Source organism: Streptomyces sp. LX-29 (genome assembly GCF_029541745.1).
In the GTDB taxonomy this organism is placed as follows: Bacteria; Actinomycetota; Actinomycetes; order Streptomycetales; family Streptomycetaceae; genus Streptomyces.
On record NZ_CP089746.1, the window covers coordinates 7293076 to 7350746 of the forward strand.

The following is a 57671-nucleotide window of genomic DNA, read 5'->3' on the forward strand; positions in this document are numbered from 1 at the left end:
GATCTCGCGGTCGCGGACGCCGCGCCGGGGGCGCCGGCCCGGATGACCGATCAGCAGCTGTGGACGCTGGTCCGCTCCCAGGCGGCGGCCGTGCTCGGGCTCGCCGACCCGAGGCTGGTGGAGGCCGACAGCACCTTCAAGGAGCTCGGCTTCGACTCGGTGACGGCGGTGGAGCTGAGCAACCGGCTGAGCACCGCGACCGAGCTGCGGATGCCGACCTCGCTGCTGTTCGACCACCCGACGCCCACCGCGCTCGTGCGGCATCTGCGCGAGGAACTGGGCGGTCCCGCCGCCGAGCAGGGCGCCGACCAGCGGCCCCACCAGGCGGCCGCCGACGACGACCTGATCGCGGTCATCGGCATGAGCTGCCGGCTCCCCGGCGGCGTGTCCTCACCGGAGGACCTGTGGCGGCTGGTCGCCGACGGCACGGACGCCATCTCGCCGTTCCCGGAGGACCGCGGCTGGCGGATCGACCCCGGCGCGGACCACGTCCGCGCGGGCGGCTTCCTGGCCGACGCCGCCGACTTCGACGCGGGCTTCTTCCGCGTCAGCCCGCGCGAGGCCCTGTCGATGGACCCGCAGCAGCGGCTGGTGCTGGAGGTGGCCTGGGAGGCACTGGAGCGGGCCGGCCAGGATCCGGCGGCGCTGCGCCGGACCCGGACGGCGGTCTTCATGGGCGCCATGAGCCAGGACTACCTCCCGCGCCTGCACGAGGTGGACGACGAGCTCGGCGGGCACGCCCTGACCGGGGGCCACACCAGCGTGGTGTCCGGCCGTATCGCCTACACCCTGGGCCTTGAGGGACCGGCGGTGAGCGTCGACACGGCGTGTTCGTCGTCGCTGGTGGCGATGCACCTGGCGGCCCAGTCGCTGCGGTCGGGAGACTGCTCCCTGGCGCTGGCGGGCGGCGTGACCGTGATGTCGACGCCCGGCATGTTCGTCGAGTTCGCCCGGCAGAACGGGCTGTCGGCCGACGGTCGCTGCAAGGCGTTCGCCGACGCGGCCGACGGCACCGGCTGGTCCGAGGGCGTGGGTGTGCTGGTGCTGGAACGGCTGTCGGACGCGCGACGCAACGGCCACCGGGTGCTGGCGGTGCTGCGCGGCTCGGCGATCAACCAGGACGGCGAGAGCAACGGACTCACCGCCCCCAACGGCCCGTCGCAGGAGCGGGTGATCCGGCAGGCCCTGGCGAGCGCGGGTCTGTCCGCGGCGGATGTCGACGCGGTCGAGGCGCACGGCACCGGCACCACCCTCGGCGATCCGATCGAGGCCCAGGCGCTGCTGACGACGTACGGGCAGGACCGTGAGCGTCCGCTGTGGCTCGGGTCGGTGAAGTCCAACATCGGGCACACCCAGGCCGCGGCGGGCGCCGCCGGAGTGATCAAGATGATCATGGCCATGCGCCATGGTGTCCTGCCGCGGACGCTGCACGTCGACGAGCCGTCGCGGCACGTCGACTGGTCGTCGGGCGCGGTGGAGCTGCTGACCGAGCGGCAGGCGTGGCCGGTGGCCGATCGGCCGCGCCGGGCCGGCGTCTCGTCGTTCGGGATCAGCGGCACCAACGCGCATGTGATCCTCGAACAGGGCGACCTCGACGAGCCCGAGGACCAGACCCCTCACGAGGACCCCCAGGCCACTGACGAGGGCCGGGCCGGGCACGCGTCGCCCGAGGAGCCGGCCGGCGTCGTGCCGTGGCTGGTGTCGGGACGCGGCGCGTCCGCGCTGACGCGTCAGGCACAGCGCCTGTGGGCGGCGGTCTCCGACGAGCGGGCCCCCCGGGCGGGCGATGTGGCGCTGACGCTGGCCACCGGACGTACGGCCTTCGACCACCGCGCGGTGGTGCTGGGCTCCGGGCGGGCGGAGCTGCTCTCCGGCCTGGAGGCGCTGTCCCGGGGCGACCGGGCGCAGGGCGTGATCGTGGGCGGCGGGGCGACCGCCGCGACCGACGTCGGCGTGCTGTTCTCCGGACAGGGCAGCCAGCGGCTCGGCATGAGCCGGGACCTGGTGCGGACCTTCCCGGTGTTCGCCGAGGCATGGCGCGAGGTCTGCGCCGCGCTCGACCCGCTGCTGGAGCACTCGATCGACGACGTGGTGGCGGCCGAGCCCGGCTCGGAGCCGGCGCGGCTGCTCGACGAGACGGCGATGACGCAGCCCGCGCTCTTCGCGTTCGAGGTGGCGGCGTTCCGGCTGCTGGAATCCCTGGGGATCGCGCCCGCGGTCCTGGTCGGGCACTCGATCGGCGAACTGGCCGCCGCGCACGTGGCGGGGGTGTTCTCGCTCGCCGACGCGGCCCGTCTGGTCGCCGCCCGCGGCCGGCTGATGCAGGCCCTGCCGCGCGGCGGGGCGATGGTGGCGGTCCAGGCCGACGAGGAGGAGGTCCGCGGCGCGCTCGACGGCCACGGCGACTCCGCCTCGATCGCTGCGGTGAACGGCCCCACCTCCGTGGTGATCTCCGGTGCCGAGGACGTGGTCCTGCGGATCGAGTCGACGCTCGCCGGCGAGGGCCGCAAGACGAAGCGGCTCCGGGTCTCGCACGCGTTCCACTCGCCGCTGATGGAGCCGATGCTGGAGGAGTTCCGGCGGGTGGCGGGGTCCGTGACGTACGCGGCGCCGCGCATCCCGGTGGTCTCCAACGTCACCGGCGACCTGGCCGAGGACGGCGCGCTGGAGCAGCCGGAGTACTGGGTGCGGCACGTACGGGAGGCCGTACGGTTCGGCGACGGCGTGCGCGCCGCGGTGGCGGCCGGCGCCGAGGCCCTGGTCGAGGCCGGCCCCGACGGGGTCCTCACCGCCATGGCCCAGGAGGCCCTGGCCGAGTCGGCACCGGACCTGCCCGTGGTCGCGATCGTCCGCAAGGACCGGTCCGAGTCGCGTGCGGTGGCCGAGGCGCTGGCGCGGCTGCACGTCGCGGGCGTCCCGATCGACTGGCGGTCGTATCTCACCGCCCTCGGCGTCTCCGGACGCCAGGTCGAGCTGCCCACCTACGCCTTCGAACGGCAGCGGTACTGGGCGGAGCCCGCGCGACCGCAGGGCGACGTCGGCGGCGCGGGGCTCGCCGCGATCGAGCACCCGTTCCTCGCCGCCGCCACCGACCTCGCCGTCGGCGACCAGCTGGTCTTCAGCGGCCGGGTCTCGTCGGCCGACGCCCCCTGGCTGACCGACCACGCCATCTTCGACAACGTGGTGTTCCCGGGGGCGGCCTTCCTGGAGATGGCGCTGCACACCCTGGACGGCGTCGACTGCCGGAGCGTCGAGGAGCTGACCCTGCAGGCGCCGCTGACGCTCGGCGACGAGGCCGTCCAGCTCCAGATCGTCGTCGGCGCGGCCGAGGAGGGAGGCCGGCGCCCCATCGGCGTCTACTCCCGTGCGATACCCGCGACATCCGCGGTATCCACGACGGGCGGGGCAGCCGCCGGAGCGAAGTCCCCCTGGACCCGGCACGCGACCGGATACCTGTCCACCGACCCGGCTCCGGTACCGGACACTTCCACCTCCGACGCCTGGCCCCCGCGGGGAGCCACGCCGGTCGAGCTGACCGGCTTCTACCCGGAGCTCGTCGACCGCGGCTACGCGTACGGGCCGGCCTTCCAGGGGCTGCGCGCCGCATGGCGCCAGGAGGACGAGGTCTTTGGCGAGGTCCGGCTCCCCGACGAGCTGCGCCCCGCGTCCCCCGGATTCGCCCTGCACCCGGCCCTGTTCGACGCGGCCCTGCACCCGATGCTGTCCCTGCTGGCCGGCTCGGACTCCTCCCAGGTGCTGCTGCCGTACTCCTGGTCGGGGGTGACGTTCCACGCGCCGGCCGGCACGGAGCTGCGGGTCCGGATCTCCCGTACGGGCCCCCACGAGGTGTCCCTGCGGATCACCGACCCCGGCGGCGCACCGGTGCTGACCGTCGCGTCGCTGGCGGTCATGCCGGCCTCCGTCGAGCAGCTGACCGGCGGCGCGGCCGACTCCCTGTTCGCCGTGGACTGGACGCCGCTGCCCGAGCCGGCCGCGGCCGGCTCCGGCGCCGGCCGGCCGGCGCCGGACGTGGAGCTCACCCATGTGGCCGCCGGCGGCGACGCGGCGGACGTCCCCGCGGCGGCGCGGGCGACCGCGCACGAGGTGCTCGAGCTGGTGCAGAAGTGGCTGCGCGACGAGCGGTTCGGCCGGACCCGGCGGGTGATCGTGACACGTCACGCGGTGGCGGTCACCGCGGACGAGACCCCCGACCTGTCCTGCGCGCCGGTCTGGGGCCTGGTGCGGTCGGTCCAGGCGGAGCACCCGGACCAGTTCGTCCTGGTCGACACGGACGGCAGCGAGGAGTCGCTGAACGCGCTGGAGTCGCTGGACCTGTCCGGCGAGCCGCAGTTGGCGGTCCGCCGCGGCGTGGCGTACGTGCCACGGTTGGCCCCGGCGCCGCCGGCGACGGCCGAGCGACCGACGTGGGACCCGCGAGGCACGGTGCTGCTGACGGGCGCCACCGGTGCCCTCGGCGCGCTGTTCGCCCGCCATCTGGTCGCCGAACACGGGGTGCGTCACCTGCTGCTGCTCAGCCGGCGGGGCGCGGCGGCGCCCGGCGCGGCCGAGCTGGTCGCGGAGCTGTCCGCGCTGGGCGCCCACGTCACACAGGCGTCCTGCGACGTGGCCGACCCGGACGCGCTGGCCGAACGGATCGCGGAGATCCCCGCGGAGTCGCCGCTGACCGCGGTGGTCCACCTGGCGGGCGTGCTGGACGACGCCGGCGCGGAGACGCTGACACCGCGGCAGCTCGACCGGGTGCTCCGGCCGAAGGTCGACGCCGCCTGGCACCTGCACCGACTGACCGAGGACCTGGGGCTGTCGGCGTTCGTCCTCTACTCGTCCGTCGCCGGCACGATCGGCACCGCCGGCCAGGCGAACTACGCCGCGGCCAACGCGTTCCTGGACGCCCTCGCCGCGCGGCGCAGGGCCGCCGGCCTGCCGGCGACCTCGCTCGCCTGGGGTCCCTGGGAGCTCGGCATGGCGGGCACGCTCGGCCAGGCCGATCTGTCGCGGTTCAGGCGGCTGGGGATCGTGCCCCTGAGCGCGGCGAAGGGCACGTCCCTGTTCGACGCCGCGCTCGCGCTCGACACGGCGACGGTGGTTCCCGCCACGCTCGACAAGACCGCGCTGCGCCGACTGGACACCGTGCCCGCGCTGCTGCGCGGGATGGTCGCGGCGCCGCGCCGCGAGCCCGCCGAGGAACCCACCGAGCTGCCGCTCGTACGGCGGTTGGCGGAGCTGTCGCCCGAGGAGCAGTCGAGCGAGCTGCTGGAACTGCTGCTCACCACCGCGGCGATGGTGCTGGGCTACCCCTCCACCGACGACATCGACGGCGACCTGTCCTTCAAGGAGATCGGCTTCGACTCGCTGAGCGGAGTGGAGTTCCGCAACGAGGTCAAGAAGGACACCGGGCTGCAGATCCCCGCAACGGTGATCTTCAACTACCCGACCCCGGCGGCCCTGGCGGAACACCTGCGGGAGCGGCTGTTCCCCCAGGACGCGGTGGACGAAGAGCCGCGGGGCGACGACGAGGACATGGCAGCGGACCAGGTGGATGACGAGATCGACGCCCTCGACGTCGAGAACCTCATCCAGCGCGCGTTCACGGAATGAATGGCAGGACGATGAAGTCAGAAGATCTCAAGACCGTTCGCCGGTTCGTCAAGGACGGACTGGGCGGTGGCCAGGCGCAGACGGACACGCTGACGGAGAAGCCCCTGGAGGTGTACGACACGTTCCGCGGCACCGGGCTCGCGAACTGGTGGCTGCCCGAGGAGATGGGCGGCCGAGGACTCAGCCTCGAGGACAGTGTCGAGATCGTCAACGAGATCGCCTACGGCGACGCCGGCGTGGCGTTCACGCTGTTCATCTCGGTCCTGGGCACCAGCATGGTGCAGCTGTACGGATCCGAGGAGCTGAAGGCCCGCTACCTGAAGCCCATGGTGGAGCGCGGATCGTTCTGCGCGACGCTGGGCAGCGAGCGCAACGCGGGCAGCGAGCTCAGCAAGATCGAGACGATGGTCACCCGGGACGGTGACGAACTCGTCATCACCGGCGAGAAGTCCTTCTCCACCAACACCGACTTCGCGGACTTCCTCGTGGTCGTCGCCAGGTCGGCGGACGACCCCGAGGAGTACCTCGCCGTTCTGGTGCCGAGGGACACGCCCGGCGTCGAGATCGTCAAGCGGTGGGACGTCATCGGTGTGCGCGCCTCGCACACCTACCAGGTGCGGCTGGACCACTGCCGGGTGCCCGCCGCCAACCAGCTGGAGGGTTCCGGGCTCCGACTGCTGGAGATCGGCCTCAACGCCAGCCGGATCCTGATCGCGGCCACCGCCATCGGAGTCGCCCGGCGGGTCCGCGACCACTGCATGGACTACGCCAAGCACAAGCCGTTCCGGGACGGCACCCTGCTGGACAGCCCGGTCCTCGCGCAGCGGCTGGGCCAGATGGAGATGCAGATCGACGTCATGAAGAGCCACTGCCTCAGGGCGGCTCGTGACTACGACACCATCATGACGGGGCCCGACGCGGCCACGGTCTTCGCCCGGCAGGGCACGCTCAAGTCCGCCCTGACGGCCAAGATGTTCTGTGGTCAGGCGGGCTGGGACGTGGCGAGCGTCGGCTCCGAGATGTTCGGCGGACTCGGGTACACCAGCGAGACGCCCGTCGGAAAGCTGCTCCGGGACATCCGCTACGTCTCGATCGTCGAAGGCGGCGACGACGTCCTGCGTGAGCTGGTCTTCAGCCGCTATGTGATCCCGGTGCCGCGCCGGTCGTAGCCTCGATTCGGCCCCCCGTCGCGGACGGGGGGCCGTGTCGGCGGTGGGGGCCGTCGCCCCACCGGGCGGGAAGACCGACGCCGCTCCCGAACGGGGCGCCGGCGGAAGGCGTTTGACGCCCGTCGGCGGGCGGTGGTCGGATGACGTCCATGAGCACGGGGCAGATGCACCCCGGGACGCATCCCATCGACGACGACCTGGTACGACGGTTGATCGCCGAACAGTTCCCCCGATGGACGGGGCTGACGGTGGAGCGATGGCCGTCCGGGGGCACGGTCAACGCGATGTACCGGCTGGGCGATGACATGGTCGTTCGGCTGCCGCTGGTGCGGGGCGGGGCCGCGGACGTGTCGCTGGAGCGGGAGTGGCTGCCCCGTCTCGCGCCCCTGCTGCCCACGCGCATCCCGGAGGTGCTCGGGGCCGGGGTGCCGGGCCAGGGGTATCCGTGGTCGTGGTCGGTCTACCGGTGGTTGACGGGCGAGCTTCCCGAAGCGGGGGCGCTGAGCGCCCCCGTGCCGCTGGCCGAGGATCTGGCCGCGTTCGTGGTCGCGATGCGCAGCGTCACCCTGCCGGCCGCGCCGAGGGCGCACCGAGGCGGGCCGGTCGCCTCGCTCGACGCGGAGACCCGCGCGGCGATCGAGCGGCTGCGGGAGATCCCGGAGGAGGGCGTCGACTGCGACGCCGCGGCCGCCGTGTGGGAGGAGACGCTGCGGGCCCCGGGCTGGGACGGACCGCCGGTGTGGCTGCACGCCGATCTGATGCCGGGCAATGTGCTGGTCGACGGCGGTGGCCGACTGGCCTCGGTGATCGACTTCGGCTGTGTGGGCGGCGGAGATCCGGCCTGTGATCTGTTCCCGGCGTGGAACCTGCTGCCGGCCGAGGCGCGGGACGTCTTCCGCGAGGCGCTGGCCGTGGACGAGGCGACCTGGATCCGCGGCCGGGGGCGGACGCTCTCACAGGCGCTGGTCGCGCTGCCGTACTACCGGAAGACGAATCCCGCGATGGCGCGGAACGCCCGGCATGTGATCCGGGCGGTGCTGGACGACGCCTGAGACATGCCACCGGGGCGTCTCGCGGTGGCGGACATCGCGGCGGCAGGACGTCAGTTGACGGGGTGACAGTCGCCGGGGGCTTGTGCCCCTCAACGAGGGCGAAACCTTATATCGTTCCCGACCGTGAACATGATCAAACAATCCTTTGGTCGTCGCCTGCCCGCTGTGGGGCTGACGGTGACGCTCCTGGCCGCGGCTCTGGTGTGGTTGCAGTCCGGGTCGGCCCAAGCGGCGTACGCCGACTGCCCGAAGAACGCGTTCTGCCTGTACACCGGGGCCCGTGGGGGCGGCGCCATGGTCTCGGTCGACACCGCGGCCAGGGCCGACTACGGCAAGGACGCGAAGCTGAAGGGCAAGACCTTCGCCTCCTACCGCAACAACACCGACTCCTGGGCCTGTCTGTACGAGGCCCCGAGCTATGGCGGGGACGGCATACGGCCCGTCCTCCCCGAGCAGGCCGGGGCCGACCTGCCCAAGGGGCGGAACGGCAAGCCCATGGCCCTGGCCTCGCACAAGTTCGCCACGTCGGTGTCGGGCTGCGCGACGGGCTTCGAACGCTGCGAGACCAAGCGCGTGTGCATCTTCCAGGGTCCCAGCGGGCGCGGTGTCGCCGGTGTGACGACGCAGCCCGACGACCTCGGCAACGGGGTGCTGGGCAACGCGGACTACTCGCGAACCTGGGACAACAAGGTCGTGTCCGTGTCGAACCGCTCGACCAAGGTCGCCTGCTTCTACCCCAACCCCGGTTACACCGGGACCTGGAAGGTCGGCCGCGCGCTGTTCCGGGCCTATGTCGTGCTGCCCGGGCAGGAGACGACCCTTCCGTACGCCTACCAGTCGTCCATCAGCTCCCACAAGCTCGCCGACAAGGAATCGAAGTGCTGACCATGGCGAAGACCACGCGCCCCGACGGCCGCCTCCGCACGCGCCGTGTCGCGGCCGTGCCCGTCGCCCTGGCGACGCTGGCCCTGACCCAGACCGCGGCGAGCGCGACGCCCCCGATACCCGGTCCCAAGGGGAACGACGTCGCCTCGGTCCTGGATCGGCTGAACGCCCATCGTCTGGTGGTGACGGACGGAATCGAGCGGACGACGTACTCCAGCTCCAAGAAGTCCGACCGCCTCGTCGTCCGCGTGGCGGTCATCGACCCCGACAAGGGCGCGATCTCCCTGGGGAGCACGGTGGGCGAGGGGGTGGGGGTGCGGGAAACCACCTCCGCGATGCTGAAGACGGTCGGTACCAGCAAGACCAACGCGCCGTACGTCGGCGTCAACGGCGGCTACTCCGTTGCCTTCAAGGGCCAGAACGCCCAGGGCAAGGGGGTCTCCGAGGAGCGGTCGGTCCCGCTGGTGGCCTCGATCCAGGAGGACGTCGTGCAGGGCGCCTCCTGTCTCACGGGGCAGAACGCCGTCGTCCTTCAGCACGGCCGGCCGCACTTCACGAGGATCACCACCTCGATCGAGATCAGGTCCAGTGACGGCGCCAGGCGCTCCGTCGACGGAGTCAACCGATACCCGGGATGGATCTCGTTCTGCCGCCAGGGCGACGACGATCGGCCCCTTCCCTTCAAGAAGGACGCCAAGGGGAAGAAGATCTACCTCGATGAGCGCGGCCGGGCGATCACGTCCGGCCCGTACTACGAGGACGCCGGCGAGATCGTCGCCTTCACCTCCGCCTACGGCCTGAAGACGCCGAAGCCCGGCCACAGTTCCTGGGTCGGGGCGGACAACGCAGAGGGCGTCCAGGTCCAGCTGAACGCACAGGGCGTGGTCGTCAAAAAGCAGTCCACCAAGGTGCCCCTGGACGTCCCCGCGAAGGGCATGGTGCTCCAGGGAATCGGACCGAAGAGCGACCCCGGATCCGGGGCCGAGTGGCTGCGGGACCACGCCAAGGTGGGGATGAAGCTCCGCTACACGCAGCGCGCCACGGACATCGGCTTCACCGCCGACACGGCTGACGACGAGAGGCTGGCCCTCGACCCCGCCCATCCGTCCATCGACGTGGTCAACGGGACCCACCTGCTGATGCGCAACGGCAAGGTCGTGGCCAAACCGGGCGACAACAAGAAGCTCGACCCGCGCACCGCCATCGGCACGGACAGCGAGGGGCGCACCCTCCTGGTCACCGTCACGTCCAAGAAGGACGGCGATCGCCTCGGTGTGCCGATCCACGAGCTGGCGAAGATCATGGCAGACCTGGGCGCCGTCGACGCGCTGAACCTGGACGGAGGCGGCTCCACCACCTTCGTCGCCGACGGCGAGAGGCAGAGCCCGCCCTCCGACAAGGAAGGCGAACGGCCCGTCTACGACGCCGTCTACGCCGGGCGAGGCGGCCACGGCCTGCCGGCCACCGGCCGCTGACCGAAACCGGCTCGGCGGCCCCGCCCCGCGCCCGTACCCGCCGCGGCCCCCGTGGCGACGCGCCGGGCGCGAGCCTCCACCGTGTTCGCGGGGGCGCCGAGCCACCGCGGCGGGTTCGAGTACGGCCGCCGGACGCGAGCCCGCCGGGCGGGGCCTGACGCCCCACCCCGCGAGCCCGCGGCCGGGGCCGCTCAGGAGAGCCGGCCGTCGTGGTCCGCCCAGGCGACGCCGGGTTCCAACTGATCAACCGTCACATCCCTGCACAGGTACGCCGGCCCCGTCCGTCGGGACGGGACCGGCGCCGCCCCTACCGCGTCAGCAGCCCCCGCGAGACCGCCGCCGGCACGCGGGCGTAACCGGCGGGCCGGCTGGTGAAGGTGGCTCGGCCCTGGGTACGGCTGCGGAGCCGGGTCGCATAGCCGAACAGCTCGGCCAGCGGCACGGTGGCGTCGACGACGGTGGCACCGCCCCGCGTCGTGGAGCCCGAGATCCCGCCGCGCCGTGCCGCGAGGTCACCGAGCACCCCGCCCACGGCCTCGTCGGGCACCGTGACCGTGACCTCCGCCACGGGTTCCAGGAGCGCCATCGCCCCGGCACGCAGCGCCTCCCGGAGCCCCAGCCGGCCCGCCGTCCGGAAGGCCAGGTCCGAGGAGTCCTTGACGTGGGTGGCCCCGTCGGTCAGGGTGACCCGCAGCCCGGTCACCGGGTGACCGCCGAGCGGCCCCTCGGCGAGGGCGTCCCGGCAGCCCGCCTCCACCGCGCGGACGTACTCCCGCGGCACCCGGCCGCCGACGACCGTGGACCGGAAGACGAACGCGCCGGCGGAGCCCGGGGCGAGCTCCAGCGGTTCCACGTCCAGGACCACATGGGCGAACTGGCCCGCCCCGCCGTCCTGCTTGACATGCCGGTAGACCAGCCCGGACACCCCGCGCGCCACCGTTTCCCGGTAGGCCACCTGCGGCCGGCCCACGCCGACCTCCAGCCCGTGGTCGCGGCGTATCTTCTCCACCGCCACCTCCAGATGCAGCTCGCCCATGCCCGACAGCACCGTCTGGCCGGTCTCGGGGTCGCTCCGCGACACCAGCGACGGATCCTCCTCGACGAGCCGCCCCAGCGCGGCGGCCAGCCGATCGGTCTCCAGGCTGCCGCGGGCCTCGACCGCCACCGAGACCACCGGATCGGTGGCACGCGGCGGTTCGAGCACCAGCGGCGCCGACGGCGCGCACAGGGTGGTCCCGGCGCGGGCTGCCTTCAGCCCGACCACGGCCACGATGTCCCCGGCCGTGGCCAGGTCGATCTCCTCGTGCCGGTCGGCCTGCAGCCGCAGGATCCGGCCGATCCGTTCGGTGCGCCGCGCGCCCATGTCCAGCAGGGTGTCCCCCTTCCGGAGGGTCCCCGAGTACACCCGCAGGCAGGTCAGCCGGCCGGTGGCGGTCGAGTTCACCTTGAAGACCAGCGCGGAGAACGGCGCCGCCGGGTCGGCGGCCCGCTCCTGGGCCGCCCCGTCCAGGGTGCCGCGTACCGCCGGCACGTCCCGGGGCGACGGCAGATACGCCACGACCGCGTCCAGCAACGGCTCGACACCGCGGTCACGGTAGGCCGAGCCGCACAGCACCACCAGCCCCTCACCGCTGTGGGTGAGGTCGCGCAGCGCGGTCGCGAGGGTGTCGGCGGAGACCTCCGAGGAGGCGCAGAACTCCTCCAGCGCGGCCGGATGGAGTTCCGCCACGGTCTCCTCCAGCAGCCGGCGCCGGCGCAGCGCCTCCTCCCGGAGCTCCTCGGGGACCGGGCCCTCCACGAAGGTGCCCCGGTCGTCGCCCCAGACCAGGGAGCGCATCCGCGGCAGGTCCACCACGCCCGTGAAGTGCTGCTCGCGCCCGATCGGCAACTGCGTCACCAGCGGCACCGTCCGCAGCCGGTCCCTGATCGAGGCGACGGCCGTGTCCAGGTCGGCGCCCGCCCGGTCCAGCTTGTTGACGAAGGCGATCCGCGGCACCCCGCACCGGACGGCCTCGTGCCAGACCGCCTCGCTCTGCGGCTCGACCCCGGCGACGGCGTCGAACACCGCGATCGCGCCGTCGAGCACCCGCAGCGAGCGCGTCACCTCGTCGGAGAAGTCGACATGGCCCGGGGTGTCGATCAGGTTGATCCGATGGCCGGCCCAGACGCAGCTCACCGCCGCGGCGAAGATGGTGATGCCACGGTCGCGCTCCTGTGGATCGAAGTCGGTGACGGTCGTCCCGTCATGGACCTCGCCCCGCTTGTGGGTCGCGCCGGTCAGGTAGAGGAACCGCTCGGTGACGGTGGTCTTGCCGGCGTCCACATGGGCGAGGATGCCGAGGTTGCGGACGGTCGTCAGCGGATCGGGGGAACGGTGGTGCAGGTCGGTACGCACGGCCCGGGGCCTTTCGTCGGTCATGAGGAGAAGGGCGGCGCGATTCGCGGACGGACACACCCCCGACCCGGACCCGACTCGCGCGGCGGCGCCGAGGCGAGCCGGGAAGGCGGGGGTCAGACGAAGGATCGGGTGTTCGTCGCGGGCATCCGGAGCCGGCCGCGCAGCCGGCACCGGGCGGACCGGGACACCAGGATCACGTCATACCGCGAGGAGGGAACGACGACGTCGGTGCGGTGTCGCACGGTCGGCTCCCCTCACTCGTTCCACGTCAACTCATGGCCGCGCGCCGCCTTCTCGTGGTGGCGCGCACGGCGAGTGTAGAGATCCGGCGCGGGCCGGGGCATCGGGTTTTCCCACCGACATGCCGCCCCTCCCGTTCGGACTTATGGTCTCTCTATGGACACCTGTCGCTGCGCGGGTCGCGTGGTGGCGCTGCGGCGTGGGCACGTGCGGCCGGCCGCTTCGGCGCGCCCGCACCCGAACGGGGCTCGCCTCGGCGCCGAAGGCGACGGGGCCGGCGACGGGCTGCCGGACGACCACGGCGTGGAGGGACGCGGTGCCCGGTCGCGGTGAGCGGCCGGACGTGGCCGGTCTGCTGGACGAGGCCCTGGTGCGGGCCGTGCACCGAGCCGGCGCGTCGGGGGGAGGCGTCTATCTGCTCGACGAGGACGAGCGGTTTCTCGTGCTGGCCGTGACGTGCGGCGCGCCGGGCGAGATCACCGAGCCGTGGTGGCGGCTGTCGATCACCCGCCAGAGCCCGGCGCCGGAGGCGGTGCGCGAGGACCGCCTGGTGTGGGTGGGCGGCCAGGAGGACATGGCGCGCCTGTACCCGCGCGGCGCCGCGGCCGCGCCCCATCGGATGGCGATCGCCTGCGCCCCGCTGCGCGGCGCCGAGCGCTGCTGGGGCGCCTTGTCGCTGGTGTGGCCGGCCGGTCGGTCCTCGCGGATCTCCCGGCGGGAGCGCGGCCAGGTGGCGTTCAGCGCCCGGCGCGTCGCCCGCGTACTGGATGAGGCGTCCCACCCCCCGGTCATTCCGGACCGGCCGCGCGTGGTCCCCGTGCGACTCGCCACCGAACGGCCGGTGCGGTCCGCGCTCGCGGCGGCCGACCTGGTCGAACGACTGCCCACCGGTGCCCTGGCCCTGGACCTCGAAGGACGTGTCACCTTCGCCAACCACGCCGCCCTCGACCTGCTGGACCGTACGCCCGAGGACCTGTTCGGCAGTGTGCTGTGGGAGTCGGTGCCCTGGCTCGGCGACCCCGTCTGCGCGGAGACGTACCGCGCGGCCTGGCTCAGTGGCGAGCCGGCGACCCTCGCCGTGGCGCGCCCGCCGGACCGATGGCTCACGCTCCGCCTCTATCCGGACGCCAGCGGCATCAGCATCCTCGTCGACGCCGAGGACACCGCCGTGGAGCGCCCCCGCTCCGAGGTCCGACCACCGCCCGGAACGGCGACGGTCACCGCGGCCGCCGCGGGCCGGATCCACCAGCTGGTGCACCTCGCGGCCGCGCTGACCGAGACGGTGAGCGTGCAGGACGTGGTCGACCTGATCGCCGAGCTGATCCTGCCCACCTTCGGCGCCGACGGCCTGATCGTGTCCACCACCGAGGCCGGCCGGCTGAAGGCCATCGGCCACCACGGCTACGCCCCGGACGTCGTCGAGCGCCTTGAGGGGCTCCAGATGGACGCCGAACTCACCCCCGTCGGACGGGCCCTGGCCACCGGCAGCCCGTCCTTCTTCGCCAGCCGCGCCGAGCTGGCCCGCGACTACCCCGACACCCCGCAGCTCAGCGACAAGCACGCCTGGGCGTTCCTGCCGCTGATCACCTCCGGGCGCCCCGTCGGATGCTGCGTCCTGGCCTACGACCACCCCCACACCTTCACCACCGACGAGCGCGCCATCCTCACCCCGCTGGCGAGCCTCATCGCCCAGGCCCTCGACCGGGCCCGGCTCTACGACGCCAAGCACAACCTCGCCCACGCCCTCCAGCAGCGCCTCCTGCCGCACGCCCTGCCCACCGTGGCCGGGCTGAACGTCGCCGCCCGCTATCTGCCCACCAGCTACGGCATGGACATCGGCGGCGACTTCTACGACCTCATCCGGCTCACCGACACCACCGCCGCGGCCGTCATCGGCGATGTCGAGGGCCATGACGTCACGGCGGCCGCCCTCATGGGGCAGGTGCGCACCGCCATCCACTCGCACGCCACCGCCGGCGCGGGCCCCGACACGGTCCTCGCCAGGACCAACCGCGACCTCGCCGATCTCGACCCCGGGCGCTTCATCACCTGCCTCTACGCCCAGGTGGACCTCGCCGGACGGCAGGTCACCCTCGCCAGCGCCGGCCATCCACCGCCGCTCCTGCACCGCCCCGGCCAGGATCCCCAAGTCGTGGCCGTCGACCCCGGACCCCCGCTGGGCATCGGCGTCGAACTCCCCTACGCGCTCAGCACCCAGCCGCTGCCGGCCGGGTCCATCCTCGCCCTCTACACCGACGGTCTCGTCGAAACGCCCGGCGCGGACGTCGGCCGCACCACCGCGGACCTCGCGCGGCACCTGGCCCGATCGAGCGATCTGCCGCTGCACCACCTCATCGACAGCCTCGTCCGGCGCGCCCGCCCCACCGGCCAGCACGCGGACGACATCGCCCTGCTCCTCCTCCAGCCCACCTCGTGACCCGGGGCGGCGCGTCCACCGAGGTCGACCCCGGGTCGCGAGGCATCGATGGGCGAGACTGTCAGTGCACCTTCGCACCTGACCGAGGACCGTCCATGCTCAGCAGCATCGCCACCCGGGTCGTGCCCGCCTTCGGCCGGCTGACCGTCACCACCGACGCCGGCACGGACTTCGCCCCGGGCAGCATCATCGTCGCGAACCACACGTCGCTGGCCGATCCGGCGATCGTGCTGGCCGCGCTGCACCGCCTCGGTGTGCGTCCGGTGGTGCTGGCCACCGCGGGGCTGTGGCGCGTTCCGGTCCTCGGCCGTGTGCTGCGCCGTGAAGGCCACATACCGGTGCACCGCGGCACCGTGCGGGCGGGCGAGGCCCTGGACAGCGCGGCGGCGGCGCTCGGCGACGGTCGTCTCATCCTGATCTACGGAGAGGGTCGCCTGCCGCCGCGCCGGGATTCCGGGGAGGCGGCCCCGGGCCCCTTCCGCAGCGGTGTCTCCCGGCTCGTGTCCGCGACCGGGGCGCAGGTGATCCCCCTCGGGCAGGCCGGCGCCCGCCGGGTGGTCTCCGGTTCTCCCTCCAAGCAGCTTGCGGGGCTTGTGACGGCTCCGGTGCGCCGCCCCCGCGTGCACGTCCACGTCGGCGCCCGCACCCCGGTGTCGGACGACACGGCGGCGGCCAACGCGTACGTCCGGCAGGCGGTCACGCGCGCGTGGGAGACCGCGGTCCGGCAGCTGGGCGAGCGGGCCGGCCGCTTCCGGTAGCCGGGGACGACGTCAGGCGCCTCCGGCGCCGCCGACCTCCCCGTTCGGCGGGCGCACCTCCGGCGGCAGCGGCTGCTCCGTCCAGATGACCTTGCCGGTGGGGGTGTAGCGGGTGCCCCAGCGCTCGGCGAACTGGGCCACCAGGAACAGGCCGCGGCCGCCCTCGTCCATGGTCGCGGCGTGCCGCAGGTGCGGGGAGGTGCTGCTGGCGTCGGAGACCTCGCAGATCAGGCTGCGGTCCAGCAGCAGCCGGACCCGGATCGGGCTGGCGCCGTAGCGGATGGCGTTGGTGATCAGCTCGCTGAGGATGAGCTCCGTGGTGAACGCCTCCTCGCCCAGGCCCCACTCCTCCAGCCGACGGGTGACCTCGGACCGCACCACGGCGACGGCGGCGGGGTCCGCCGGCACGTCCCACTCGGCGATCCGGTCGTCCTCCAGGGCCCGGGTGCCGGCCACGAGGAGCACGATGTCGTCCTCGGGCTGGGGCGGCAGCAGCACGTCCAGCACCGAGCGGCAGGTCTCCTCGGGGGTGGCGTCGCTGCCGGCGAGGGTGTCGCGGAGCAGGTCGAGGCCGGTGTCGATGGTGCGCGCGCGGTGCTCGATCAGGCCGTCCGTGTACAGCACCAGCTTGCTGCCCTCGGCCAGGTGCAGCTCGGTGGCCTCGAACGGCAGGCCGGCCAGGCCGAGCGGCGTGCCCGCCGGCAGCTCCGGCAGCTCCACCGTGCCGTCCGGCAGCAGGACGGCGGGCGGCACATGGCCGGCGCGGGCCAGCACGCAGCAGCGTTCGACGGGGTCGTAGATGGCGTACAGGCAGGTCGCGCCGGTGATGGCGGCGCTGCCGGTGGCCGTCTCGTCCTGGTCGATATGGGCCACCAGCTCGCTGAGGTGGCTGAGCAGCTCGTCGGGGGCCATGTCCAGGGTCGAGAAGTTGTGCACGGCGGTGCGCAGCCGGCCCATGGTGGCGGCGGCGTGCAGGCCGTGGCCGACGACGTCGCCCACCACCAGGGCGACCCGGGCCCCGGGCAGCGGGATGACGTCGAACCAGTCGCCGCCCACCCCGGCCTGGGCCGGCAGATAGCGGTAGGCGACGTCCAGGGCGCTCTGCTCCGGGAGGCCGCGGGGCAGCAGGCTGCGCTGGAGGGTGACGGCCATGTCGTGTTCCCGCGTGTAGCGGCGGGCGTTGTCGATGCAGACCGCGGCGTGGGCGACCAGCTCCTCGGCGAGCGACAGGTCGTCCTCCTCGAAGGGCTCCGGGCGGACCGAGCGCCAGAAGTTGCACACGCCCAGCACGACGCCCCGCGCGCGCAGCGGGACGGTCATCAGGGAGTGGATGCCGTAGTCCAGGATCCACCGCACCCGCTCGGGGTCCTGGGCCTGCCAGCCGGGAGCGTTGTGCAGATCGGGCGCGATGACACCCCGGGCGCTGCCCAGGCCGCGCGCCTGCGGGGTGGAGGGGACGAACTTGATCAGGCGCCCGGTGGGATAGAGCGGATGGTCTTCGCGGATGCCGCTGATGGCCGTGCGGCGCAGCTCGGGAATGTCGTCGAGGGGAGGCTCCTCGCCCTGCAGCACGGCGTCGACCAGGTCCACGGTGGTGAAGTCGGCGAGCTTCGGCACCGTGGCCTGGGCCAGTTCCTTGGCGGTGCGGGCCACGTCCAGGGTGGTGCCGATCTCCACGCTGGCGTCGTACAGCAGTCGCAGCCGGTCGCGGGCCACCGCCGCCTTGCCGGAGAGGGTGTGCAGATCGGTGGTGTCGCGGAGGGTGGCCACCGTGCCCGGCGGCCCGCCGAAGCGGTCCGTGGTGCGCTGGTTCATCGCCAGCAGGCGGTCGCCGGTGGCCACCACCTCGTCGGTGGCCTGCCGCCCGGACATCAGCAGCTCGGTCATGTGCGGATTGAGGCCCAGGTCGTCGACCTGCCGGCCCTCGGCGTCCTCGGGCAGGGCGAGCAGCCGGCGGGCCTCGTCGTTGGCCAGCAGCAGCCGGTGGTCACCGCTGACGATGAGCACGCCCTCGCGGACCGCGTGCAGCACCGCGTCGTGGTGTTCGTACATCCGGGCCATCTCGGCCGGCCCCAGGCCGTGGGTCTGCCGGCTCAGCCGGCGGGTGGCCAGCGCGGTGCCGCCCATGGCCAGGGCGAGCCCCGCGGCGCCGCCGCCCAGCAGGATGGGCAGCTGCCGGTTGACCACGCTCGACACCGAGCGGGTCTTCATGCCCGCCGAGGCCAGACCCACCACCTTGCCCTCGGAGTCCTCGATCGGCACCACCGCCTGCATCTCGACGCCCAGCGGCCCCGTGACCGTCTCGGTGAGGGACTTGCCCTCGCGTGCCGGACCGATGGTGCCCACGAACTTCTTGCCGATGCGCTCCGGTTGCGGATGGGTGTAGCGGATCCCCTCGGGTGTCATGATCACGATGAAGTCCATCCCGGCCTTTTTGCGGGCGGTCTCGGTCATCGGCTGCAGGATCGCGCTCGGATCGGGGGAGCGCAGGGCGTCGATCATGCCCGGGGAGTTGGCGAAGGTCTGCGCGACGGCCAGGGAACGGCGGCGCGCCTCCGTGGTGCTGTCGCGCTCCGCCTGGAGGACGAGGGCGACCACGCCGGCCGTCACGATGAGCAGGATGACGGTCACCTGGAGCAGCAGAGCCTGGCCCGCGACACTCCGGACACCCAGGATCGAACGGGGGCGCTCGCCGCGCGACTGACCGCGCGCTGGGGTGGTGGGAGAGGCCGACGACGGCCGGAAGCGCCCCATGTGTGCATATTTACACAGGTAGTCGCCTGTGGCGAACGCTCAGTCGTCGGCACGACCCTTGCTCCAGTGTGCCGTGCCGGTCAGTATCGGCGCACCACACGGCTCCAGCGGGACCTCGGTCCAGGGGAGGACGCCATGCGTCTGCACCGCGCCGCCACCACCCTCACGCTCGCCGCCGCGCTGCTCCTCGGCGCCGCCGGAACCACCCCCGCCGCGCCGCCGGGGGCGGTGAGACCGGCGGGGACCGGACTCGCCGGGGACGGGTCCTCGGGGGAAGGGCCCGCGGCGGACGGGCCGCGCGTCGCCGAGGTGGAGGTGCCACCGCCGGCGGCGGCGCGGCCGGAGGCCACCACCCCGGTGGGCACCGTCATCACCCCCGACGGGCGCGTCCACCTCGCCGACCGGCACGGCCGGGCGCTGCGGCCACGCGGTCTGAACCTCGGCAAGACGGACACCGTGACCGAGGACCGGGTGGCCAAGCTGGCGGCCGACGGCTTCGACCTGATGCGGCTGAACATCCAGTGGGAGCGGATCGAACCACGCCGCGGCCGCTACGACACCGGCTATCTGCGCTACCTCGACCGGATCCTGGGCTGGGCCGACCGACACCGCGTGCTGGTCCTCGTCGACTGGCACCAGGACGTCTTCGGCCCGGCCTTCGGCCACAACGGGATGCCCGCCTGGGCCACCCGCACCGATGGGCTGCCCTTCGAGCCCAACCCCGACGACTGGTTCTCCGACTACTTCCAACCCGCCGTGCAGGCCGCCTTCACCCACCTCTACGACGACGCCGACCTGCGCGCCGCCCAGGCCGCGGTCTACGCGAAGGTCGCCGCCACCCTGCGCGGGCACCCCTCGCTACTCGGCTACGACCTCTTCAACGAGCCGTTCGGACCCATCGCCGGCGACCCGTCCGACCCCGCGGACCAGCTCGCCGCCTCGATCCGGCTGGAGACCGGGCGGCTGCCGGCGATGTACCGGCGGCTGATCGCCGCGATCCGCTCGGTCGACCGCGACGCCTGGCTGTTCGTGGAGCCGACCGTCCTCGTCGGCCAGGGCGTGCCCACCAGCCTGCCCGGCTTCACCGACCCCCGACCCGGCGCCGACCGCCTGGGCTACGCCCCGCACTACTACGACACGGCCGTGGAGTCCGGTGCCGACTGGGACCCCACGGGCGGCTTCATCGAGGCGTACGAGGCGGCCATCGGGCGCTATCCGACGGCCCACCGGCTTCCGGTGCTGGTCGGCGAGTGGGGCCCGCCGCGGGCCACCACCCCCGGCAACGCCGAGCTGGTCCGCCGCCAGGTGGCCTCGCTGCGCGGCTTCGCCTCCAGCTGGGCCATGTGGTACTCCTGCGCGGCCCCGGACGGCGCCGGCTACTGCGTCTACGACAGCGACGGCACCCCCGCCCCCGGCAAGGAGCCCGCCTTCGCCCCGTACGCCACCGCGGTGGCGGGCGCGCCGCGCTCCGAGACCTACGACGCGACCGACGGCGGCTACGCCCTCACCCTGACCGCCGACCGCGCCTCCCGCCGCGCCTGGACCTGGCTCGAGCTGCCCGCCTCCGCCTGTCCGGAGGGGGTACGGGTGTCCGTGACGGGGGCGGGCCGCGCGGTGGTGCGCGAGGGGCCGGGCGGCGCGGCGGTCTTGCTCCCCGCGGTCCGGCCGGGCGCGACGGTGACCATCACGGCCCGTCCGGCCGTCGGCTGACCGCCCGCCGAAGGCGATCCGTCGCTCACCCCCGTTCCCGGAGCAGGTCCTCCAGCGAGCCCTCGGGGACCGAACCGTCCGGGGTGAGCTTGTCGATGACCTGGGGGAGGGCCTGGGCCAGGTCGTCGGCGGCGTGCTCCGGTGAGGTGTCGGTCTGCTGGGCCACCCGCTCCAGCACCTGGTACGGCAGCGCCTGAGCCACGTCCGGCCCGCTGACCGGCTCGTTCGCGCCGGTGCCGACCCAGGACTCGACGGCCTTGCCGAGTCCGCCCTCCCGGAGCTGCTGGAGCAGGCCGGGCAGCGCGTTCCCGCCGCTGCCGCCGCCCAGGGCGTCGAGCAGCGCAGAGAGGAGATTGCCCCGCGCGGCGGCCTGCCCACCGCCGAGCAGGCCGCCGAGGAGTGATCCCAGATCCGTTCCCGCCATGGTCGCGCCTTCCGTCAGAGTGCCAAGTCCCGACAAATCTACCCATAGCGGCATCGACTGCCGGGTGTTTGCCGTCTTGCCCACCCCAGGTCGTCCGTGGATTCTGGAGTCGAACACTCGCTCAGATCCCAGTTCCGCCAGGACCTGCCGAATCTGCCGAACGCCCTGGGGAGCGTCGCCGATGCTGTTGACCACTGGCGTGGAGGAGGAGTTCCTCCTCGTCGACGCCCGGACCGGGCAGATCGCCGGAATCGCCGATCGGGTGCTGGCCCGGCTGGCCGACGGCAGTGGGGCGTTCCAGCTGGAGGGCACCCGGCACCAGATGGAGTTGGCCACCCCGGTGACCCACACCCTGGCCGAGCTGCGCGACCAGCTGCTCGCGTTACGCCGCAGGCTCGCCAAGGCCGCCGACGAGCTCGGCTGTCGACTGGTGGCCGCCGCGGGGCCGGTGCTGCCGATGCCGGGGCCGCCGCTGCTGACGGACGACCCGCGCCGACACCGTCAGGCCGACCAGTACGGCGCCCTGATGCACACCATCGTCCACTGCGGATGCCATGTGCACATCGGCACCCTCGACCCGGACACCGCGATCAAGGTCGGCAACCACATCCGGCCCTGGCTGCCCACGCTGCTCGCGGTCAGCGCGAACTCGCCGTTCTGGAACGGCCACGACACCCGTCACGCGAGCTGGCGGGCGATCTCCTGGACCATCTGGCCCGCCTCCGGGATGCCGCCGGTCTTCGCCTCCGCGGCCCAGTACCGGCAGACCGTGCACCGGATGATCCGGACCGGGGCGGCGCTCGACAAGAAGATGGCCTATTGGGACCTGCGCCCCTCCTCGCACTGGCCGACGCTGGAGCTACGAGCCGCCGACATCTCCCCGAGCCTCGACGGCACCCTGCTCCAGGCCGCCCTCAGCCGGGCCCTGGTGGCCAGGGCGCTGCGCGCGGTCCGCGAGGAGCGGCCCCTGCCGCGGATCCCCGACGAGCAACTGCGCATGGCCCGCTGGCGAGCCGCCCGCGACGGCTTCGAGGGCTGCGGAGTCGACCCCATGACCGGGACGCTGCGCCCGGCGGCCTCCCTCGCCGCCTCGCTGATCGAGGAGCTCGCCCCGGACCTGGAGGCCGCCGGCGACCTGGCCTGCGTCGAACGGGCCATGACCGCGCTGCGCCGGCACGGCTCGGGTGCCCACCGCCAGCGCCTGGCCTTCGCACGCCGCCACGACCTGGGCGACGTGGTGCGCCAACTGGCCGAGGACACCGAGCTGTAGCCGGGCGGGGACGGCGGAGACGACGGAGGGCCGAGACGGCGGAGGGCGGCGGAGGGCGGCGGAGGACATGGTGCGGCAGACCGGGCGGTGTGGACCGCCGACCGCCGGGCGGGCCGGGCCGGAGTGGTTGGCGTCCGGGCGGCCTGGCTCCCGGCGGGCCGGGCCCCACCGGTCGGGCACCGAGCGGGCTGGGCGCCACCGGTCCGGCACCGAGCGGGCCGGGCCGGATCGGGTCGGTCCCCCGGGGGCCGGCCCCGGGCGATCGTCGGCGGCGGGGCGGCGGCCCACGGCTGGGTGGCTGGCCACCCCCGAGCGGCCGACGGCGGCCGGAGGGCGGAGGCACGCGGCAGGGCGGCAGTCCCCGTCTGAGTTGCGGCTCCTGTCCGCGTGGCAATCCCCGTCTGGGTGGCGTCTCCCGTCTGGGTGGCAGCAGTCACCGCCCGGGTGGCAGCCCCCATCCGCGTGGCGGTCCCCATCCGCGAGGCGTCTCCCGTCTGGGTGGCAGCAGTCCCCGCCCGCGTCGCGGCCCCCGTCGGCGTGGCGGCCCGCGTCGGCGTGGCGGCTCCCGTCCGGGTGGCGGCTCCCGCTCGTACGGCGCGGGGCGACGCCCGGCCGGTGTGCGGCGGCCGGGCGCCGGGGCATCGTGGCGCTCCGCGGGCCGTGCCGTGACCGGTCAGGTGGCCACCAGGGTGACCTCGGTGGCCTTCACGCTCATCCATACCGCGCCGCCGTCCACCAGCCCCAGCTCCGCCGCCGCGGCCGGGGTCACCTCCGCGATCAGGTCCGGGGCCCGCTCCGAGCCGACCAGCACCCGCAGCCGGCTGCCGACGGAGATGAGCTCGCGGACCGTGCCCGGCCAGATGTTGCGCGGGCTGCCGGAAGGGCGGTCGCGGTGCAACGAGACCGCCTCCGGGGCGATGATCGCCAACGCCTCGGTGCCGGGGGCCAGCGGTTCGGCCGCCACGATCCGCGCCCCACCGGGCAGCTCCAGACCCTCGCCGGTGGCGGTGCCGGACCAGGCGTTACGGCCCAGCATCCGGGCCACCCAGGGGGAGCGGGGATGTCGGGACACCTCGACGGGCGGGGCGTCCTGCACCGCCCGCCCCCGGTCGAGCACCAGCACCCGGTCGGCCAGCGACACCGCCTCGACCGGGTCGTGGGTGACCATCAGACACACCCCGCCGAAGCCGGCCAGATGGCGGCGCAGGGTGTGCCGGACCCGCGCCCGGGTCGTCTGGTCCAGCGCCGCCAGCGGCTCGTCCAGCAGCAACAGCCGGGGTCGGGTGGCCAGCGCCCGGGCCAGCGCCACCCGCTGCGCCTGGCCCCCGGAGAGCTGCCCGGGCCTGCGGTGCGCGAGCTGACCGACACCGAGCCGGTCCAGCCAGCGCTGTGCCTCGCGCCGGGCCTCGGCGCGCGGCACGCCGCCGGCGCGCAGGCCGTAGGCGGTATTGCCCAGGGCGGTGAGGTGCGGGAAGAGCGCCCCGTCCTGCGGCACCCAGGCGACGTGACGGCGGTGCGGCGGCAGCGCCGTCACGTCCCGTTCCCCGAGCGTGAGCCGGGCGTGGGCGCGTGGGGTCAGCCCGAGCAGCGCCCGCAGCAGGGTGGTCTTGCCGGCGCCGTTGGGGCCGACGACGGCGATGGTGGTGCCGGGCTCCGCGTCGAGGTCGAGCCGGGTGAAGCCGGACACCTCGGCGCGCAGCGACCACGCCTCGGGCGCGGCGGGGGAGCCGTCCGCGGGTGTGGATCCCGCCGTCCCGGTCGCGGGCACCGCCCGTCCGGCCGCCGCGGACCGTGCCGCGCCGGCGGCCTGGGCCGGTCGGCGGGCCGGGCTCCCACCCGCGACTGACGGCTCCCCGGCCGGATTCCAGGGCTCCGTGTCGGCCGGCGCCGGCTCCTCGACGCTCGGTCGTCCGCCCGGTGCGCCCCCGCGAGCCGGCGGGGTGCCGGTCCAGCGGCCGCGCAGCGCGATGAGCACGGCCATGGCGATGGCCAACAGCAGCAGCGAGACGGAGGTGGCGGCCTCCGGGTCGCCCTGCAACAGCAGATAGACCTGGAGCGGCAGGGTCTGGGTGGCGCCCGGGAGGTTGCCGGCGAAGGTGATGGTGGCGCCGAACTCGCCGAGCGCCCGCGCCCAGGTGAGGGCGGCGCCGGCGGCCAGGCCGGGAGCCACCATCGGCAGCGTGACGGTGCGGAAGACCCGCACCGGCGAAGCGCCCAGCGACGCCGCCGTCTCCTCGTACCGCGGGCGCAGCCCCGCCAGCGCCCCCTCCAGGCTGATCACCAGGAACGGCATGGAGACGAAGGTCGCGGCGACCACGGCGCCCGAGGTGTGGAAGGGCAGTGTGATGCCGAAGGTCTCCTCCAGCCACGGGCCGAGCAGCCCGCGCCGGCCGAAGCCGAGCAGCAGCGCCACACCGCCGACCGTGGGCGGCAGCACCATCGGCAGCAGCACCAGCGAGCGCACCAGGGCCTTGCCGGGGAAGTCCGCCCGGGCCAGCAGCCAGGCCAGCGGCACCCCGAGCAGCAGCGACAGGCCCAGCGAACAGAAGGAGACCAGCAGCGACAGCCGCAGTGCCTCGGTGACCCCGGGGCTGCCCAGGTGCTCGCCCAGATCCGACCAGGAGGTGCGGCTGAGGATGCCGAGCAGCGGCAGCAGCAGGAACCCGACGGCCAGCAACGCCGGGAGCGCCAGGGTCAGTGGGGTACGGGTTCCGGAGCGGGGCATGGTCGGTTCCTGCGTGGGGCTGGCGGGCGAACGGCTACGGCTGCTGGAACCCGGCGTCGCGCAGGATCTTCTGCGCGGCGGGGCTGGAGAGCCATGTCACGAACCGCGCGGCGGCGTCCGCGTGCCGGGAGTCCTTGAGGGTGGCCGCCGGGTAGGAGGCGACGGCGTTCTGGCCGTCGGGGATCTCCACGGCGTCGACCTTGTCGGGCGCGGTGTCGGCGTCGGTGGCGTAGACGATTCCGGCGTCGGCCTCGCCGAGCTCCACCTTGGAGAGCACGGCGCGGACGCTGGGCTCCTGTGAGACCGGCCTGACGGTGATGTCCTGGTCGGCCAGCACCTTCTCGCTGTAGCGCCCGACCGGCACCTCGGGGGCGGCGAGGACCACCTTCAGATCCTCGTCGGCGAGGTCCCTGAGCGCGCGGATCCGGTGCGGGTTGCCCTCGCCGGTGGCGATGACCAGCCGGTTCTTGGCGATCACGGTCGGCGATCCGGTCTCGGCGGACAGCCCGTCCATGGTCTTGGTGTCGGCGGTGACCAGCGCGTCCGCGGGGATGCCCTGGCGCACCTGCGCGGCCAACTCCTGGGAGCCGGCGAAGGAGAAGGTCACCTTGGCGCCCGGGTGCTCCCTCTCGTAGACCTTGCCGGCCTCGGTGAAGACGTCGGTGAGCGAGGCGGCGGCGAGCACGGTGAGCTTGGCGCCGGAGGCCGAGCCGCTCTTCGACCCGCCGGAGTCGCCCTTCTTGTCGTCATCGCCGCCGCAGCCGACCAGCGGCACCAGCAGCGCGGCGGTGAGGACGGCGGCAGCGGCGCGGCGCCGGGGGAGGGAGAGGGGACGGGGCATGCGGGGCTCCTCAGACGCGATCGATATGCACATTGGTGGACTTGACCCTGGCGGTGGCCTGCATTCCGACCTCCAGCCCGAGCTCCTCGACCGCCTCCCGCGTCAGCAGCGAGACCAGCCGGTGCGGCCCCGCCTGGATCTCCACCTGGGCGGCGACGTCGCCGAGCTTGATCGCGGTGACGATGCCCGGGAAGGCGTTGCGGGCCGAGGTGTACGAGGTCTCCTCGTCGGCGTGTCCGGTCTGAGCCAGCTCGACGGAGAACGCGGCCAGGTCGCGGCCGTCGACGACCCGACGTCCGGACTCATCGCGATGGGTGGCGACCCGGCCGGCGTCCGCCCAGCGGCGGGCCGTGTCCGGGCTGACCCCGAGCAACCGCGCCGCCTGGCCGATGGTGTACTGCTGCATGTGCGCCACGATAGGCGTGTCGATCTCGCATCTGCAATCTCTTGTGCGCCTTCATGGGGCACATGCCAGCCGGCAGAGGGTCTCTCAGGGCCTCGGAGGGTTTCCGGGAGCGTCCGTGGGGGCTCCCGGCCCCGATCACACGATGCCCTCCGCGATCTCCGCCTGCTCGCGCGCCGTGCCGTACGAGGACGGGGTGCCGTACGAGCGGCGGGCGACGAACCACCACACGGTCGCCAACACCAGCACCACGGCCAGCGCGATCGAGGCGTAGTTCATGGAGTCGACGGTCACCGGGCGGCTCTGCGGCAGACAGAACAGCACGGTCACCACCGCCACCCACACCACCGCCACCCAGCCGATCGGCCGGCTCCAGCGGCCCAGGTGCCAGGGCCCCGGCTGGAAGGCGTCCCCGGCCCGGAGCCGCAGGAAGATCGGGATCGCATAGGCGGGGGTGATGCCGATGACGTTGATCGCCGTCACCGCGCCGTAGGCCGTCTTGGAGTACAGCGACGGCACCGCCAGCAGACAGGCGACCCCCACCGACAGCCACACGGCCGCCACCGGCGTCTGGGTGCGGGTGCTCACCGTGCGCCACAGCCCCGAGCCGGGCAGCGCCCCGTCCCGACTGAAGGCGAACACCATCCGACTGGCGGCGGCGACCTCGGCGTTGCCGCAGAACAACTGCGCCCCGATGACCACCAGCAGCAGCGCCTTGGCGCTCCCGACGCCCAGGGCGTCGATGAAGATCTGGGCCGGTGGCACCTCGGCGCCCTGGGTCCGGGCGTAGTCCTGGATCGCGAAGGTCAGCCCGGCCAGCAGCACGAAGCCGGCGATCCACGACACCCAGATCGCGCGCACGATGCCACGGGCTGCGGTCACCGAGGCGCGGGAGGTCTCCTCCGACAGATGCGCGGAGGCGTCGTACCCCGAGAAGGTGTACTGCGCGAGCAACAGCCCGATCGCCGCCACGTAGAGCGGATTCGACCAGCCGGTGTCGTTGACGAACTCGGTGAGGACGAACTCCGGCGACTGGTGGTGGCCGGGCACCACCGTCAGCGCGGTGACGATGACCGCCACTCCCGCCAGGTGCCACCAGACGCTGATCGAGTTCAACAGGCTCACCAGCCGCACGCCGAACAGGTTCAGCACCGCGTGCAGCAGCAGGAGGCACACGAAGATGACGAAGGTCTTCTCCGGTGTGGCGTCGAAGCCCCACTGGAGATCCAGCAGCGCGCCGATGAACAGCGCGGCGCCGTAGTCGATTCCGGCGATCGCGCCGAGCAGCCCGAGCAGGTTGAGCCAGCCGGTGTACCAACCCCACTTGCGGCCGCCGAGCCGGTCGGCCATGTAGTACAGCGCCCCGGAGGTCGGATAGGCGCTGGTGACCTCGGCCAGCGCCAGGCCGACGCACAGCACGAACAGGCCGACCCCGGCCCAGCCCCACAACATCACCGCGGGTCCGCCGGTGTTCAGGCCGAACCCGTACAGGGTCATGCAGCCGGAGAGGATGGAGATCACCGAGAAGCTGATGGCGAAGTTGCCGAAGTCGCCCATGCGTCGGGCCAGGACCGGCTGGTAGCCCAGCTCCCGTAGCCGCTGCTCCTCGTCGTCCTGCCGCTCGACGGGATCCGGGCGTGACCAAGGGGTACGAGGCATGAACATTCCTCCGGGGGTGCGGGGGTGCGGGGGTGTGGGGGTGCGGGGGGATTCGGGGGGGATTCGGGGGGATGAAGGCGACACGGAACGAGAAGGCGAGACGTCGAGAAACCGAGAAGTCGACATCAGGAGGGCGCGGCGCGGAGCCCGGCCGCGGTCAGCCGCGTGGGCCGGAGCCCGCCTCGGGTGACGCCGCGAACGCGCGGGCGCGGGCACGGAGGAAGACCTCCTCCGCCGCGTCCGGATGGTCACGGTCGGCGGCGCGGCAGTTCCACGGGGGTGGGGTGTAGTACGGGCCGAGCGCCGCGAACACCCGCGCCGCGTCGGCGAACCGGAGCGCGCCCCACAGCGCGTGCGCCAGATGGCTGAGATCCAACAGCGAACGGGACGCCGGATCCGCGGCGTCGAACCAGTTGCGCAGCGCCAGCCGGGCGTCTCGAACCGCCTCGTCCGTGGTCCAGTGCAGGTCCAGGGCCCGCCTTGGGCGGTGCTCCTCGCGGTAGCGCTCGACATGGACGTAGAGCGGAAGGGCGTGCAGCGCGGAACCCCGGGGCGCACACGAGGTCACCCATTGGCCGAAATTGACCGCCTCGGCGAGTGGTCCGCCGGTCCGCCGTGCGTAGACGAACTGCAGCATCCGGTGGTACGCCTCGCGGTTGAACGGGTCGCGACGGTGCGCCTCGCGCAACAGCCCCCACGGGCCGGGGAAGAGCATCGGCTCCGGCGGCGCCAGCCGGTGCTCCGGCAGCCGCTGCCGGCCGTCCAACTGGGCCAGCGCGAGCAGACACACCCACGGCACCGGGTCGTCGGGCGCGTTGTGGGCGGCCACCTGACACGCCTCCCACGCCTCCTGCCATAACTCCCGCGTCCTGCGGTGCCCCTCGCGTCGGGCGCGCACCGCGCGCTCCACCGTGACACGGGCGTGCATGACCAGCACCGCCACGCTCTCCGGCTCCTCCGCGCGCCAGGCGGCCACCACATTGGTCCCGGCGGCCGCGGTCGCCAGGACCTGGGTGCGCTGGGTCCACAGCCCGAGGTCCACGGTCTGCGTCAGGAGCTCCCGCATCGACATCCAGCGCCCGGTCCGCAGGTCCTCTATCGCGATGCGTAACCCGTGGTCGTGGCCCGCCGGATGGTAGACCGGTCGGAACTCGCTGTCGTTCATGGTTCCTCAGATCGACGGGGTGGGGGCCGTTGCCCCGGCGCAGTCTAGAGTCGATGTCGGCTACGGAGGTTACTCACTCCAGCACTTATAGCAATCCGCGCAAGGCAAAGGAGCCCCGGCATATGACCACAGGTCAGACCCGCCCGGTACTCGCCGTCGACCAGGGCACCTCGGGCACCAAGGCCCTGGTCGTCTGCCCGGAGCGCGGTGTGATCGGCTCCGCCGAGGCGCCCGTGCGGCCCCGCTACGGCCCGGGCGGGCGGGTCGAGGTCGACCCGGCCGAGCTGCTGGCCTCGGTGCTGGACGCCGGGCGCCGCGCGCTGGCGCGGGCGGGCGAGCCGGTCGCCGCGGTGGGGCTGGCCAACCAGGGCGAGACGGTGCTCGCCTGGGACCCGACCACCGGCGACCCGCTGACCGACGCGATCGTCTGGCAGGACCGGCGGGCGGAGTCGGTCTGCGCCGAACTCGCCCCGCACGCCGAGGAGCTGCGGGAGCTCACCGGGCTGCCCCTCGACCCGTACTTCGCGGCGCCCAAGATGTCCTGGATCCGCCGCCGGCTGACCCGCGAGGGCGCCGTGACCACCAGCGACACCTGGCTGGTCCACCGGCTGACCGGCGCGTTCGTCACGGACGCGGCGACCGCCGGCCGCACCCAGCTGCTCGACCTGGACCGCGTCGCCTGGTCCCCGCGCGCCCTGGGCCTGTTCGGGCTCGACGGCGAGCCGCTGCCGGAGGTGGTGGACGCCGCCGGGGTGTTCGGCACCACCACCGCCTTCGGCTCCGAGATCCCGCTCACCGGGCTGCTCGTCGACCAGCAGGCGGCGCTGCTGGCCCAGCGGGTGACCGAGCCCGGCACCGCCAAGTGCACCTACGGGACCGGGGCGTTCCTGCTCGCCCAGACCGGGCGGCGCCCCCACCGCTCCGCCTCCGGGCTGGCCGGCTGTGTCGCCTGGCGGCTCGGCGGCCGCACCGACTACTGCCTCGACGGCCAGGTCTACACCGCGGCCTCCGCGGTCCGCTGGCTCACCGACCTCGGAGTGATCAGCGGCGCCGACCAGCTCGACGCGGTCGGCGGAGCGGTGCCGGACGCCGGCGGCGTCACCTTCGTCCCCGCGCTCGCCGGACTGGCGGCCCCCTGGTGGCGCGGCGACGTCCGCGGCTCGCTGACCGGGCTCGGCCTCGACACCCGCCCCGGCCATCTGGTCCGAGCCCTGTGCGAGGGGATCGCCGCCCAGGTCGTCGCCCTCGCCGACGCGGTCGCGAACGACACCGGCACCCCGCTCACCGGACTGCGTGTCGACGGCGGCCTGACCCGCTCGGCGCTGCTCATGCAGACCCAGGCCGACCTGCTGCAACGACCGGTGGAGGTCTCGGCGCTGCCGGACGTCACCGCGCTGGGCGTGGCCACCGCCGCCCGGCTGGGCCTCGACCCGGGGCTGACGCCCGACGAGGCCGCCCCGGCCTGGCGTCCGTCCGCCGTCTACGAACCCCGCATCGGACCGGACCAGGCGGCGGAGCGCCTCGACGCCTTCCGCGCGGCGGTGGCCGGTGTGCTGGAGCGGGAAGCGGCCCCGTCCGCGCCCGCCGACCGGAGTCCTTCGGCCGTCGACCCGACGCCAGCGGGCGGCGGCCGGGGTCCGTCGGTCGTCAACGCGACGCCAGCGCCCGCCGACCGGAGTCCGTCGCCCGCCGACCCGCACTGACCGCTCCCACCGCCAACCGGTACCACCCCGACGCACCACCACGCGAGGAACCCATGACCGTAACGACCAGCGGCGGACTGCCGGACGGCGTCCACGACGTGGTGATCATCGGTGCCGGCGTCGTCGGCACCGCCATCGCCCGCGAACTCGCCCGCCGCCGGCTGCGGGTGGCGCTCCTCGACGCCTCCGGCGACGTCGGCGAGGGCACCTCGAAGGCGAACACCGCGATCCTGCACACCGGGTTCGACGCCACCCACGGCACCCTGGAGGCCCGCCTGGTGCGCGAGGGGTACGGGCGGCTCACGGCGTACGCCGCCGAGGCGGGCATCCCCGTGGAGCGGACCGGCGCGCTCCTCGTCGCCTGGGACGAGGAGCAGCGCGCCGCGCTGCCGACGCTCGCCGACAAGGCCGGGCGCAACGGCTGCCCCGACACCCACCTCCTGGACGCCGCGGAGCTGCGTCGGCGCGAGCCGCACCTGGGGCCCGGCGCGCTCGGCGCGCTGGAGATCCCCGGCGAGAGCGTCATCTGCCCGTGGACCACGACCCTCGCCTACGCCACCGAGGCGCTGCGCCACGGCGCCGGACTGCATCTCAACTGCCGTGTGACAGGCGTCCGCACCACCGACGAGGGCCATGAGCTCACCACCGACCGCGGCCCGCTGCGCACCCGGTACCTGGTCAACGCCGCCGGGCTGTACGCGGACGACATCGACCGGCTGCTCGACCACGCCGACTTCACCGTCACTCCGCGCCGCGGCCAGCTGATCGTCTTCGACAAGCCCGCCCGCGCCCTGCTGCGCCACATCCTGCTGCCGGTGCCCACGGCCCTCGGCAAGGGCGTGCTGGTGGCGCCGACCGTCCACGGGAACGTGCTGCTTGGCCCCACCGCCGAGGACCTGGACGACAAGCGGGCCACCGGCACCACGGCCGAGGGGCTCGCCTTCCTGCGCTCCCACGGCGCGCGCGTCCTGCCGGACCTGCTCGCGGAGGAGGTCACCGCGGTCTACGCCGGGCTGCGCGCCGCCACCGGACAGGACGACTACCGCATCCGCAGCCACCCCGAGCAGCGCTACCTCACCGTCGGCGGCATCCGCTCCACCGGCCTGACCGCCTCGCTGGCGATCGCCGCGCACGTGGCCGGGCTGCTCACCGAGGCCGGGCTGGAGTCGGGAGGCCCGGACACCGGGCCACGCCCGGTGCGCATGCCACGGACCGGTGAGGCGTCCGCGCGCCCCTACCAGCGCGCCGAGTCGATCGCCGCCGACCCCGCGTACGGGCAGGTCGTCTGCCACTGCGAGCGGGTCACCCTGGGCGAGATCCGCGACGCCCTCGCCGGCCCGCTGCCGCCCGTCTCAGCCGCCGGGCTGCGCCGCCGCACCCGCGCGACCGCCGGCCGCTGCCAGGGCACCTTCTGCGGCCCGACCGTACGCGCCCTCCTGGAGGCCGGCGCCGGGCCGGACCGGCCCGGAACCGTGTTCGGAACCGAGGGGGCGACCGTTGCCGAGGCCGCCTCCGACGCCGAGCCCGTGGCGCGAACCGAGTCAGAGCCCCAAACCGACCCGGAGCTCGAGACCGAGACCGAGGCGCGCCGTGTCGGGACGGTTTCGGTGGCCGGCGTGGACCGGGCGAGCGCGCCGCCCGGACGCACCCCCCGTGCGGTCGACGTCCTGGTCGTCGGCGCGGGGCCGGCCGGGCTCACGGCGGCCGCGTACCTTGCCGCGTGGGGTGCGGGCGCGGTCGAGGTGGTGGAGCGGGAGTCCGTGGTCGGGGGAGTGCGGCGGCGCGCCCCGCGGTCGGGGCTCGCGGCCGTCGGGGCGGGTCTGCCGGTCGGCGTCGCGTCGGTCCGGCGGCGTGCCGAGGCGGCGGCGCGGGCCGGCGCCCGGGTGCGGACCGGGGTCACGGTCACCGGGTGGGCCGGTCCGCTCACGGTGGACCTCACCGGGCCGGGCGGGCTGGAGCGGATCACCGCGCGGGCGGTGGTGCTGGCGACCGGGGCCAGGGAGCGGCCGCGCGGCGCGCGGCTGGTGCCGGGCGGCCGGCCGCCGGGCGTGTTCACCGCCGGGCAGGTGGAGCGGGCGGTGCGCGGGTACGGCCAGCCGATCGGCCGGCGGGCGGTCGTCGTCGGGGCCGAGCGGGCGGGCTACCGGGCGGCACTGACGCTGCGTCAGGCCGGTGTCGTGATCGTCGCGATGGTGACCGACGCGCCGCGGCCGCCGGCCGGCGCCGCCCTCGACCGGGCGGTGCGCGCATGGCTGGGCTTCCCGCTGTTGACCGACGCCACGGTGACCGGCCTGACCGGGCGGGACCGGCTGGAATCCATCGGCCTGCGGCGCAGCGACGGTGCGACCGCGATCCTCGGCTGTGACGCGGTGGTGTTCGCGGGCGACTGGATCCCGGAGCACGAGCTGGCCCGGAGCGCCGGGATCGCCCTCGATCCCGGCACCCGCGGACCGGCCGTGGACGCCGCTTTCCGCACCTCGAGGCCCGGGGTCTTCGCGGCGGGCGCCGTGGTTCGCCCCACCGCGTCGGCCGCGACGGCCGTCCGGGACGGCCGGGCGACCGCCACGGCGGTTTTGCGTCATCTGAATCGCTCGTCGAGGCAGCCTGAACCGCCGCCAATGCGTCTTTCCGGATAGCGCTGAAAAACGAAGGGACAGGCTGTCGTGACGTGTACAAGGTGTGGGGCCCTGGTGATCCAGGGCCCCGACGGTAGGTGGAGCTGCAACAACTGTGGGACCTCGGGATGACCCTCAGCCGCGCAGCGGCCCCTCACAGCTGTAGTCGGCCGAGCCTGCCCGGCCGTTGGACCAGATCTCGACCGCGCCGAAGGAACAGTTCATGTCGGTGAAGTTGTTCGCCGCGGGCCGGGACCGGTCGAGGATGAAGTAGTCGACGGTCTCGGACATGTCCTTGAAGACCTGTCCGGGGTCGGCCGCGTCACGGAGGTTGGCGGTGATGCGGCCGGTGCAGGTGAAGCGGCGCTTGCCCGCCGCTTCACCGTTGTCCCCACACTTGGGGTAGGCGCCGGTGGCGGTCTGGAGCTGCATGCGGACGTCGTCGGCGCGGTGGTACTTCAGCGAGCCGACGGGGACGAAGGTGGTGTTGGGGACGAAGAGGTCGTCGACGTGGGCGATCTGCTCGTCCAGGAAGGCGTCGTACGCCTGCTGGAGGCCGCGGTCCGCGCCCAGTCGGTTGCGCCAGGCGTCGAAGCCGGCGGGGTTGTCGGCGCGCAGCAGGGAGTACATGGTGCGCAGCTCGGCAGGGCGCTCCCGCCACAGGAACTCGAAGAAGGTGCCCGCGTAGGAGTAGAAGCGGAAGCCGTCGCCGTCGTAGGTGGCGTGCAGCAGCTGCGCGACGCTCATCCGCGGGCCGCCGCCCGCGGTGTCCTGGATGATCGAGCGCACCAGGGACTTGCGCACCGCTATGCCGTCGTCGCGGGTCGCGCCGTCGAAGAACTCGGCCGTGCCCTCGTCCATGGCCGTGGTGCGGTCCCCCTCGTACCAGTGCCCGTCGCCGAAGAAGCCGGGCACCGCGAAGCGGCCGTTGAGGTAGTGGGTGTACTCGTGCCGGAACAGCTCCTCCAGGGTGAGCGTGGAGTCCTGCGGCACCCGACGCTGGTAGGTGTAGAAGGTGGCGCCCCGCTCGATGTAGACGCCGCCGTTGGCGGTGCCCATCCCGGTCAGCAGCGGGTGGAAGACCTCGTAGTCGGCGCGGCTGGCGTACAGGTGGATGTTGAGGCTGGTGTTGGGGTCGCCGGCCAACGGCTGGCTGGTGCCGAGCACCCGGTGGAACTGCGCCTTGACCTGCTTGCTGGCGTAGTAGAGCTGGTCGACGGTGGCCTTGGACAGTCCGGTGCGGACCTTGATGGCGCCCTTGTCGTAGGTGAAGGTGTTCGGGAACAGCCGGTTCTCTATGTCCTTCTTGCACACGCCGTACGGAGCGCACGCCTCGAAGAAGTTGAGCCAGCTCGCGACGCTGGCCCAGGGCGCTGAGAACTCGCCGAAGCTGTTCTTCGTGGTGGTGAGCAGCGCGCCGAGGTCGGTGACGACGCCCCCCTTGAGACCGTCGATCTGGCCGAAGCGACCGTACTCGCTCATCGCGTCGCGGGGCACCCAGGCGTTGACGGTGCCCTTGAGGTGGGAGTAGCCGCCGAACCGCTGGAAGGCGGCGCGGTAGCCGGCGTCGGCGGCGGCCGCGGAGTGGAAGGCGGTGTCCTTGTTGCCGGGGTAGACGCCCAGGTAGTTCACCGACAGCGCGGCGAGGACGGCGCCCGCCCAGTCCGGGTTGGTGGCGGTGGCGGCGCCCGGCGCCATGGTGTCCAGGGTGCGCTTGATCAGCGGCAGTTGATGGTGGCGCAGCCCGGGGGCGCTGGCGGCGTAGAGCGCCTCGCGCAGCGTCACGGCGTTGGCGCGGGTGGCCTCGAAGGTGCGGGCGGCGGAGCCGAAGGCGGCCACGGCGCCGCGGACCGCGTCGACGGTGGGGGCGTCGGTGTGGTCGATCTCGTCGCGCGAGAAGTCGTGGTACGCGGCCGCGTGCAGATAGGTGAACAGCTCCGGAAGGTGGCTGCGGCCCGTGCCGTCGTGGCCGGGGGAGAGGGTGGCCGCGCGGCCGGCGACGGCCTGGATGTGGGCGTCGGACATCACCGGGGTGAGTCGGGCGTCCCAGGTCCATATGAGGCCGCGCAGACAGCCGTCGGCGGTGACCGCCGGGTCGGTGAGGAAGTCCGCGAGCCCCTGGGGTGACAGCCCGGTGATGCCGTCGAGGGTGCAGGGGGCGCCACCGGGCCGTGCGGTGGAACGGGGGGCCTTGGCGGTGGACATGTCGCCGGGTGTACGGCCCCGGGAGATGCCGTCGGGGGTCCGCTGGCCGCCGCGGGGGACGGGCGCGGCGGTGGTCACGGCGGGGGCGGTGGCGCGGTGTTCGGCGTGGTCGTAGGGGTGCGGGTCGCCGGTGGGCGCGGCGCGGCCGGCCGCCGGGGCGCCCCCGGCCACCGGAGCGTGCGCGTCACCCGCGGCCGCCGGAGCGGAGGCCGTCGGGGCGAAGGCCGCCGGAGTGGTGGGCGCGGCCTGAGCGGCGGGCGCGAGCGGGAGGGCGCAGCCGAGGGAGAGGGCCGCGGCGAGCAGCCCGGTGCCGAGGGTGCCGCGAACGCCGCCGCGGCCGGCGGCGCGCGTGCGAGCCCGCGTGGATCTGCGTGGGGTCGTGCCGATGTGAGGGAGGTGGGACACCACTGACTCCTGGTGTGGGGTGGGGAGTTGGTCTGGTGGCGCGTCGAATGACGCCGCGGGTCGACACGGGGGATCGTGCCGCGCGGCACTGGAATGTGACCCGTAACATAGTAATGTGAAATGTTACTGACAACCCGTCTGCTTCGACCTCTGCATCTCCGTTACCCACCTGTGTCCGGGAGGCCCGACGATGACCGAGCGTTCGCACATCCAGACCAGCAGCCATGACCTGCCCATATCCCCGGAGTTGGCCGACTTCATGGGGCGGGGCTGGGCCGCCGCCCCGCTGCCCGGCGACCTCCGGCTGCCCGCCGCGGCCGTCACCCCCGCCCGCCGCGCCCGACTCTCGGCCCGCTTCCCCGGCGAGCGGCTGCTGATTCCCGCCGGCGAACTCCGGGTCCGCTCCAACGACTGCGACCACCGGTTCCGCCCGCACAGCGGCTACGCCTGGCTGACCGGGCTCACCGGCCCCGACCAGGCCGGCCATGTGTTGGTCATGGAGCCCGACGGCGCCGCGGGCCACGAGCCGGTGCTCTACCTGCGGCCCCGATCGCCGCGCGCCGGCCAGGAGTTCTACCGCGACCGCCGCTACGGCGAGTTCTGGGTGGGGCGCCGCCCCGACCTGGCCGAGGCCGAGCGGCAGACCGGCATCCGCTGCGCCCCCCTCGACGGGCTCGACCGACTGCCGCCGGGCCGCGACGCCGCGCGCGACCTCGGCCTCGCCGCCGCCCTCGCCGAACTCCGGCTGGTCAAGGACGCCTGGGAGGTCGCCCAGCTCCAACTCGCCGTCGACCACACCGTCGCCGGCTTCGAGGACGTGGTCCGCGCCCTGCCGCGGGCGCTCTCCCATCCGCGCGGCGAACGCTGGATCGAGGGCGTCTTCGGGCTGCGCGCCCGCGCCGAGGGCAACGGCACCGGCTACGAGACCATCGCCGCCTCCGGCGCGCACGCCTGCGTCCTGCACTGGACGCACAACGACGGCCGGCTCGACCCGGCCGAACTGCTGCTGCTCGACGCCGGAGTGGAGGCCGACACCCTCTACACCGCCGACATCACCCGCACCCTGCCGCTCTCCGGCCGCTTCTCGCCCGTCCAGCGCCGGGTCTACGAACTGGTGCTGGCCGCCCAGGAGGCCGGCATCGCGGCGCTGCGGCCCGGCGTGAGCTTCCGGGAGTTCCACCGCGCGGCGATGCGGGTCATCGCCGAGGGGCTCGCCGACTGGGGCGTGCTGAAGGACGCGGAAGGGGACCTGTATCGGCGCTACACCCTGTGCAGCAGCGGTCATATGCTCGGCCTCGACGTGCACGACTGCGCCCGGGCCCGCGCGGAGACCTATCTGGACGGGGTGCTGGCGGAGGGTCAGGTGCTCACGGTGGAGCCGGGGCTGTACCTCCAGCCGGACGACGAGACGCTGCCGGCCGAACTGCGCGGCATCGGGGTGCGGATCGAGGACGACCTGGTCATCACCGCCGACGGCGCCCGGCTGATGTCCGGCGCGCTGCCCCGTACCCCCGACGCGATCGAGGAGTGGATGGGCGCGCTCGCGGATGACCTTGGCAGTGGTCCTGCCATGTGACACGCCCCGGTGAGGCCGTCGTCGAGGTCGTTGATCAGTGCGGCCTGGCTGGCGCCACGCGGGGAGCGGTCGTGTCAGGAGGTGCGAGCGAACTCACCGGCACCGAGGCCGGAGAAGGTGGTTCTGCGGGCAATGAGTGGTGCACGCCGGTGAGCTGTTCCGAGAGCACCCACAACCGGTGGGCCGTAGAGGCGTCCTGGATGGCGCGTTCCCGGCTGCGGAGGACGGGCTCGCCACGGAGCTGAAACGGCCCATCGGGCACGACGTAGCTCCCCCCGGGCAGATCGGGGACGGTTGAGGCGTACAGGGAGGTCTTGGCGCCCTCTGGTGTGGGGCGGAAAGCGACGTGCAGGAGCAGGCGAGTGAGGACTCCGTATACGCGACCCCGGGTGCTGTTGGCACCGCCGGTGAGCACGTTGGAGCGCGTGAGTCCGGGGGCGACGGCCATACTGCGCAGCCTCACTCCGGCGGCATCAGCCCTTCGCTGCAGTTCCATGGCGAAGTAGAGATTTGCCCGCTTGGACTGCACGTAGGCGAACGCCGCGCGGTAGTGGTGCTCGGCATTGAGGTTGGACATGTCGAATCGGGCGAATCGCTGGCCCTCGCTGCTGACCGTGACCACGCGCGGGCCGGCGGCGGCTAGCAGGCGGGGCATGAGGAGGCCGGTGAGCGCGAACGTGCCGAGGTGATTGACGCCGAACTGGGACTCGAAGCCGTCGGCGGTCCGGGAGAACGGCACCATGGCGACACCGGCGTTGTTGACCAGGAGATCGAGCCGATCGTGGCTCCAGCCCTCAGCGAAACCGCGAACAGATGTCAAGTCGGCGAGGTCGAGCATGCGCAGTTCGGTGCGGGCACCAGGTACCTCTGTTCGCAGCCGCTCCACCGCGTCCCGTCCGCGCTCGCGGTTGCGGCAGGCCAGGACGACATGGGCGCCGCGGCGGGCGAGTTCCCGAGCGGTGACGTACCCGATGCCGCTGTTGGCGCCGGTGACGACGACCAGTCGCCCCGACTGATCAGGGATGGAATCCGGCGTCCAGCTCATGCGCGGAACCGTTTGCGGCACCGAGTTCGCGGAGCGATGGTCGATCAGGCGAGGGCCGTACCCAACGCCGCACGCGGCTGGGTCGTGCTGGTCGGACAGTAAGCCTCGGGCGGCTGCCCGGGAGTCACGGGTCATGGGGACCTCGATCCATGGGTCAGGAGTGCCTGCGGCCCGAAAGAGCACAGCCGCATTGCAACTCAAGGTTGCGATACTCTGATCCTGTCGCAGGTTCTGCCATCAACGCAACCTGGAGTTGCAATGGATTCTGTCGGGTCGTCCTCACAGCGTGCCCCTGCTGTCGGGCGAGGCAAGAAGATGCGCGCAGCCGTGCTGGAGGCGACCATCACCGAGCTCACGAAGACCGGGTATGCGGCTCTGACCGTCGAAGGCGTCGCCCAACGGGCCGGCGTACACAAGACGACGATCTACCGGAACTGGAGAGACTCCGACGGCCTTGTCGCCGACGCGCTGGCCAGCCACTTCGCCACAGACATCCCGATCCCCGACACCGGGGCGGTGGAGAGCGACCTGCGCGCGCTGGCCCGCTCCCTCGTTGCCACCATGACCACGCAAGCCGGCCGGGCCCTGCTGACCACGGTCCTCTCGGACGCCGTACGCCTCCCCCGGCTCGCCGAAATCAAGCACGCGCTCTTCGACGACCGGTTCCGGCGGGCGGAACCCGTTGTCACCCGAGCCGTTGAGCGCGGCGAACTACCTGCGGACACCGACCCTTCCGAACTCCTCAAGGCCCTCGCCGCGCCGATCTACTTCCGGTTCGTGTTCACCGGCGAGCCGGTCGACGAGGCGACCGCAGACCGGGCAGTGCACGTTGCGCTGGCCGCCGCGCACGCTCGCGTGCTGCCAGCGATGTGACCGCGGACCTGGGCGCGCGGCGCCGGCCCGTCAGCGCTTCACCGACCGGTTGGGGACGACCCCGCTGCCCGTCGCCCCAGGCTCACGCTGCTGTGTGGGTGCCGTCGGCCGCAAAGCGACGGGGCTGCCAGGGTCGACGTACAGGCCGACTCGCCCGCGAGCGGCAAGACCGTTGCGCGCCCGAACGACCGGGGGACCGAACAACGACTGCGCTCCCTGCCCGGCGCCGATCGGGTGACCGCCCGCGCGCTCACCAAGGTCAGCCTCGCCGGATACACACAGACCGTGTTCGCCGACTTCTACCGCGGGGACACCCGGGACCTCGCCTCCGAGATCGTCAAGGGCCACTGGCCGACAGATCCCGGCCAGGCCGCGGCCGGACCGGCATTCCTCGCGCACCGGCTGGTGGTGGACCACGTCGGGGTGATCTCGTTCCCGGAGTCCACGAAGCAGGTCTGGCACATGCCGCAGCTGGCCGTCCTCGTTCTGGCGGGCGTCGTGATCGCCGTCCTCGGTGCACTGATCCCGGCAAGGTCGGCGGCGCGGCTCACTATCGCACCGGAGGCAACGGGGAAAACGTGACATTGTACTCTGGTGCTCCGCGAAAGCACGGAGGCCGGGACATGGGCGATCTCAAACAGCGCAATCTCATCACCGCCCAGGAGCGGTTGCGCGACCAGGTGGCCAACGCCCTGCGGGCGGCGCTCATCTCGGGCGAGCTGCGCCCAGGTTCGGTCTACTCCGCGCCCGGCCTCGCCGCCGACTTCGGGATCTCCGCCACGCCGGTCCGCGAGGCGATGCTCGACCTGGCCCGCGAGGGCCTGGTCGAGCCGGTGCGCAACAAGGGCTTCCGGGTCACCGAGGTCAGCGAGCGGGACCTGGACCAGTACACCGAGATCCGCACCCTGATCGAGGTCCCGACGGTCGGCCGGGTCGCCCGCACCGCCGCCCGCGAGGACCTCGAGGCGCTGCGCCCGGTCGCCGAGGAGATCGTCCGCGCCGCCCGCGAGCACGACCTCATCGGCTATCTGGAGGCCGACCGCCGCTTCCATCTCACCCTGCTCGGCCTCGCCGGCAACGAGCGCCTGGTGGAGACCGTCGGCGAGCTGCGCAAGCGCTCCCGGCTGTACGGCCTGACGGGCCTGGACGAGCGCGGCGAGCTGCTGCCCTCGGCCGAGGAGCACCTGGAACTCCTCGACCTGCTGCTGGCCGGCGACGCGGAGGGCGCCGAGGCGTGCATGGCCCGGCACCTGGGCCACATCCGCTCACTGTGGGCCCGCGCCCGCGACGAACCGGTGGAGCCCCGGCCCGAAGGGCTGCGGCTGGGCGCCCGCTAGAGCGCGTCGACGTAGACCCAGGCCCCGTCGTGCCGCGCGAAGCGGCTCTGCTCCTCCATCTCGCCCGGGTGACCGCGGTGGCGGTAGTGCGCCCGGAAGGTCACGGTGCCCGCGGTGTGGAAGGCGCTCCCGTCCGTGGTCTCCAGCACCTCCAGCCGATCCCAGTGCAGCCCGGGATCGAAGTCGACCCGCTCCGGCCTGGTCCGCGGATGCCAGCTCCGCAGCAGGTACGCCTCGTCCCGCACGACGAACGCGCTGTAGCGGGAGCGCATCAGCGCCTCGGCGCTGGCGGCCACGCCCTGCCCGGTGTGCAGCCGACCGCAGCACTCCTGATAGGCGGCGGGCAGCCCGCAGGGGCAGGCGGAGGGGGCGGTTGGCGTGGCGGTGCGCCCGGCGGGCTTGGCGGGCGCGGTGCCGCGCCGGGGGCGTGAGCTGCGTCGTGACATGTCGCCATTCTGCCTGCCCGAGCCCCGGTCGCCTGGCATGATCGGGCCCATGGACGGAACGGCCACCCGAACCCTCTACCTCGCCCGGCACGGCGAGGCCCTCCCGGACCAGAGCGGACTCACCGAGAACGGCCGCCGCCAGGCCGTGCTGCTGGGGCGGCGGCTGCGCAGCGCGCCGCTGACCGCGGTCCACCACAGCCCGCTGCCCCGCGCCGCGGAGACCGCGCGCCTGGTCGGCGCGGAGCTCGACGGGGTGCCCGTGGCGCCCGCCGCCGAGGCCGCCGACTGCATCCCGCAGGTGCCCGAGCGCTCGGAGCTCCCGCCCGACGTGGCCGACTTCGTGCTCGGCTTCCTGGATCGCTTCCCGGCGGAGGAGCGGGAGCAGGGACCCGCGGTGGCCCGCGCCGCGCTGGAGCGGTTCGCCGGCCCGGTGTCCGGCGACACGCCGCGCCACGAGTTGGTCGTCACCCACAACTTCGTCATCGGCTGGCTGGTGCGCGCCGCCCTGGAGGCCCCGAACTGGCGCTGGGTGGGCCTCAACCACGGCAACGGCTCCCTGACGGTGATCCGTTACACCCCCCGCCGGCCGTCCGCCGTGCTCCTCGCCAACGACATGGGGCATCTCCCGGAGGAGCTGCGTTGGACCGGCTTCCCGCCGGAGATCCGCCTCTGAGTGCCGCGGGCCCGGACGACGTAGGGTCGGGGGCATGGCTACAGACGAGGGGACCGACGGATCCGTACGGGTCGACAGCTGGATCTGGTCGGTGCGGCTGACGAAGACGCGCTCGCTGGCCGCCACGGCGTGCCGCGGCGGCCATGTGCGCGTCAACGGCGAGCGGGTCAAGCCCGCCCACGCGATCAAGGCGGGGGACGAGGTGCGGCTCTTCCACGCCGGCCGGGAGCGGATCGTGGTCGTCACCAAGGTGGTGCGCAAGCGGGTCGGGGCGCCGGTGGCGGTCCAGTGCTACGTCGACAACTCCCCGCCGCCGCCCCCGCGCGAGGAGGTCGCGGCTCTCGGCGTGCGCGACCGGGGCGCGGGGCGCCCCACCAAGCGCGACCGGCGCGATATGGAGCGGCTGCGCGGGCTGTGACGCCCGCGCCGGCGCCCCGCCCGCACCCGCCCGCGGGCGCGTGGGGCCCGCGGGCTCCCGGCCTCCCCGCACCAGACACGCCCGGTGCGTTCGGCTCCCGCTCCTGACGTGCCCGGTGCGCTCGGCTCCCGCATGACGTGCCCGGTGTGCTCCGCTCCCGTACGTGACGCACCGTACGCGGAGCGGAGCGCAAGCGGTCTCCCAGCCGCATCCGGCGACGCCACGGAGTGCCGTGAGGCGCTCACCACTGGAGAAAACCGCAGGTGGAGGTGGTGCGAGGTGGCATCCTGGCAGTGTGAACGGACCGGAGATCCACTTTTCCCTCGCCCCTGAGCTGCGTCTCTTCGCCGTGCCCGAGCGGCGTCGTGAGCGCACCAGCGTCCGCACGGACGGGGCCTCCTCCCTCGGGCACGTCGTGGAATCTCTGGGGGTTCCGCTCACCGAGGTCGGCCGGCTGCTGGTCGACGGCCGGCAGGCGACGGTCTCCCATGTGCCCCGCGCGGGCGAGACCGTCGAGGTGCACGCCGTCGTCCGGCCGCAGCACGTGCCGGGCGCCCCGCTGCGCTTCCTGCTCGACGTGCACCTGGGCACGCTCGCCCGGCGGCTGCGACTGCTCGGCGTGGACGCGGCGTACGAGAGCGAGGACATCGGCGACGCGGCGCTGGCCGCCCGCTCCGCCGAACAGCGCCGGGTGCTGCTCTCCCGCGACCGGGGGCTGCTGCGCCGGCGCGAGATCTGGGCCGGGGCGTACGTCTACAGCGACCGCCCCGACGAGCAGTTGCGGGACGTCCTGGGCCGCTTCGCCCCCGACCTCGCCCCCTGGACGCGCTGCACCGCCTGCAACGGCCGGCTCCGGGACACCGACAAGGAGCAGGTCGGCGACCGGTTGGAGCATGGCACGCGCTCCACCTACGACGTCTTCGCCGAGTGCACCGAGTGCGATCGGATCTACTGGCGCGGGGCCCACCACGCGCGGCTGAACACGATCGTGGAGAACGCGGTGAGCGAGTTCGGCGGCGCGGCGGTCTGACCCGCCGCGGGCGCACCTCCGTACAAGACGGATCCGCCGGCCGCGCCGAAGATCGATCACATGAACGCACACGCACAACCCGTGAACCTGACCGAGGCCCTGGCGTCCTTCGCGGACGTGTACAGCCCCCGCATCGTGGCCCGGATGAACGACTACGACGTGCGGATCGCGCACACCCTCGGCGAGCACGTCTGGCACGTGCACGAGGACACCGACGAGTTCTTCCTGGTGTTGGACGGCCGGTTCGACGTCGCGCTGCGCGACGCCGACGGCCGGGAGACGACGGTGGTGCTGCGGAAGGGCGACACCTTCGTCGTCCCGAAGGGCACCGAGCACAAGCCCTCGTCGCCCGGCGGATCGATCCTGATGTTCGAACCGACCGGGACGCCGACGACGGGGGACCGGCACGAGGGGGAGATCCCGGACCACGTGGACAGCACCACGGGGCACGCGCTGTCCTAGGCCGCCCGGCGGGCTGGGGACACCGGCCGGGGCGCGCCGGCCGGGCGTCGCCGGCCGGGTGCCGGAGCGGGGCCTCCGTCCGCTGCCCTAAGCTATGAGAACGGTGGTTCTCTAGCTGTGGGCTGCGAGGGGTCGGCGAGATGTCCAGACCGGAACTGGTCACGCTGCGGACGTTTCTGAGTGTGTACCGCACGGGCGGGGTCGCGAAGGCGGCCGCCTCGCTGGGGCTCTCCCAGCCCGCCGTCTCCCAGCATCTGCGGGCCATCGAGGAGTCGATGGGGCGACCGCTGTTCGCCCGGGCCGGTCGGGGCATCGCGCCGACCGAGGTCGGACACGCCCTGGCCGCCCAGGTGGCCGAGCACCTCGACGCCCTGGAGGGCGCGGTCGGCGGGATGCGCTCCGACGCCGACCGCGACACCGGCCCCGTCTTCCTCGGCGCCCCGGCGGACCTGCTCGCCGGGTACGCCCTACCCCTGCTGGCCCCGCTGCTGGCCCGGGGCCTGGTGGTGCACTGCCGCACCGGGCTCTCCCCCGATCTGACGGAGGCGCTGCTGCGGGACGAGCTGGACGCGGCGCTGGTGACCAAGATCGAGGGGGCGCCGACCCGACAGCTCTTCCTGCGCCACTCGCACGACGAGGAGTTCGTCCTGGTCGGGGCCGTGGACCAGGCGGCGTACGACCCGTACCACGGCGCCTCGGGCCGGGGGTTCGTCGGCTACTCCGAGGAGATGCCCATGGCCCGCCGCTACTTCCGGCTGTGCTGGGGCATGCCGCCCCCGGCGCCGGTGCTCACCGTCGCCGACATGCGCGGGGTCGTCGCGGTGGTGGCGGCCGGCGCCGGCCTCGGGGTGGTGCCCCGTTATCTGGCCCGGGACGCCCTGGACGCCGGACGGCTGCGGGTGCTGCACACCCCGCGGGAGCCGGTCACCAACGCCATCTACCTCGCCACCCGGCGCGGCAGGGAGCGGTCGCCGAGCCTGCGGGCGCTGTTCGAGCGCCTCACCGGCGACGGCTGACCGCTCCCCGGCCGCCTCCCGGGATGGCCGCCTCCCGGGACGGCCGCCTCTCTCGGCCAGCGGCGCTCGCTACGGCCGGTTGGCCCCGGTGAGCAGCGGGGAGTACGCGGGCCGCACCGGGGGCGACGGCGGGTCGAGGCGACGGTGCTCCCGCGCCGCGTAGACGATCCGACCGCCGACCATGGTCAGCACCGAGGTGATGGCCGGGATCCGCGCGTCGGCCACGGAGAGGAAGTCCTCCGAGAGCACGGCCAGGTCCGCGTACCGGCCGGGGGCCAGCGTGCCCTTGTCGCCCTCCTCGCCGGAGAGCCGGGCGCTGCCCTGCGTCATCAGCCGCAGCGCCGCCTCCCGCTCCAGGATGTTGTCGCCGCCGTAGAGTCGCCGGCCGCCGACGGTACGGCCGGTGGCGAGCCAGTACAGCGCGATCCACGGGTTGTCACCCGCCACCCGCGTCGCGTCGGTGCCCAGTCCCACCGGCACTCCCGCGCGCAGCATCCGGGCCACCGGCGGGGTCCGGCGTGCGGCCCGAGCGCCGTAGCGCTGCTGGAACGCCTCCCCCTGAAAGGCCATGCGGTGCTGCACGGCGATCGCGCCGCCGAGCCGCGCCACCCGGTCCAGGGTGGCGTCCCCGATGGTCTCGGCATGGTCGAGGATGAACGGCACCCCGGGCCCGTCCGGCCCGTAGACCCGCTCGATCACCGACAGGAAGCGGGTGATCGACTCGTCGTAGGTGGCGTGCAGCCGGAACGGCCAGCCCCGGTCGCGCAGGAAGCCGAGCACCGCCCCGAGTTGCTCCTCCATCGCGGGCGCGAGCTCGGGCCGCGGCTGCTCGAAGTCCTCGAAGTCGGCCGCGGAGTACGCCAGCATCTCGCCCGCCCCCGCCACCCGCAGCAGACCGTCCCCGGCGCCCGGGGCGGTGAGCTCCGCCATGCGCCGGAAGTCGGCGAGCTCCTCACCCGGACGCTGGGTGAACAGGTGGTAGTTGACGCGGACGGTGAGCTGACCGGCCGCGTGCAGCGCACCGATCACACCGTAGTCGTCGGGGAAGGTCTGATGGCCGCCTCCGGCGTCCATCACGCTGGTCACCCCGCGGGCGTTGAGATGGCGCAGATAGTGCCGGGTGGAGACCAGCCGGTCCGCCGGGTCCAGGGTGGGCAGCCTGGCGAGGGTGGAGTACAACAGCGTGGCGTTGGGCTTGGCGATGAGCATCCCGGTGGGGTCGCCGGACGCGTCGCGCTCGATCTGCGAGCCGGGCGGCTCCGGGGTGTTCCGGTCGAAGCCCAGGACGCGCAGCGCCGTGCGGTTCAGCAGGGCGCGGTCGTAGAGGTGGAGCAGCAGCACCGGCGTGTCGGGCACGGCGGCGTTCAGCTCGCTCAGCGTCGGCAGCCGCTGCTCGGCGAACTGGTACCGGCTGAAGCCGCCGACCACCCGCACCCACTGCGGCGGGGGTGTGTGCTCGGCCTGGTACCGGATGAGCCGCAGCGCGGCGGAGACCGAGCCGACCCCGGCCAGCGACAGCTCGTGGGTGTAGCTCAACCCCTCCCGGATGAGATGGGTGTGCGAGTCGTTCAGTCCGGGGACCACCCGCCGACCGCGCAGCTCGATCACCGCGGTGTCGCGGCCGACGCGGGCCCGGATCTCCTCGTCCGATCCGGTCGCGACGACCCGGTCGCCGCGCACCGCGAGCGCGGTGACCTGCGGGCGGCGCGGGTCGAGGGTGCTGATCCGGCCGCCGAGCAGCACGGTGTCGACCGGGCCGGAGGCGTCGTCGCCGCGCCCCGGTCCCTGGGGCCGGGCCGCGGCGGGCGTCGGCGTGGCGCCCAGGAACGCGGCGCCGGCCAGGGCGGTGCCGGCCAGGGCGGCGCCGGTGAGTCCCGCCGCGCCCACGATGACACGGCGGCGCGAGGGCGCTTCGGGCTCCGACGGACGGTCGGACGGGCCGGAGGAGTCGAGAGGCCCGGACGGCGGAGACGGCGGAGACGGCGGAGACAGCGGAGACGGCGAGGACGGTCCAGGTGGTCCAGGCGGTTCGGATGGTTCGGGCATGGTGCGCTCCGCGGGGTCGTTCTCGATGAGGCTCGGCGATGTCGGCAGGGGCGGGAAGGTCAGCGCAGCGGCACCTCGGTGACGCCGAACGGCAGCACCGGCGGGTTCGGTCCGCTGACGGCGGCCGGGCTGCCCTTGGAGTCGAACTGCGCGCTGACCACCAGCAGCCGATCGCGGTGGAGGGCCACGGAGGTCGGGAAGCGGAACGTGGGGTCGGCTATCGACGCGCGGACCGTCGCGGCCGCGTAGTCCCCGTCGGTGAAGCACAACACCGCCACCGAGCGCGGGGTGTTCTGGGCCACGTACAGCGTCCGCCCGCTGAGGAAGATCCCGTCGGGCGTCTCCAACGCGCCCGCCGGCAGCAGCACCCGGTCCACCCTCCGGCTGGCCAACGTGATGCGGTACAGCGCGTTCTCGTTGCGCTTGGCGACGATCAGGAAACGGCCGTCGGGGGTCGCGACGATGCCGTTGACGTTGATGCCCGCGGCCCCCGGCGCGGTCACGTACTGGAGCGGGGTGCCGGCGAACTCGAGGGACCGCTCCAGCCGGTAGCCGGTCCCCGTCGGCACCATGCGGTACAGCCAGGGATTGATCGAGTCGGTGACGTAGGCCGAGCCGTCCCGGTGCACCGCGAGGTCGTTGAGAAACGTCCCGGACCCGCCCAAACCGTTGTCCAGCGTGGCCAGGTGGTCGCAGGTGCGGGTGTCGTAGACGTAGATCCGCCCGGTCTGTCGCGACAGCACGATCAGCCGGTCCCCGGCCAGCGCGATGCCGTTGGCGATGGCCCGGCCGTCCGCTCCCGACGGCGAGAACACCGTCACCCGGTCGCTGCCGACCTTCCCCCGGAAGATCGTCCCGTCCTTCACCGACCCGACGTAGAAGGTCCCGCCGGCCTGGTCGACGGCGATGCTCTCCGGGAACACCTCCGCGCCCGGCAGCGGGATGAACGACGAGCCCGCGGCGGGGCCGTCCGCTCCGGGCGCCCGCCGGGCCCGGGCCGGCGCGGCGTACGCGGCGGCTCCCGGGCCGCCCACGCCGACGGCGGCGACGGTGGCCACCGCCGCGGCGGCGGCCGAGCCGAGCGCGAAGGCCCGTCGGCTGACGGCGCGGGGCGGGGTGGAGGGGGTGGTGGACGGCGTGTGCGACGGCACGGACATGGGACTCCTTGGCTGGGGCCGAATGGGCACTGCTCGCGTGCCAGGCCAGCCAAGCGGAATCCCCATGGGCGAGCCATGAAGATCCGTGCGGCGATGGATAAGGAAAGTTGTGGAGAGCGGCCGCCTCACCAGTACGCATGCACACCCGGTGGCGGCTCACGGCCGCGGCTCACGGCGGCGGTTCGCGGTGGCGGTTGCGGTGGACGGCGGCGAGGTCAGCCGCTGCGACACGGGTCAAGCCTGACGGGGCCGCGCAGGGCCCCGTCATCCGCCGTCCACCGCGCGCTGTCACGTGCCGGGCTTGCGGCCGTACACGAAGACGTCGTCGCCCTTCTTCAGCAGGCTCCAGTACTTCTTCGCGTCGGACTTGCGCATGTTGACGCAGCCGTGCGAACCGGGCGGCGACCACACGCTGCCGCCGATGGAGTGGAAGGCCTGACCGCCGTCGAAGAACTGGCTGTACGGCATCGGGACGTCATAGAGGTCCGACACATGGTCGATGTCCCGCCAGTAGATCTTCTTCAGGCCGGTGCGCGTCTCGAACTTGTCCCGGCCGGTGCGCACCGGCACCGGCCCGAAGACCAGCTTGCGGCCGTCCTGGATCCAGCTCAGCTGCCGGGTGAGGTCGACGCAGGCGATGCGGCCCTTGTTGACGGGGCACTTACCGGCCTTGTTCGGGTTCTTGCCGGCCGCCTTCTGCTCGTTCATGAGCTTCATGACGCCCCAGGTCGCCGAGCCGGCGTAGCCGATGTTCGGGCTGATGCCATGGGTCGTCTGGAACTTCTGGATCGCCAGACAGTCGCCCCGGGACTGTCTTCCGTCCACCGGCCGGCCGAGGAACTTCTCGACCTGCTTCTGGTACGGCCCGGTGTCCTTGGTGCAGGACGGGGCCGCCTGCGCCGGGGAGCCCAGCGCGATCGACAGCGGCACCACCATGCCCATCACGCCCAAGGCGACCCCCGCACGGCGGCCCGATGCCGCGAATACCCCCATGATCGGTCCTTTCTCCTGACTTTTCTGCCGGGTTAGACAGCCGACCATGGCAAGCGGTTGCGTCGGGTGGGGGACTTTTCCATGCAATCGACGGAATCGGCGGAATCAACAGGATGGGCGGGATCGGCGGGATTCGACAGGATCGACGGGATCGACGGGATCGGCAGAAGGTGCCGGCGGGACCGGATGGGCAGCTGTGGTCGCGGAGGGCCATGAGCTGTCACCCAGGGCAACACTCAGGCTTAGGCTAACGCTGCGGGGTGACCCCGGCAGCCCGGCCGAGCCATCCGGGCGCGACGTCTGCGTCACGCACCTACTCACGGCGTCCGTCGGCCGCCGTCCCGGGGCGTCCGCCGCCCGCGCCGTTCACCGTCCCGGCCTGTCCGCCGCCCGGGCCGTCCGCCGTTCCCGGGCTGTCCGCCGCACGGGCCGCCCACCGTCCCCGGGTGTCCGCCGTCCACGATGCGGACGTCTCACCGCCCGGAGGCGAGTGCTCCCCGGGGTTTGGCGGGAAGCATCGCGCATATGCGTGGCAATCCGGTTGCCGCCCTCCGCAGACTGTGCCTGCGTGCCTCCCCGCGCGCACTTGTTCGCCCCCCACCCCCTGGAGGACAGATGGCAGGGCCGCACGCCCTACCCCTGGACGCGATCGTCATGGCGGACATCGCGATCGTGCTGCTCGCGGGAGCCGGCGTGCTCGCCCTGGCCCGCCGGCTGCGCCAGCCCCCGGTCATCGGCGAGATCGCCGTCGGCATAGCGCTCGGGCCGAGCGTGCTGGGGCTGTTACCGGGAGACCTTCCGCAGCGGATCTTCCCGGACGAGGCCCGCCCGCTGCTGTCCGCGGTCGCCCAACTCGGCCTGCTCCTCTTCATGTTCCTGGCGGGCTGGGAACTGGACGGCGCCATGCTGCGCGGTCGCCAGCGGGCGGTGATCTCCATGGCCGCCTCGGCGATGGCGGTGCCCTTCGCCCTGGGCGCCGGGCTCGCGGTCCTGCTGGCCGCGGAGTACGGCGGGGACACCGGCACCAGTGCCTTCGTGCTCTATCTGGGCACCGCCATGTCCATCACGGCCTTCCCCGTGCTGGCCCGCATCCTCAGCGACAGCGGCATGATCCGTACCCCCGTCGGGGTGCTGGCGATGGCGTGCGCGGCCATCGGGGACGTCATGGCGTGGTGTCTGCTGGTCGTGGTCGTCGCCGTGGCCGAGGCCGACGGCGGGGGACGGGTCGTCGAGGTCATCGTGTTGACCGTCCTCTACGCGCTGGTCATGGCCCTCGTCGTGCGTCCGTTCCTGCGCTGGGCGCTGCACCGGGCCGGGGAGCGGGCGGCGGCCGGGCGGCTGTTCACCGTGGTCGGCGCCGGGGCGCTGCTCTCCTCGTACGTCACCTCGTGGATCGGCACCCATGCGATCTTCGGCGCCTTCGCCTTCGGCCTGGCGATGCCCCGTCAGCTGCGACAGGGGCTGCGGGAGAGCATCGAGGAGCCGCTGAGCAAGGTCGGCACCCTGCTGCTGCCGGTGTTCTTCATCATCACCGGACTGTCCGTCGACTTCGGCTCGCTCGGCTGGTCGGACGTCGTCGTGCTGGCCGCGATCCTGGCGGTCGCCGTGGCCGGCAAGCTGGCGGGCGCCATGGTCCCGGCGCGGCTGGCCGGGCTGCGCTGGCGCGAGGCCACCGCGTTCGGCGTCCTGATGAACACCCGCGGGCTGACGGAGCTGGTCATCCTCGACGTCGGCCGCCGACTCGGGGTGATCGACGCCCGACTGTTCGCGATCATGGTGGTGATGGCGCTGGTCACCACGGCCATGGCGGGCCCGCTGCTGCACCTGCTCGGCGTCACCGACCCGCCGGCCGACACCGCCCGGCTGCCCGCCCAGGGCGGCGGGGACGACCGCGCCGACGAGGAGCTGACCGCGGCCGGGACGCGCGGCGACGCCGCGAAGTGACGCCGCGTAGTGACGCCGCGTAGTGACGCCGCGAAGTGACGGCGTGGAGTGGCGGCGTGGAGTGACGCCGCGAACTGACGGCGCGAGGTGGCGGCGCGCCGCGCGGGTCCGTACGACGGAGTCCGCCGCTGTGAACGGAGTCCGCCGTACGACGGGCCCGCCCGTACGACCGGTGGCTCCGGTCGTACGGGCGGGCCCCCGGGCCCTGGTCCCGGTGCCACGCCCTCGGTCACGGCAGTGCGCGGTGGAAGCGGCGGAGCAGCAGCGCCGCCGTGGTGGCCAGGCCGGCGAACAGGCCGCACCAGGTGCCGAGGGTCTCCAGGTCGGCGGCCACGCCGAGCAGCCACGCGGCGGGCAGGCCGACCAGCCAGTAGCCGACCAGCGTGATGCGGAACCCGCCGCGGGTGTCGTCGAGCCCGCGCAGCAGCCCCACGCCGATGTTCTGCGCGCAGTCCACGTACTGCAGGACCGCCGCCACCAGCAGCAACCCGGTGGCGGTGTCCAGCGCCGCCCCGCCGCCCTCGGCCCCGTCCAGGAAGGGCCGCAGCACCAGCCGGGGCAGCGTCGCGTAGACCAGCGCGACCCCGCTCATCACCATCGCGCCGCAGATCAGCGCGGTGCGGGCGGTGCGGCGCGCCGCCTCCGGGCGGCCCCGGGCCAGCTCCCGGCTCACCCCCAGCGAGGCCGCGTGCGAGAGGCCAACCGACACCTGGAAGACGATGTACACCAGCTGGTTGACGGCGGTGTGGGCGGCCAGGGCGGCGCTGCCGAAGCTGCCGACGACCAGCGCGACGACCGAGAAGAAGCCCGCCTCGGAGCCGTAGGTGGCGGCGATCGGGATGCCCAGGCCCAGCAGTCGGCGCAAGGTCGCGGGCCGGGCGCGCCAGGCGGCCAGGGTCAGCATCGGGGCCAGCTCCGGGTCGCGGCGCGCCGCGGCGTGCAACGCCAGGAACGACAGCAGATGGACCGCCGTGGTGGCGAGGCCGATGCCGGCCAGGCCCAGCCGGGGCAGCGGCCCGCTGCCGTGGATCAGACCCCAGTTGAGCGCCGCGTTCACCGCGACCGAGCCGAGGGTGATGCGCAGCAGCGCCTGCGGGCGGCGCAGTCCGACGGTGAACTGACGGATCGTCTGGAACCAGAGGCAGGGGAGCAGCCCCGGTGCCAGCGCCAGCAGCATGGGACGCATCCGGTCCACCACGGCCTGGTCCTGGCCGAGGAGGCCCACGGCCTCGCCGATCAGCACCATCAGCACCGCGCCGGCCGCCCCGGCCAGGGTGGCCAGCGCCAGCGCCGCGCGCAGCAGTTCCCGCACCTCGCCCCGCGCGTGCTCGTCGGTGGGCTCGTTCCGGGCCGAGGCGGCCGCGATCTGGTTGCCCACCGCCGTGACCAGGCCGACGCCCATGGTGCGCAGCTGGTTGAAGATGACCAGCGCCAGCCCGCCGGCCGCCAGCTCCGTCACCCCGAGGACGCCCATCATCACCGTGTCGGTGGTGGTGAGCGCGACCTGGGCGAGCTGGGTGAGGGCCAGCGGCACGGCGAGGACGGCGAGTTCGCGGCCGTCCCGGCGGAAGGCGGCGACCGGGCCGGTGTCCGCGGTCGGTGTCGAGGTCGGCATGGGTCACTCCTCTTTCTCCCGATCGCCCGAACGGTATCCGCCGCCCGCGGAACCACGCTCGTGTCCACCGGAGGCACGGCTCCGGCCGCCCGGCTCGCCGCCGCGGCCGTGGTGCGCGCGGAGTGCGGTGAGGCGCGCCGTGACCTCCTTCTCGACGGCCGGATCGAGCAGGTCCCGTTCCGCCATCCAGGCGTCGTCGAAGACCGTGTCGAGGTACTTCTCGCCGCCGTCGTTGACCAGCGCGACCATGGTGGCGCCGGGCGGCAGCCGATGCAGACGGTCCAGCGCCGCATGGACCACGCCGCCCGCGGAGCCGCCGATGAGCAGCCCGGTGCGGGCGGCGACCGCCCGCGCGGTGGCGAACGCCTCGACGTCGCCGACCTTCACGCCCTCGTCGATCAGGGCGAAGTCGACGAGGGCGCCGATGGGAGCACCCTCGGGGGTGCCGGTGCCGGACTGGTAGTAGTCGTGGGCGGGGCCGCCGAAGGCGATGGAGCCCTTCGGCTCGACGCCCACGGTCCGCACCCCGGGCACCGTCCGGCGCAGCTCCCGGGCCGTGCCGCAGAGTCCGCCGCCGGTGCCGACGGCGCCGATGAGCACGTCGACGCGGCCGTCGAGGGCCTGGTCGAGCTCGTGGGCGACGCGGTGGTACCCCACCGCGTTGGCCGGGTTGTTGTGCTGTTCGGTGAAGACGGCGTTCTCGGTCTCCTTCGCCAGCCGCTCGGCGAGCTCCTCGCGGGCGGCGGTGGCCAGCTCCCCGGTGCCGTCCTCGGCGACGTACACGAGTCGGGTGCCCATGGCCTTCATGGCGCGGAGCTTGTCGACGCAGGCGTGGTGGTCGACGACGGCGGTGAAGGTGTAGCCGCGCTCCGCGGCGATCACGGCCAGCCCCAGGCCGGTGTTGCCGGAGGTGGACTCGATGATGTGGCCGCCGGGGCGCAGCGCGCCGCACTCCTCGGCGTCGAGCACCATCTGGCGGGCCATGCGGATCTTGGCGGTGCCGGTCGGGTTGAACATCTCCAGCTTGAGCAGCAGCCGGCCGCCGTCGCCGGTGCGGCACAGCTCGAACAGGGGAGTGGCGCCGATGAGTTCGGAGACCCGGCGCGCGATGGTCGGGCGGAGGAGGGTGTTGTCCATGTCGGTTCCCGGGGGGAGAGCGGACGGTTCAGAGGGCGGTGTGCCGGTCCAGCCGCCAGCGCCGGCGCCGGCCGTCGTGGTCGAGGACGATCTTCGGGGGCAGCGGGAGGTCGTGGAACGGCGACTCGTTGGAGTCCATCTGGTAGCCGGCGGTGTTCGGATAGACCAGCAGGTCGCCGATGGCGGGCCGGGCCGGCAGCGGCACCTTGCGCCAGCTGAGCATGTCCGACTCCAGGCAGGAGGCCCCGCCCACGCAGGCCGCGAAGGGCTGTGTGGGTCCGGTGGCCGGGGCCCGCGGCACCAGCACCGGATCGGGCAGGAACTCGCTGTTGAACCACTGCTCGCTCAGGCTCAGGCTGGTGCCGTCGACCGTCACGATCCCGTACTCCCGCGACTTGACGCCCTGGACCCGGAAGACCGTGCAGCCCGCCCGGTCCAGCAGTGCCCGCCCCGGCTCCAGCAGCAGCGCGACGCCGGCGTCGTGCAACAGCGCGCTGAGCGGGGCGCGTTCGCCGCGCGGGGTGGCGGCCAGCACGGCGCGCAGCGCGTCGGCCCCCGAGGTCGGCGAGTGGTACGGGTAGAACGAGGGGAAGCTCCGCCCGGCGTGGAAGAGCTGGGCGCGCTCTTCGGTGTCCAGGCCCGTGAACCGGTCCCAGTCGGCGCGGGCCAGGTAGTCCACCGCGAAGCCGCCGCCGATGCTGATCCGGTCGGCGGCCAGCCCCAGGGCGCGGGCCCGCCGGCACAGCGCGACGAGCTGCCCGGCGAGGTCGGCCCGCGGCTGGACGGCGTAGCCGGACAGATGGAAGGAGAATCCCTCCATCCGGACCGCGTCGGCCGCCTCCCGGCAGCGGGCCAGCGCCGCCGCCAACTCGGTGCGGTCGAAGCCGAAGCGGCTGTGCGGCTGGGCCGGCGGCAGGCCGCGCAGCAGCAGCCGGGCCGGGCGCGATCCGTGCCCCAGGGCGATCACCCGGTCCAGCTCGTCCGGCGAGTCCACGGTGATCAGGCAGCCCTGGAGCACGGCGGGGCGCAGCAGCGCGTCGGCCTTGGCGGGGCCGGTGACGACGATGTGCTCGCCCCGCACCCCGTGGCCGAGGGCCTCGCGCAGCTCGGCCGCGCTGGCCACGTCCACACCGAGGCCGGTCGCCGCGCACCGCTCGATCCATACGGCGGCCTTGTTGGCCTTCTTCGCGTAGTGGATGTGGCCCGCCGTGCCCGTCTCGTCCAGCACCGCCCGGAAGGCGGCGGCGTTGGCGTCGAAGCGGCCGGGCAGCAGCAGATGGTAGGGGCCGCCGAAGGCGTACGACAGCTCGTGCGGCAGCTCGCCGTCGAGGACGGCGGCGAGCTGCGGGTCGTCGTGCGCGGGGAGCGACAGCGGCGCCGGAGGGGTCTCCGTCACCGCCACAGTGCGACCTCCGTGCCCAGTCCGCGGGCGATGGCGAGCTCGGCGAACCGGTGGCCGAGGGCGATGTCGGTGACGACCAGACCGCTGTTGTAGGCGAAGATCCGCTCCCGGGGTCCGGTGCGGCCGCTCGCCTGCCCCGCGATCACCTGCGGGAACTCGGCGTGCACGGTGGGGAAGCGGCCGTGTTCGTCGGCCATGTCGGTCCCGGTGACGGCCATCTGCGCGGCGCTGGTGGCGATCACCCGGTCGGCCCGGTGCAGCGTGGAGGGCCGGATGCCGTAGCCGACCAGCACGCACAGCGCCCCGGGGCGCAGCCAGTCGGCCTCGACGGCGGCGGGGGTCCGCGGCCCCGCGGTGGCGAGCACGATGTCCGCCTCCGCCGCCGCGGTCCGCAGCTCGGTCACCACCTCCAGCTCCCGGTCCGGGAAGTGCGCGGCCAACCGCTCCCGCACGGCGGCGATGCCGTCGGGGTGGGTGCCGTACAGCAGCAGCCGGTCCAGCTCGGGGAGGGTGGACAGCAGGAACGGGAGGGCCAGTCGGCCCTGGGTGCCGGTGCCGATGACCAGCGCCGTCCGGGCGGCCGACGCGGCGCACTCGCGGGCCAGCAGCGCCGAGACGGCGGGCGTGCGCAGGGCGCCGATCCGTCCGCAGTCCATCATCGCGACGGGCAGCCCGGTGGTGTCGTCGTAGAGGGTGAGCGCCGTGTAGTAGTGCTGGAGTTCGCGGCCCTCCTTCAGGCCGTGTTTGTAGGAGGTCTTCACGGCCACGGCCTCCCGGGTGCCGTCGCGGCCGAGCATGGCGTAGGCGACGGAGCGGCCGTCGGCGGGCTTGACGGTGAGCTTGGGCGGGGTGACGGACGTGCCGTCGGCGAGCGCCCGATAGGCCTGCTCGACCACGGAGACCACGTCGGTCAGCGGTATGTCGATGCCGGACAGGTCGGTGGTGCTGAGGATGCGCAGCTTGGTGTCGTCGCCGGGCATGGGACTCCTCGTCAGCGGTGTGCGGTGTGCGGTGTGCGGTGCATGTGGTGCCGTGTGGTGCATGTGGTGCGGTGGGGGTGCCGGGGGGCGGCTCTCCCCACGAGGCGGGGCGGGGGCGAGGCCAGGCGGGAGGGGACCGGGCGGGGGCCGCGGGTCAGCCGGCGGGGCCCGGGGCGACCAACGCGGCCTGCCCGTAGCCGTGTTCCCGCAGTTCCTCGGGTGGCCGGGTGTGGTTGCTGGGGATGCGGACGGAGGCCCGCTTCAGCCAGCGGTCGGTCCCGTCGTAGCGGGCCCGGAAGGGCACCCGGCCGTGCACCGTCACGTCGTTGTCGACGAGCAGGATGTCGCCGGGGGTCAGTCGCACCGTGACGGTGACCCGGGCCAACTCCCGCTCCAGCCGGGCGTACGCGGCCCGGTGCGCGGGCGGCGCCTGGTCCAGCGGGGTGTAGGCGGGGTCGAAGCGCAGCGTCAGACCGGTCTCGGACGGCCACAGGGTGCGCACGGGAGGCGGGGGCAGCGCGCTGGCGCGCGCCGTGGCGTAGGAGTCGTCGGGGAGGATCGGCAGCAGCGGCTCGCAGAGCAGCGCCACGTCCGCCGGGTCGAGCGCGGTGTGGCGGATGCTGGCCGCGGTGGTCGCCACCCGGTCGTGGTTGCGGAGGCAGCCGAGCATCAGCAGATGGGCCCGGCCGGGGTGGAAGGCGTCTTCGGTGTGCGGGCTGAGCAGGACGTCGCTGCTGGCTCCGGTCTGCTCCTGTTCATGGCCGGGCGAGGGAACGATGTTGTGGACGAAGCGGCCGTTCTGCTGGCCCTGCCAGGCGATCGGCCGACCCCGCAGGGTGCCGAGCAGCAACAGGACGACGTCCCAGAAGGCGCCCGCGCGGCCCGCGGTGGACCAGTGTCCGGGGGTGGGGCCGATCGCGTCGTCGTCGACGGGCAGTCCGCGGAGCAGACAGATGCCGTCGGGCGCGTCGACGGGACGGACCAGGTGCCGGAGGGAGTGGCCGAGCGTGGCGGCCGCGGCGGGGAGGGAGTGGAGGAGTCGAGGGTGGTGGGGGGAGCGGTAGGTGGCGAGGAGGGCGTCGGCGGCTTCGGTGAGTTCTCGGATCGAGGTGGGGTCGAGCTTGCGGACGGGTGCGGGGCACGGGTCCATGTGCTGTTCCATCCGTTCCGTGGGGCCCGTGGGGGCCGAGCGTGCCGGTGATGCGTGGGGAGGGGCACGGAGAGCCGGCCGGGGAAGTCGGTCTGGAGCAACCGCTTGCCGGCCGCGCTCGATAAGGGGGATGGCGAGGGGAACGTACCAGCGCGGCAAGAGTTAGGCAAGGCTTACCTAAACGTCGAATTGGCCCTATCCTCCGTAGCGAATGCGCGGCGGGGACGCGGTCTTTGGCGCATCGAAACGAGGCAACACACGCTAGAGCGAGGACGAACGACGTGCAGATGTCGAGACGTCAGATCATGTCCACCGGCGGCGGAATCGGCGCCGCCGCCCTCATCACCGCATGCGGAGCCGACGACACCAACGGCGACTCCTCCCCCAAGCGGGGCTCGGAGAAACCGCGTTCAGGCGGCACGCTTCGCGTCGGCGCCCTCGGCCGCGCGGGAGCCGTCACCC

At 73.7% G+C, this 57671-nt stretch carries 42 protein-coding genes and 1 pseudogene (2 of these 43 only partly in view); 23 read left to right on the forward strand and 20 right to left on the reverse strand.

Annotated elements, in window-relative coordinates; all coding sequences use genetic code 11:
• From LRS74_RS30305 to LRS74_RS30325, 5 genes are all read left to right on the forward strand, one after another.
• Window positions 1-5616: the 3' portion of a type I polyketide synthase gene (locus tag LRS74_RS30305; protein ID WP_277743999.1), read on the forward strand. The gene continues 2700 nt to the left of window position 1, outside the view; 5616 of the gene's 8316 nt are visible here — the last part of the coding sequence; its start codon lies beyond the left edge, outside the window; its stop codon occupies window positions 5614-5616.
• Between the two features lie 11 nt (window positions 5617-5627).
• Entirely contained in the window at window positions 5628-6785 is a 1158-nt protein-coding gene (locus LRS74_RS30310) for an acyl-CoA dehydrogenase family protein (protein WP_277744000.1), read from the forward strand.
• A gap of 149 nt (window positions 6786-6934) precedes the next feature.
• The gene (locus LRS74_RS30315) at window positions 6935-7837 is read left to right on the forward strand and encodes an aminoglycoside phosphotransferase family protein (protein WP_277744001.1); all 903 of its coding nucleotides are present in this window, start codon (window positions 6935-6937) and stop codon (window positions 7835-7837) included.
• Between the two features lie 165 nt (window positions 7838-8002).
• The gene (locus LRS74_RS30320) at window positions 8003-8722 is read left to right on the forward strand and encodes a peptidase inhibitor family I36 protein (protein WP_277744002.1); all 720 of its coding nucleotides are present in this window, start codon (window positions 8003-8005) and stop codon (window positions 8720-8722) included.
• Window positions 8723-8724: 2 nt separating this feature from the next.
• Entirely contained in the window at window positions 8725-10197 is a 1473-nt protein-coding gene (locus LRS74_RS30325) for a phosphodiester glycosidase family protein (protein WP_277744003.1), read from the forward strand.
• Between the two features lie 307 nt (window positions 10198-10504).
• On the opposite strand, the gene fusA is transcribed toward LRS74_RS30325, so the two are convergent.
• Together fusA and LRS74_RS30335 are read right to left on the reverse strand one after the other, a co-directional pair.
• Window positions 10505-12616, reverse strand: a complete 2112-nt coding sequence (gene fusA, locus LRS74_RS30330; protein WP_277744004.1) for an elongation factor G — start codon at window positions 12614-12616, stop codon at window positions 10505-10507.
• Between the two features lie 92 nt (window positions 12617-12708).
• A complete protein-coding gene (locus tag LRS74_RS30335) occupies window positions 12709-12837 on the reverse strand; it encodes a hypothetical protein (RefSeq protein ID WP_277744005.1) in 129 nt (42 codons plus the stop codon).
• Between the two features lie 314 nt (window positions 12838-13151).
• Between LRS74_RS30335 and LRS74_RS30340 the strand changes: the two genes are divergently transcribed.
• Window positions 13152-15272: a SpoIIE family protein phosphatase gene (locus LRS74_RS30340; RefSeq protein WP_277744006.1), complete on the forward strand. Its 2121-nt coding sequence runs from the start codon at window positions 13152-13154 to the stop codon at window positions 15270-15272.
• Between the two features lie 95 nt (window positions 15273-15367).
• A complete protein-coding gene (locus LRS74_RS30345; protein WP_277744007.1) occupies window positions 15368-16030 on the forward strand; it encodes a lysophospholipid acyltransferase family protein in 663 nt (220 codons plus the stop codon).
• Window positions 16031-16042: 12 nt separating this feature from the next.
• On the opposite strand, the gene LRS74_RS30350 is transcribed toward LRS74_RS30345, so the two are convergent.
• On the reverse strand, window positions 16043-18784 hold the full coding sequence (locus LRS74_RS30350; protein ID WP_277744008.1) for a SpoIIE family protein phosphatase/ATP-binding protein: 2742 nt from the start codon (window positions 18782-18784) through the stop codon (window positions 16043-16045).
• Window positions 18785-18919: 135 nt separating this feature from the next.
• Here LRS74_RS30350 and LRS74_RS30355 point away from each other — a divergent pair, with 135 nt between their 5' ends.
• Window positions 18920-20494, forward strand: coding sequence for a cellulase family glycosylhydrolase (locus LRS74_RS30355; RefSeq protein ID WP_277744009.1), 1575 nt, complete (start codon window positions 18920-18922; stop codon window positions 20492-20494).
• A gap of 25 nt (window positions 20495-20519) precedes the next feature.
• On the opposite strand, the gene LRS74_RS30360 is transcribed toward LRS74_RS30355, so the two are convergent.
• Window positions 20520-20972, reverse strand: coding sequence for a YidB family protein (locus LRS74_RS30360; protein ID WP_277744994.1), 453 nt, complete (start codon window positions 20970-20972; stop codon window positions 20520-20522).
• Between the two features lie 127 nt (window positions 20973-21099).
• Between LRS74_RS30360 and LRS74_RS30365 the strand changes: the two genes are divergently transcribed.
• Window positions 21100-22188, forward strand: coding sequence for a glutamate--cysteine ligase (locus LRS74_RS30365; protein WP_277744010.1), 1089 nt, complete (start codon window positions 21100-21102; stop codon window positions 22186-22188).
• Between the two features lie 673 nt (window positions 22189-22861).
• Here LRS74_RS30365 and LRS74_RS30370 read toward each other — a convergent pair.
• The 5 genes from LRS74_RS30370 to LRS74_RS30390 all read right to left on the reverse strand — a co-directional run bounded on the left by LRS74_RS30370 (window position 22862) and on the right by LRS74_RS30390 (window position 28981).
• Window positions 22862-24913, reverse strand: a complete 2052-nt coding sequence (locus LRS74_RS30370; RefSeq protein ID WP_277744011.1) for an ABC transporter permease — start codon at window positions 24911-24913, stop codon at window positions 22862-22864.
• 34 nt (window positions 24914-24947) lie between these two features.
• On the reverse strand, window positions 24948-25754 hold the full coding sequence (modA, locus tag LRS74_RS30375; RefSeq protein WP_277744012.1) for a molybdate ABC transporter substrate-binding protein: 807 nt from the start codon (window positions 25752-25754) through the stop codon (window positions 24948-24950).
• A gap of 10 nt (window positions 25755-25764) precedes the next feature.
• Complete coding sequence (locus LRS74_RS30380; protein ID WP_277744013.1) at window positions 25765-26160, reverse strand: helix-turn-helix transcriptional regulator; 396 nt, start codon at window positions 26158-26160, stop codon at window positions 25765-25767.
• A gap of 135 nt (window positions 26161-26295) precedes the next feature.
• Window positions 26296-27816: an amino acid permease gene (locus LRS74_RS30385; protein WP_277744014.1), complete on the reverse strand. Its 1521-nt coding sequence runs from the start codon at window positions 27814-27816 to the stop codon at window positions 26296-26298.
• 157 nt (window positions 27817-27973) lie between these two features.
• Window positions 27974-28981 carry a hypothetical protein gene (locus tag LRS74_RS30390; RefSeq protein WP_277744015.1) on the reverse strand — a complete coding sequence of 336 codons (1008 nt, stop codon included), beginning with the start codon at window positions 28979-28981 and terminating at the stop codon, window positions 27974-27976.
• 122 nt (window positions 28982-29103) lie between these two features.
• Between LRS74_RS30390 and LRS74_RS30395 the strand changes: the two genes are divergently transcribed.
• From LRS74_RS30395 to LRS74_RS30405, 3 genes and pseudogenes are all read left to right on the forward strand, one after another.
• The gene (locus LRS74_RS30395) at window positions 29104-30684 is read left to right on the forward strand and encodes an FGGY family carbohydrate kinase (RefSeq protein ID WP_277744016.1); all 1581 of its coding nucleotides are present in this window, start codon (window positions 29104-29106) and stop codon (window positions 30682-30684) included.
• Window positions 30685-30737: 53 nt separating this feature from the next.
• Window positions 30738-32132 (forward strand): annotated as a pseudogene (locus tag LRS74_RS30400) (FAD-dependent oxidoreductase); the annotation flags it as partial.
• Window positions 32133-32300: 168 nt separating this feature from the next.
• Window positions 32301-33320, forward strand: a complete 1020-nt coding sequence (locus LRS74_RS30405; RefSeq protein WP_277744995.1) for an FAD-dependent oxidoreductase — start codon at window positions 32301-32303, stop codon at window positions 33318-33320.
• A gap of 114 nt (window positions 33321-33434) precedes the next feature.
• Here the strand turns inward: LRS74_RS30405 and LRS74_RS30410 are convergent, their stop codons facing one another.
• The gene (locus tag LRS74_RS30410; protein WP_277744017.1) at window positions 33435-35909 is read right to left on the reverse strand and encodes a collagenase; all 2475 of its coding nucleotides are present in this window, start codon (window positions 35907-35909) and stop codon (window positions 33435-33437) included.
• 190 nt (window positions 35910-36099) lie between these two features.
• Here LRS74_RS30410 and LRS74_RS30415 point away from each other — a divergent pair, with 190 nt between their 5' ends.
• A complete protein-coding gene (locus LRS74_RS30415; protein WP_277744018.1) occupies window positions 36100-37485 on the forward strand; it encodes an aminopeptidase P family protein in 1386 nt (461 codons plus the stop codon).
• Window positions 37486-37519: 34 nt separating this feature from the next.
• On the opposite strand, the gene LRS74_RS30420 is transcribed toward LRS74_RS30415, so the two are convergent.
• The gene (locus tag LRS74_RS30420; RefSeq protein ID WP_277744019.1) at window positions 37520-38530 is read right to left on the reverse strand and encodes an oxidoreductase; all 1011 of its coding nucleotides are present in this window, start codon (window positions 38528-38530) and stop codon (window positions 37520-37522) included.
• 327 nt (window positions 38531-38857) lie between these two features.
• Between LRS74_RS30420 and LRS74_RS30425 the strand changes: the two genes are divergently transcribed.
• The 3 genes from LRS74_RS30425 to LRS74_RS30435 all read left to right on the forward strand — a co-directional run bounded on the left by LRS74_RS30425 (window position 38858) and on the right by LRS74_RS30435 (window position 40740).
• Complete coding sequence (locus LRS74_RS30425) at window positions 38858-39403, forward strand: TetR/AcrR family transcriptional regulator (RefSeq protein ID WP_277744020.1); 546 nt, start codon at window positions 38858-38860, stop codon at window positions 39401-39403.
• 285 nt (window positions 39404-39688) lie between these two features.
• On the forward strand, window positions 39689-39985 hold the full coding sequence (locus LRS74_RS30430; protein ID WP_277744021.1) for a hypothetical protein: 297 nt from the start codon (window positions 39689-39691) through the stop codon (window positions 39983-39985).
• Window positions 39986-40026: 41 nt separating this feature from the next.
• Window positions 40027-40740 (forward strand): GntR family transcriptional regulator, encoded by a 714-nt coding sequence (locus LRS74_RS30435; RefSeq protein WP_144383831.1) that lies wholly within the window; start codon window positions 40027-40029, stop codon window positions 40738-40740.
• On the opposite strand, the gene LRS74_RS30440 is transcribed toward LRS74_RS30435, so the two are convergent.
• On the reverse strand, window positions 40737-41186 hold the full coding sequence (locus LRS74_RS30440; RefSeq protein WP_277744022.1) for a YchJ family metal-binding protein: 450 nt from the start codon (window positions 41184-41186) through the stop codon (window positions 40737-40739). The two genes, LRS74_RS30435 and LRS74_RS30440, sit on opposite strands and share 4 nt — an antisense overlap.
• A 49-nt stretch (window positions 41187-41235) precedes the next feature.
• Between LRS74_RS30440 and LRS74_RS30445 the strand changes: the two genes are divergently transcribed.
• The 5 genes from LRS74_RS30445 (at window position 41236) to LRS74_RS30465 (ending at window position 44785) form a co-directional block, all read left to right on the forward strand.
• A complete protein-coding gene (locus tag LRS74_RS30445) occupies window positions 41236-41859 on the forward strand; it encodes a histidine phosphatase family protein (RefSeq protein WP_277744023.1) in 624 nt (207 codons plus the stop codon).
• Window positions 41860-41893: 34 nt separating this feature from the next.
• Window positions 41894-42277, forward strand: a complete 384-nt coding sequence (locus LRS74_RS30450) for an RNA-binding S4 domain-containing protein (protein ID WP_277744024.1) — start codon at window positions 41894-41896, stop codon at window positions 42275-42277.
• Between the two features lie 295 nt (window positions 42278-42572).
• A complete protein-coding gene (locus LRS74_RS30455) occupies window positions 42573-43307 on the forward strand; it encodes a Mut7-C RNAse domain-containing protein (RefSeq protein WP_277744025.1) in 735 nt (244 codons plus the stop codon).
• Window positions 43308-43367: 60 nt separating this feature from the next.
• Window positions 43368-43769: a cupin domain-containing protein gene (locus LRS74_RS30460; RefSeq protein ID WP_277744026.1), complete on the forward strand. Its 402-nt coding sequence runs from the start codon at window positions 43368-43370 to the stop codon at window positions 43767-43769.
• A 140-nt stretch (window positions 43770-43909) separates the two neighbouring features.
• Window positions 43910-44785 carry a LysR family transcriptional regulator gene (locus LRS74_RS30465; RefSeq protein ID WP_277744028.1) on the forward strand — a complete coding sequence of 292 codons (876 nt, stop codon included), beginning with the start codon at window positions 43910-43912 and terminating at the stop codon, window positions 44783-44785.
• A gap of 69 nt (window positions 44786-44854) precedes the next feature.
• Here the strand turns inward: LRS74_RS30465 and LRS74_RS30470 are convergent, their stop codons facing one another.
• The 3 genes from LRS74_RS30470 to LRS74_RS30480 all read right to left on the reverse strand — a co-directional run bounded on the left by LRS74_RS30470 (window position 44855) and on the right by LRS74_RS30480 (window position 48981).
• Window positions 44855-46672 (reverse strand): amidohydrolase, encoded by a 1818-nt coding sequence (locus LRS74_RS30470; protein WP_277744029.1) that lies wholly within the window; start codon window positions 46670-46672, stop codon window positions 44855-44857.
• A gap of 218 nt (window positions 46673-46890) precedes the next feature.
• Window positions 46891-47988, reverse strand: a complete 1098-nt coding sequence (locus LRS74_RS30475) for an SMP-30/gluconolactonase/LRE family protein (RefSeq protein WP_277744030.1) — start codon at window positions 47986-47988, stop codon at window positions 46891-46893.
• A 288-nt stretch (window positions 47989-48276) separates the two neighbouring features.
• Window positions 48277-48981 carry a L,D-transpeptidase gene (locus LRS74_RS30480; protein WP_277744031.1) on the reverse strand — a complete coding sequence of 235 codons (705 nt, stop codon included), beginning with the start codon at window positions 48979-48981 and terminating at the stop codon, window positions 48277-48279.
• Window positions 48982-49596: 615 nt separating this feature from the next.
• Between LRS74_RS30480 and LRS74_RS30485 the strand changes: the two genes are divergently transcribed.
• Window positions 49597-50925: a cation:proton antiporter gene (locus tag LRS74_RS30485; protein ID WP_277744032.1), complete on the forward strand. Its 1329-nt coding sequence runs from the start codon at window positions 49597-49599 to the stop codon at window positions 50923-50925.
• Between the two features lie 229 nt (window positions 50926-51154).
• Here the strand turns inward: LRS74_RS30485 and LRS74_RS30490 are convergent, their stop codons facing one another.
• From LRS74_RS30490 to LRS74_RS30510, 5 genes are all read right to left on the reverse strand, one after another.
• On the reverse strand, window positions 51155-52540 hold the full coding sequence (locus LRS74_RS30490) for an MATE family efflux transporter (protein ID WP_277744033.1): 1386 nt from the start codon (window positions 52538-52540) through the stop codon (window positions 51155-51157).
• Between the two features lie 3 nt (window positions 52541-52543).
• Entirely contained in the window at window positions 52544-53677 is a 1134-nt protein-coding gene (locus tag LRS74_RS30495; RefSeq protein WP_277744034.1) for a cysteine synthase family protein, read from the reverse strand.
• 28 nt (window positions 53678-53705) lie between these two features.
• The gene (locus tag LRS74_RS30500) at window positions 53706-55079 is read right to left on the reverse strand and encodes a Y4yA family PLP-dependent enzyme (protein ID WP_277744035.1); all 1374 of its coding nucleotides are present in this window, start codon (window positions 55077-55079) and stop codon (window positions 53706-53708) included.
• A complete protein-coding gene (locus tag LRS74_RS30505; protein WP_277744036.1) occupies window positions 55070-56059 on the reverse strand; it encodes an ornithine cyclodeaminase family protein in 990 nt (329 codons plus the stop codon). The genes LRS74_RS30500 and LRS74_RS30505 overlap by 10 nt, the downstream gene beginning before the upstream one ends.
• 154 nt (window positions 56060-56213) lie before the next feature.
• A complete protein-coding gene (locus LRS74_RS30510; protein ID WP_277744037.1) occupies window positions 56214-57209 on the reverse strand; it encodes a TauD/TfdA family dioxygenase in 996 nt (331 codons plus the stop codon).
• Window positions 57210-57496: 287 nt separating this feature from the next.
• Here LRS74_RS30510 and LRS74_RS30515 point away from each other — a divergent pair, with 287 nt between their 5' ends.
• A protein-coding gene (locus LRS74_RS30515; protein WP_277744996.1) for an ABC transporter substrate-binding protein crosses the window boundary here: on the forward strand, window positions 57497-57671 show its start. The gene runs 1379 nt beyond the window's last position; 175 of the gene's 1554 nt are visible here — the first part of the coding sequence; it begins with the start codon at window positions 57497-57499; its stop codon lies beyond the right edge, outside the window.

Excerpts from the sequence above, each read along its gene's own strand:
- LRS74_RS30510 (WP_277744037.1), bottom strand. The coding sequence starts at position 57,209 with ATGGACCCGTGCCCCGCACCCGTCCGCAAGCTCGACCCCACCTCGATC.
- LRS74_RS30505 (WP_277744036.1), bottom strand. The coding sequence starts at position 56,059 with ATGCCCGGCGACGACACCAAGCTGCGCATCCTCAGCACCACCGACCTG.
- LRS74_RS30355 (WP_277744009.1), top strand. The coding sequence starts at position 18,920 with ATGCGTCTGCACCGCGCCGCCACCACCCTCACGCTCGCCGCCGCGCTG.
- LRS74_RS30360 (WP_277744994.1), bottom strand. The coding sequence starts at position 20,972 with ATGCCGCTATGGGTAGATTTGTCGGGACTTGGCACTCTGACGGAAGGC.
- LRS74_RS30315 (WP_277744001.1), top strand. The coding sequence starts at position 6,935 with ATGAGCACGGGGCAGATGCACCCCGGGACGCATCCCATCGACGACGAC.
- modA (WP_277744012.1), bottom strand. The coding sequence starts at position 25,754 with ATGCCCCGTCCCCTCTCCCTCCCCCGGCGCCGCGCCGCTGCCGCCGTC.
- LRS74_RS30365 (WP_277744010.1), top strand. The coding sequence starts at position 21,100 with ATGCTGTTGACCACTGGCGTGGAGGAGGAGTTCCTCCTCGTCGACGCC.
- LRS74_RS30370 (WP_277744011.1), bottom strand. The coding sequence starts at position 24,913 with ATGCCCCGCTCCGGAACCCGTACCCCACTGACCCTGGCGCTCCCGGCG.
- LRS74_RS30460 (WP_277744026.1), top strand. The coding sequence starts at position 43,368 with ATGAACGCACACGCACAACCCGTGAACCTGACCGAGGCCCTGGCGTCC.
- LRS74_RS30420 (WP_277744019.1), bottom strand. The coding sequence starts at position 38,530 with ATGAGCTGGACGCCGGATTCCATCCCTGATCAGTCGGGGCGACTGGTC.
- LRS74_RS30465 (WP_277744028.1), top strand. The coding sequence starts at position 43,910 with ATGTCCAGACCGGAACTGGTCACGCTGCGGACGTTTCTGAGTGTGTAC.
- LRS74_RS30325 (WP_277744003.1), top strand. The coding sequence starts at position 8,725 with ATGGCGAAGACCACGCGCCCCGACGGCCGCCTCCGCACGCGCCGTGTC.
- LRS74_RS30435 (WP_144383831.1), top strand. The coding sequence starts at position 40,027 with ATGGGCGATCTCAAACAGCGCAATCTCATCACCGCCCAGGAGCGGTTG.
- LRS74_RS30390 (WP_277744015.1), bottom strand. The coding sequence starts at position 28,981 with ATGAACGACAGCGAGTTCCGACCGGTCTACCATCCGGCGGGCCACGAC.
- LRS74_RS30485 (WP_277744032.1), top strand. The coding sequence starts at position 49,597 with ATGGCAGGGCCGCACGCCCTACCCCTGGACGCGATCGTCATGGCGGAC.
- LRS74_RS30490 (WP_277744033.1), bottom strand. The coding sequence starts at position 52,540 with ATGCCGACCTCGACACCGACCGCGGACACCGGCCCGGTCGCCGCCTTC.
- LRS74_RS30395 (WP_277744016.1), top strand. The coding sequence starts at position 29,104 with ATGACCACAGGTCAGACCCGCCCGGTACTCGCCGTCGACCAGGGCACC.
- LRS74_RS30345 (WP_277744007.1), top strand. The coding sequence starts at position 15,368 with ATGCTCAGCAGCATCGCCACCCGGGTCGTGCCCGCCTTCGGCCGGCTG.
- LRS74_RS30440 (WP_277744022.1), bottom strand. The coding sequence starts at position 41,186 with ATGTCACGACGCAGCTCACGCCCCCGGCGCGGCACCGCGCCCGCCAAG.
- LRS74_RS30445 (WP_277744023.1), top strand. The coding sequence starts at position 41,236 with ATGGACGGAACGGCCACCCGAACCCTCTACCTCGCCCGGCACGGCGAG.
- fusA (WP_277744004.1), bottom strand. The coding sequence starts at position 12,616 with ATGACCGACGAAAGGCCCCGGGCCGTGCGTACCGACCTGCACCACCGT.
- LRS74_RS30480 (WP_277744031.1), bottom strand. The coding sequence starts at position 48,981 with ATGGGGGTATTCGCGGCATCGGGCCGCCGTGCGGGGGTCGCCTTGGGC.
- LRS74_RS30385 (WP_277744014.1), bottom strand. The coding sequence starts at position 27,816 with ATGCCTCGTACCCCTTGGTCACGCCCGGATCCCGTCGAGCGGCAGGAC.
- LRS74_RS30310 (WP_277744000.1), top strand. The coding sequence starts at position 5,628 with ATGAAGTCAGAAGATCTCAAGACCGTTCGCCGGTTCGTCAAGGACGGA.
- LRS74_RS30415 (WP_277744018.1), top strand. The coding sequence starts at position 36,100 with ATGACCGAGCGTTCGCACATCCAGACCAGCAGCCATGACCTGCCCATA.
- LRS74_RS30380 (WP_277744013.1), bottom strand. The coding sequence starts at position 26,160 with ATGCAGCAGTACACCATCGGCCAGGCGGCGCGGTTGCTCGGGGTCAGC.
- LRS74_RS30475 (WP_277744030.1), bottom strand. The coding sequence starts at position 47,988 with ATGTCCGTGCCGTCGCACACGCCGTCCACCACCCCCTCCACCCCGCCC.
- LRS74_RS30350 (WP_277744008.1), bottom strand. The coding sequence starts at position 18,784 with ATGGGGCGCTTCCGGCCGTCGTCGGCCTCTCCCACCACCCCAGCGCGC.
- LRS74_RS30495 (WP_277744034.1), bottom strand. The coding sequence starts at position 53,677 with ATGGACAACACCCTCCTCCGCCCGACCATCGCGCGCCGGGTCTCCGAA.
- LRS74_RS30450 (WP_277744024.1), top strand. The coding sequence starts at position 41,894 with ATGGCTACAGACGAGGGGACCGACGGATCCGTACGGGTCGACAGCTGG.